This window comes from Roseomonas sp. USHLN139, from assembly GCF_037145735.1.
Classification (GTDB): Bacteria; Pseudomonadota; Alphaproteobacteria; order Acetobacterales; family Acetobacteraceae; genus Pseudoroseomonas.
Window position 1 is genome coordinate 219,527 of record NZ_JBBCWY010000004.1, and the last position, 55,183, is coordinate 274,709.

General features: G+C 71.4%; 54 protein-coding genes (2 of these 54 cut by a window edge). 20 read left to right on the top strand and 34 right to left on the bottom strand.

From position 1 onward, the window contains the following. Nucleotides 1–425 carry the 5' portion of a GNAT family N-acetyltransferase gene (locus WFI16_RS13855; RefSeq protein WP_419898398.1) on the bottom strand. 46 nt of this gene lie to the left of the window's left edge, so 425 of the gene's 471 nt are visible here — the first part of the coding sequence; its start codon is at nt 423–425; its stop codon lies off the left edge, out of view. Between the two features lie 238 nt (nt 426–663). Further along, the gene (locus WFI16_RS13860; RefSeq protein WP_419898399.1) at nt 664–909 is read right to left on the bottom strand and encodes a hypothetical protein; all 246 of its coding nucleotides are present in this window, start codon (nt 907–909) and stop codon (nt 664–666) included. A gap of 225 nt (nt 910–1,134) precedes the next feature. Between WFI16_RS13860 and WFI16_RS13865 the strand changes: the two genes are divergently transcribed. The 3 genes from WFI16_RS13865 to hisA all read left to right on the top strand — a co-directional run bounded on the left by WFI16_RS13865 (nt 1,135) and on the right by hisA (nt 3,822). After that, nucleotides 1,135–2,370: a methyltransferase gene (locus WFI16_RS13865; protein WP_419898400.1), complete on the top strand. Its 1,236-nt coding sequence runs from the start codon at nt 1,135–1,137 to the stop codon at nt 2,368–2,370. Next, nucleotides 2,367–2,858: a YdcF family protein gene (locus tag WFI16_RS13870; protein ID WP_419898401.1), complete on the top strand. Its 492-nt coding sequence runs from the start codon at nt 2,367–2,369 to the stop codon at nt 2,856–2,858. Before WFI16_RS13865 ends, WFI16_RS13870 begins: the two co-directional genes overlap by 4 nt. 235 nt (nt 2,859–3,093) lie before the next feature. Continuing rightward, complete coding sequence (hisA, locus tag WFI16_RS13875; protein WP_419898402.1) at nt 3,094–3,822, top strand: 1-(5-phosphoribosyl)-5-[(5-phosphoribosylamino)methylideneamino]imidazole-4-carboxamide isomerase; 729 nt, start codon at nt 3,094–3,096, stop codon at nt 3,820–3,822. A gap of 61 nt (nt 3,823–3,883) precedes the next feature. Here the strand turns inward: hisA and WFI16_RS13880 are convergent, their stop codons facing one another. The 5 genes from WFI16_RS13880 to WFI16_RS13900 form a co-directional block, all read right to left on the bottom strand. Beyond that, nucleotides 3,884–4,474, bottom strand: a complete 591-nt coding sequence (locus WFI16_RS13880) for a malonic semialdehyde reductase (RefSeq protein ID WP_419898403.1) — start codon at nt 4,472–4,474, stop codon at nt 3,884–3,886. Nucleotides 4,475–4,657: 183 nt separating this feature from the next. After that, the gene (locus WFI16_RS13885) at nt 4,658–5,224 is read right to left on the bottom strand and encodes a NifU family protein (protein WP_419898404.1); all 567 of its coding nucleotides are present in this window, start codon (nt 5,222–5,224) and stop codon (nt 4,658–4,660) included. A 106-nt stretch (nt 5,225–5,330) separates the two neighbouring features. Then, nucleotides 5,331–5,810 carry a universal stress protein gene (locus tag WFI16_RS13890; protein WP_419898405.1) on the bottom strand — a complete coding sequence of 160 codons (480 nt, stop codon included), beginning with the start codon at nt 5,808–5,810 and terminating at the stop codon, nt 5,331–5,333. Then, the gene (locus WFI16_RS13895; protein WP_419898406.1) at nt 5,811–6,680 is read right to left on the bottom strand and encodes a TIGR02186 family protein; all 870 of its coding nucleotides are present in this window, start codon (nt 6,678–6,680) and stop codon (nt 5,811–5,813) included. 2 nt (nt 6,681–6,682) lie between these two features. After that, entirely contained in the window at nt 6,683–7,597 is a 915-nt protein-coding gene (locus WFI16_RS13900; protein WP_419898407.1) for a sulfite exporter TauE/SafE family protein, read from the bottom strand. A gap of 262 nt (nt 7,598–7,859) precedes the next feature. Here WFI16_RS13900 and WFI16_RS13905 point away from each other — a divergent pair, with 262 nt between their 5' ends. The 4 genes from WFI16_RS13905 (at nt 7,860) to WFI16_RS13920 (ending at nt 12,029) form a co-directional block, all read left to right on the top strand. Further along, a complete protein-coding gene (locus WFI16_RS13905) occupies nt 7,860–9,461 on the top strand; it encodes a bifunctional metallophosphatase/5'-nucleotidase (RefSeq protein ID WP_419898408.1) in 1,602 nt (533 codons plus the stop codon). Between the two features lie 440 nt (nt 9,462–9,901). Next, the gene (locus tag WFI16_RS13910; RefSeq protein WP_419898409.1) at nt 9,902–10,660 is read left to right on the top strand and encodes an amino acid ABC transporter ATP-binding protein; all 759 of its coding nucleotides are present in this window, start codon (nt 9,902–9,904) and stop codon (nt 10,658–10,660) included. 11 nt (nt 10,661–10,671) lie between these two features. Further along, nucleotides 10,672–11,352, top strand: coding sequence for an amino acid ABC transporter permease (locus tag WFI16_RS13915; RefSeq protein ID WP_419898410.1), 681 nt, complete (start codon nt 10,672–10,674; stop codon nt 11,350–11,352). A 5-nt stretch (nt 11,353–11,357) separates the two neighbouring features. Then, nucleotides 11,358–12,029 carry an amino acid ABC transporter permease gene (locus WFI16_RS13920; protein ID WP_419898411.1) on the top strand — a complete coding sequence of 224 codons (672 nt, stop codon included), beginning with the start codon at nt 11,358–11,360 and terminating at the stop codon, nt 12,027–12,029. On the opposite strand, the gene WFI16_RS13925 is transcribed toward WFI16_RS13920, so the two are convergent. From WFI16_RS13925 to WFI16_RS13935, 3 genes are read right to left on the bottom strand one after another with little or no spacing between them, the layout of a single operon-like run. After that, nucleotides 12,026–12,589: a YceI family protein gene (locus WFI16_RS13925; protein WP_419898412.1), complete on the bottom strand. Its 564-nt coding sequence runs from the start codon at nt 12,587–12,589 to the stop codon at nt 12,026–12,028. The genes WFI16_RS13920 and WFI16_RS13925 overlap by 4 nt on opposite strands. Next, nucleotides 12,586–13,221: a NeuD/PglB/VioB family sugar acetyltransferase gene (locus tag WFI16_RS13930; protein ID WP_419898413.1), complete on the bottom strand. Its 636-nt coding sequence runs from the start codon at nt 13,219–13,221 to the stop codon at nt 12,586–12,588. Before WFI16_RS13930 ends, WFI16_RS13925 begins: the two co-directional genes overlap by 4 nt. Nucleotides 13,222–13,223: 2 nt before the next feature. Beyond that, nucleotides 13,224–15,110 (bottom strand): potassium transporter Kup, encoded by a 1,887-nt coding sequence (locus WFI16_RS13935; protein ID WP_419898414.1) that lies wholly within the window; start codon nt 15,108–15,110, stop codon nt 13,224–13,226. A 307-nt stretch (nt 15,111–15,417) separates the two neighbouring features. Here WFI16_RS13935 and WFI16_RS13940 point away from each other — a divergent pair, with 307 nt between their 5' ends. Then, nucleotides 15,418–18,681: a glycoside hydrolase family 99-like domain-containing protein gene (locus WFI16_RS13940; RefSeq protein ID WP_419898415.1), complete on the top strand. Its 3,264-nt coding sequence runs from the start codon at nt 15,418–15,420 to the stop codon at nt 18,679–18,681. Between the two features lie 69 nt (nt 18,682–18,750). On the opposite strand, the gene WFI16_RS13945 is transcribed toward WFI16_RS13940, so the two are convergent. From WFI16_RS13945 to WFI16_RS13960, 4 genes are all read right to left on the bottom strand, one after another. Beyond that, nucleotides 18,751–19,545: an amino acid ABC transporter ATP-binding protein gene (locus WFI16_RS13945; RefSeq protein WP_419898416.1), complete on the bottom strand. Its 795-nt coding sequence runs from the start codon at nt 19,543–19,545 to the stop codon at nt 18,751–18,753. A gap of 64 nt (nt 19,546–19,609) precedes the next feature. Then, the gene (locus WFI16_RS13950) at nt 19,610–20,764 is read right to left on the bottom strand and encodes an amino acid ABC transporter permease (RefSeq protein ID WP_419898417.1); all 1,155 of its coding nucleotides are present in this window, start codon (nt 20,762–20,764) and stop codon (nt 19,610–19,612) included. 3 nt (nt 20,765–20,767) lie between these two features. Next, nucleotides 20,768–21,970 (bottom strand): amino acid ABC transporter permease, encoded by a 1,203-nt coding sequence (locus WFI16_RS13955; protein ID WP_419898418.1) that lies wholly within the window; start codon nt 21,968–21,970, stop codon nt 20,768–20,770. Nucleotides 21,971–22,125: 155 nt separating this feature from the next. Next, nucleotides 22,126–23,178 (bottom strand): amino acid ABC transporter substrate-binding protein, encoded by a 1,053-nt coding sequence (locus tag WFI16_RS13960; RefSeq protein ID WP_419898419.1) that lies wholly within the window; start codon nt 23,176–23,178, stop codon nt 22,126–22,128. 329 nt (nt 23,179–23,507) lie between these two features. Between WFI16_RS13960 and WFI16_RS13965 the strand changes: the two genes are divergently transcribed. After that, nucleotides 23,508–24,440, top strand: a complete 933-nt coding sequence (locus WFI16_RS13965; protein ID WP_419898420.1) for an ornithine cyclodeaminase family protein — start codon at nt 23,508–23,510, stop codon at nt 24,438–24,440. 87 nt (nt 24,441–24,527) lie between these two features. On the opposite strand, the gene rpsO is transcribed toward WFI16_RS13965, so the two are convergent. The 9 genes from rpsO to WFI16_RS14010 form a co-directional block, all read right to left on the bottom strand. Next, nucleotides 24,528–24,797: a 30S ribosomal protein S15 gene (gene rpsO, locus WFI16_RS13970; RefSeq protein ID WP_419898421.1), complete on the bottom strand. Its 270-nt coding sequence runs from the start codon at nt 24,795–24,797 to the stop codon at nt 24,528–24,530. A gap of 13 nt (nt 24,798–24,810) precedes the next feature. Then, the gene (gene truB, locus WFI16_RS13975; RefSeq protein ID WP_419898422.1) at nt 24,811–25,800 is read right to left on the bottom strand and encodes a tRNA pseudouridine(55) synthase TruB; all 990 of its coding nucleotides are present in this window, start codon (nt 25,798–25,800) and stop codon (nt 24,811–24,813) included. 105 nt (nt 25,801–25,905) lie between these two features. Next, nucleotides 25,906–26,241 (bottom strand): acyl-CoA thioesterase, encoded by a 336-nt coding sequence (locus WFI16_RS13980; RefSeq protein WP_419898607.1) that lies wholly within the window; start codon nt 26,239–26,241, stop codon nt 25,906–25,908. A gap of 71 nt (nt 26,242–26,312) precedes the next feature. After that, nucleotides 26,313–26,822, bottom strand: a complete 510-nt coding sequence (gene rbfA, locus WFI16_RS13985; RefSeq protein WP_442970692.1) for a 30S ribosome-binding factor RbfA — start codon at nt 26,820–26,822, stop codon at nt 26,313–26,315. Nucleotides 26,823–26,921: 99 nt separating this feature from the next. Then, nucleotides 26,922–29,756: a translation initiation factor IF-2 gene (gene infB, locus WFI16_RS13990; protein WP_419898423.1), complete on the bottom strand. Its 2,835-nt coding sequence runs from the start codon at nt 29,754–29,756 to the stop codon at nt 26,922–26,924. A 60-nt stretch (nt 29,757–29,816) separates the two neighbouring features. Continuing rightward, a complete protein-coding gene (locus WFI16_RS13995) occupies nt 29,817–30,536 on the bottom strand; it encodes an RNA-binding protein (RefSeq protein WP_419898424.1) in 720 nt (239 codons plus the stop codon). A 130-nt stretch (nt 30,537–30,666) separates the two neighbouring features. Beyond that, nucleotides 30,667–32,295: a transcription termination factor NusA gene (gene nusA, locus WFI16_RS14000; RefSeq protein ID WP_419898425.1), complete on the bottom strand. Its 1,629-nt coding sequence runs from the start codon at nt 32,293–32,295 to the stop codon at nt 30,667–30,669. 5 nt (nt 32,296–32,300) lie between these two features. Next, nucleotides 32,301–32,876, bottom strand: a complete 576-nt coding sequence (gene rimP / locus WFI16_RS14005) for a ribosome maturation factor RimP (protein WP_419898426.1) — start codon at nt 32,874–32,876, stop codon at nt 32,301–32,303. Nucleotides 32,877–32,996: 120 nt separating this feature from the next. Further along, complete coding sequence (locus WFI16_RS14010) at nt 32,997–33,494, bottom strand: hypothetical protein (RefSeq protein ID WP_419898427.1); 498 nt, start codon at nt 33,492–33,494, stop codon at nt 32,997–32,999. Nucleotides 33,495–33,745: 251 nt separating this feature from the next. Between WFI16_RS14010 and WFI16_RS14015 the strand changes: the two genes are divergently transcribed. Then, complete coding sequence (locus WFI16_RS14015) at nt 33,746–35,017, top strand: radical SAM/SPASM domain-containing protein (protein ID WP_419898428.1); 1,272 nt, start codon at nt 33,746–33,748, stop codon at nt 35,015–35,017. A 25-nt stretch (nt 35,018–35,042) separates the two neighbouring features. Here the strand turns inward: WFI16_RS14015 and trmB are convergent, their stop codons facing one another. The 8 genes from trmB to WFI16_RS14055 all read right to left on the bottom strand — a co-directional run bounded on the left by trmB (nt 35,043) and on the right by WFI16_RS14055 (nt 42,897). Then, nucleotides 35,043–35,735, bottom strand: coding sequence for a tRNA (guanine(46)-N(7))-methyltransferase TrmB (trmB, locus tag WFI16_RS14020; RefSeq protein ID WP_419898429.1), 693 nt, complete (start codon nt 35,733–35,735; stop codon nt 35,043–35,045). A gap of 113 nt (nt 35,736–35,848) precedes the next feature. After that, nucleotides 35,849–37,036 (bottom strand): methionine adenosyltransferase, encoded by a 1,188-nt coding sequence (gene metK, locus WFI16_RS14025; RefSeq protein WP_419898430.1) that lies wholly within the window; start codon nt 37,034–37,036, stop codon nt 35,849–35,851. Nucleotides 37,037–37,304: 268 nt separating this feature from the next. Continuing rightward, nucleotides 37,305–38,045 carry a 4-hydroxy-tetrahydrodipicolinate reductase gene (dapB, locus tag WFI16_RS14030; RefSeq protein WP_419898431.1) on the bottom strand — a complete coding sequence of 247 codons (741 nt, stop codon included), beginning with the start codon at nt 38,043–38,045 and terminating at the stop codon, nt 37,305–37,307. Between the two features lie 7 nt (nt 38,046–38,052). Next, nucleotides 38,053–38,391, bottom strand: a complete 339-nt coding sequence (locus WFI16_RS14035) for a hypothetical protein (protein ID WP_419898432.1) — start codon at nt 38,389–38,391, stop codon at nt 38,053–38,055. Nucleotides 38,392–38,446: 55 nt separating this feature from the next. After that, on the bottom strand, nt 38,447–39,601 hold the full coding sequence (gene dnaJ, locus WFI16_RS14040; protein ID WP_419898433.1) for a molecular chaperone DnaJ: 1,155 nt from the start codon (nt 39,599–39,601) through the stop codon (nt 38,447–38,449). 89 nt (nt 39,602–39,690) lie between these two features. Next, entirely contained in the window at nt 39,691–41,655 is a 1,965-nt protein-coding gene (dnaK, locus tag WFI16_RS14045) for a molecular chaperone DnaK (protein ID WP_419898434.1), read from the bottom strand. A gap of 92 nt (nt 41,656–41,747) precedes the next feature. Next, nucleotides 41,748–42,335, bottom strand: a complete 588-nt coding sequence (locus tag WFI16_RS14050) for a GNAT family N-acetyltransferase (protein ID WP_419898435.1) — start codon at nt 42,333–42,335, stop codon at nt 41,748–41,750. Between the two features lie 4 nt (nt 42,336–42,339). After that, nucleotides 42,340–42,897: a nucleotide exchange factor GrpE gene (locus WFI16_RS14055; protein ID WP_419898436.1), complete on the bottom strand. Its 558-nt coding sequence runs from the start codon at nt 42,895–42,897 to the stop codon at nt 42,340–42,342. A gap of 237 nt (nt 42,898–43,134) precedes the next feature. Here WFI16_RS14055 and WFI16_RS14060 point away from each other — a divergent pair, with 237 nt between their 5' ends. The 5 genes from WFI16_RS14060 to WFI16_RS14080 all read left to right on the top strand — a co-directional run bounded on the left by WFI16_RS14060 (nt 43,135) and on the right by WFI16_RS14080 (nt 47,825). After that, nucleotides 43,135–43,797 carry an HAD family hydrolase gene (locus tag WFI16_RS14060; protein ID WP_419898437.1) on the top strand — a complete coding sequence of 221 codons (663 nt, stop codon included), beginning with the start codon at nt 43,135–43,137 and terminating at the stop codon, nt 43,795–43,797. Then, on the top strand, nt 43,797–44,243 hold the full coding sequence (hemJ, locus tag WFI16_RS14065) for a protoporphyrinogen oxidase HemJ (RefSeq protein WP_419898438.1): 447 nt from the start codon (nt 43,797–43,799) through the stop codon (nt 44,241–44,243). Before WFI16_RS14060 ends, hemJ begins: the two co-directional genes overlap by 1 nt. A gap of 324 nt (nt 44,244–44,567) precedes the next feature. Continuing rightward, a complete protein-coding gene (gene rho, locus WFI16_RS14070; RefSeq protein WP_419898439.1) occupies nt 44,568–45,842 on the top strand; it encodes a transcription termination factor Rho in 1,275 nt (424 codons plus the stop codon). A gap of 503 nt (nt 45,843–46,345) precedes the next feature. Next, the gene (locus WFI16_RS14075) at nt 46,346–47,104 is read left to right on the top strand and encodes a GNAT family N-acetyltransferase (protein ID WP_419898440.1); all 759 of its coding nucleotides are present in this window, start codon (nt 46,346–46,348) and stop codon (nt 47,102–47,104) included. Nucleotides 47,105–47,180: 76 nt separating this feature from the next. Continuing rightward, entirely contained in the window at nt 47,181–47,825 is a 645-nt protein-coding gene (locus tag WFI16_RS14080) for a hypothetical protein (RefSeq protein WP_419898441.1), read from the top strand. 45 nt (nt 47,826–47,870) lie between these two features. Here the strand turns inward: WFI16_RS14080 and WFI16_RS14085 are convergent, their stop codons facing one another. Beyond that, nucleotides 47,871–48,848, bottom strand: a complete 978-nt coding sequence (locus tag WFI16_RS14085; protein ID WP_419898442.1) for a quinone oxidoreductase family protein — start codon at nt 48,846–48,848, stop codon at nt 47,871–47,873. Next, nucleotides 48,845–49,315 (bottom strand): methylated-DNA--[protein]-cysteine S-methyltransferase, encoded by a 471-nt coding sequence (locus tag WFI16_RS14090; RefSeq protein ID WP_419898443.1) that lies wholly within the window; start codon nt 49,313–49,315, stop codon nt 48,845–48,847. Before WFI16_RS14090 ends, WFI16_RS14085 begins: the two co-directional genes overlap by 4 nt. A 166-nt stretch (nt 49,316–49,481) precedes the next feature. On the opposite strand from WFI16_RS14090, the gene mnmE reads away from it, so the two are divergent. Genes mnmE through WFI16_RS14115 form a run of 5 tightly spaced genes read left to right on the top strand, consistent with a single transcriptional unit; the run spans nt 49,482 to nt 54,989 of the window. After that, entirely contained in the window at nt 49,482–50,792 is a 1,311-nt protein-coding gene (gene mnmE, locus WFI16_RS14095; RefSeq protein ID WP_419898444.1) for a tRNA uridine-5-carboxymethylaminomethyl(34) synthesis GTPase MnmE, read from the top strand. A gap of 49 nt (nt 50,793–50,841) precedes the next feature. After that, complete coding sequence (gene mnmG / locus WFI16_RS14100; protein WP_419898445.1) at nt 50,842–52,710, top strand: tRNA uridine-5-carboxymethylaminomethyl(34) synthesis enzyme MnmG; 1,869 nt, start codon at nt 50,842–50,844, stop codon at nt 52,708–52,710. Next, nucleotides 52,707–53,327: a 16S rRNA (guanine(527)-N(7))-methyltransferase RsmG gene (gene rsmG / locus WFI16_RS14105; protein WP_419898446.1), complete on the top strand. Its 621-nt coding sequence runs from the start codon at nt 52,707–52,709 to the stop codon at nt 53,325–53,327. Before mnmG ends, rsmG begins: the two co-directional genes overlap by 4 nt. After that, nucleotides 53,314–54,129 (top strand): ParA family protein, encoded by an 816-nt coding sequence (locus tag WFI16_RS14110; RefSeq protein ID WP_419898447.1) that lies wholly within the window; start codon nt 53,314–53,316, stop codon nt 54,127–54,129. Before rsmG ends, WFI16_RS14110 begins: the two co-directional genes overlap by 14 nt. After that, entirely contained in the window at nt 54,126–54,989 is an 864-nt protein-coding gene (locus WFI16_RS14115) for a ParB/RepB/Spo0J family partition protein (protein WP_419898448.1), read from the top strand. The genes WFI16_RS14110 and WFI16_RS14115 overlap by 4 nt, the downstream gene beginning before the upstream one ends. A 144-nt stretch (nt 54,990–55,133) precedes the next feature. On the opposite strand, the gene holA is transcribed toward WFI16_RS14115, so the two are convergent. Then, nucleotides 55,134–55,183, bottom strand: the 3' portion of a protein-coding gene (holA, locus tag WFI16_RS14120) for a DNA polymerase III subunit delta (protein ID WP_419898449.1). Its footprint extends 988 nt past the window's final position; 50 of the gene's 1,038 nt are visible here — the last part of the coding sequence; the start codon falls outside the window, past its right edge; the stop codon is at nt 55,134–55,136.

Sequence of the window (55,183 nt, forward strand, 5' to 3'; positions counted from 1 at the left end):
AGCACCTCTTCCGCGTATTGCTCATAACCGCAGCGGGCATAGAGGGCGATGTTCGAGGCGAAGCGGCCGTTGGTGTAGAGCCGCATCTCGGCCAGCCCCGCCTGCCGCGCCACCGCCTCGGCATGGGCCAGCAGGGCGCGGCCCAGCCCCTGGCCCTGCTGCGCGGGGGCGACGGCGACATTGACGATCAGCAGGTGGTCGGGTTCGGCCCGCATCTCGATCAGCGCCCGCAGCACGCCCTCCGGCTCGACCAGGTCGATGCGGTGCTCGCGCAGGGCGAGCGCGTAGTCGGCGGTCATCGGCCGGGGCTCGCGGCCGATCACCGGGACCCATTTGGCATAGGCGGCGCGGGTGAAGCCGCGCACCAGGGCTTCGTCCGCGGGGGTGGCCCGCCGCATTCCGGGGAGGGTGGGGTCGTGCTGCATGGCCTGGGGCTCGCTGGCGGAAGTGCATGAAAAAACCCCCGGAGCGCGGGGGCTGCGGGGGTCGTTCTGTCCGATGTCGGCGGACCGGGCCGGCTGCTTCAGCCGCGTCGGTCCGCGCATGCCATGGGGAACAGGCCCGCCGCGGAAAGGCCGCGGCGGCGTCGGAGGGCGATGCGGCAATCCCGGCGGGCCATGGCGGGAAGCCTAGGACGCGGCCGCCGCCCGGGTCAACGCGGTCTCAGTCGCTGCTGCAGCCGCCGCCATCGCCGCCGCCGCCGCTGTCACCGCTGTCGCAGCCAGCATCGCTGGTGCCGGCGCCGCTGTCGAACCAGCCCGTGGCATCGCCGTCCCCGCCGCCGCCATCGCTGTTGCTGCCGCCGCGCCGGGTTGGGCGGCGCCGCTGCTCGCGGAGGCTGCTGACCAGCGCGACCGCCGTCAGCCCACCCAGCGCGAGCACCGGCAGCATCAGGACGACATTGGCCAAGGGCGGCTCTTCCCGTTGTTGCGCCCGCAGCCTAGCGGGCCGCGCCGCCGGCCGCGGATCACGAGGCGATCAGCGCTCGAGCGCGAAGATCACGATGCGCACCAGCGCGCTGACCACCAGCAGCACGAGGACGATGCGGGAGAGGGTGCTGATCGGGGGCATGCTGCTGGAGATGGGTTCAGCCCCGGCTGGCGCAACGCCGCCGCTTCGCCTATCCGGTCAGCCATGGACGCCACCGATGCCCGCCTTGCCGCCCAGTACGAGGCCTATCCCTATCCCGAGCGCGACCCGCGGGACGAGGCGAAGCGCCTGATCGTCGGCAGCCCCAGCCATCTGCGCGAGGTCGACCACTGGATCTTCGGCGCCCGCCGCCCGGCGAGCCAGCCGTTGCGCGTGCTGATGGCCGGCGGCGGCAGCGGCGACGGTACCATGATGCTGGCGCAGCAGATGGCGACGGCCGGCCGCCCTGGCGAGGTCACCTGGCTCGACCGCTCCACCGCCGCCCGGGCCGTCGCGGAAGCGCGCGCGAAGCAACGCGGCCTGACCAATATCCGCTTCGTCAGCGGCTCACTGCTCGACCTGCCGGGGCTGGGCCTGGGAGAATTCGACTACATCGACTGCTGCGGCGTGCTGCACCACCTGCCCGACCCGGCGGCAGGGCTGGCGGCGCTGGCCGGCAGCCTGGCGCCCGGCGGCGGCCTCGGGCTGATGGTCTATGCCCCGCATGGCCGCACCGGCGTCTATATGCTGCAGGACGCGCTGCGCCTGCTGGCCCCCGACAGCGAGGCGCCGCCGGCCCGCGTCGACATCGCCAAGCGGTTGTGGAAGCAGCTGCCGGAGACCGCCTGGCTGCGCCGCAACCCCTGGATCACCGACCACCTGGATGGCGGCGATGCCGGGCTCTACGACCTGCTGCTCAACCCGCGCGATGTTTCTTTCAGTGTCCCCCAACTGGCGACCTTGATCGAGAATGCGGGTCTCCGCCTGCGCTGCTTCGTCGAGCCGCTGCGCTACGAGCCCGAACGCTACCTGCCCGACCCGAAGCTGCGCGCCCGCATCGCGACGCTGGGCGCCACCGAGCGCGCGGCGCTGGCCGAGTCGCTGGCCGGCAACATGGGCATCCACATCGCCTATGTCACCCGCGACGCGGCGCCGCTGCCCGACTGGGACAACCCGGCCGCCGTGCCGGTGCTGCGCGAGCTCGACGGCCCGACCCTGGCCAAGGGCCTCCCGGCCGATGGCGTGCTGCGCGTCACCTTCGACGGCATCCGCCTGGGCGTGCCGCTGCCGCGCCTGGCCTCGGCCATCCTGTCCCGCATCGACGGCCGCCGCAGCATCGCCGGGATCGGCGCCGAGCTGGCCAGGAACGGCGTGACCGAAGCCGCCTTCGCCCGCGACTTCACGGCGCTGCGCCAGGCGCTGGAGCCGCTGAACCGCCTGCTGCTGGCCGCCCCCGCATGACGGCCGGCCGCCCGGCCATCATCATCTTCGGCGCCGCCGTCCGCCCCGATGGCGGCCCCAGCCTGACCTTGCGCCGCCGGGTCATGGCGGCCCAGGCCTTCGCGCCGGACGCCCTGTTCGTCCCCACCGGCGCCCAGGGCCGCCACGGCCCCGCCGAGGCCGCCGTCATGGCCCGCCTGCTGCAGGATCTCGGCACCCCGGCGGATTCCATTCTGCAGGAGACCACCGGCACCGACACGCTGAGCTCCGCCCGCGCCTGCGCCGCGCTGCTGCGCGACCACCAGGGCCCGGTCTTCGCTGCCTCCAGCGGCTACCACCTGCCGCGCTGCGTGATGCTGCTGCGGATCTACGGCCTGCCCGCCCGGGCGGCGCCCCCGCCGGAAGCGTCGCATCGCTGGCAGGAACGCTGGTGGTGGCGGGCGCGGGAGGCGGCGGCGCTGCCTTATGACGCGGTGGCGGGGATCTGGGACAGCAGGATCAAAGGGTAAGGCCAGGGGAATGAATTCCCCCGCGGCGCAATGCGCCGCGTCCGTTCTTCTTTCTGTCTGATTGCCATGTCCACGTGGTGACGGGACACGAAACGGCCTGGCCAAAGCGCGACCTGCCGGCGAGCGCCGATAGATAGAAAAAAGAGGGGGGTCTGGGGGAATTCATTCCCCCAGCCTTTTTCCCCTGGCTTCCCTTGGCTAGACAGCCTGCACTTCTTCTTCGGTGGAACGGCCCATGTCCCTTTTCCAGCTCTACCCCGCCATCGACCTCAAGGCCGGCAAGGTCGTCCGGCTGAAGCGCGGCGACATGGACCAGGCGACCATCTATGCCGAGGATCCGGGCGCCCAGGCGGCGGCCTTCGACGCGGCCGGCTTCGACTGGCTGCATGTGGTCGACCTGGATGGCGCTTTCGCCGGCAAGCCGGCCAATGCCGAGGCGGTGGCGGCGATCCTGAAGGGGACGAAGCGCCCGGTGCAGCTGGGCGGCGGCATCCGCGACATGGCCACCGTCGAGGCCTGGCTGTCGCGCGGCGTCGCGCGGGTGATCCTGGGTTCGGCCGCGGTGAAGGACCCGGATTTCGCGCGGGCGGCCTGCAAGGCCTTCCCGGGCAAGGTCGCGGTCGGCATCGACGCCAAGGATGGCATGGTCGCGACCGAGGGCTGGGCCGAGGTCAGCAGCGTCTCGGCGCTCGACCTTGCGCTGTCCTTCGAGGATGCCGGGGCGGCGGCGATCATCCACACCGACATCGACCGCGACGGCATGCTGGGCGGCGTCAATGTCGCCGCCACCGCCGAGATCGCGGCGCGGCTGACCACGCCGGTGATCGCCTCGGGCGGCGTCGCCGGGGTGCAGGACATCGTGGCGCTGAAGGCGGCCGGGCGCGTCGCCGGCACCATCATCGGCCGCGCGCTCTATGACGGGCGGCTGACGGCGGCCGAGGCCATGGCGGCGGCGCGGGCGTAAGGTCTGGCGCCCGGCGCGGATCAATGCTCCGGGCGGCACCGCCACCCGGAGCCCGTCGAAGTTATGCCAGGTCGGCGGCCTCGTCGAAGGCCAGGCGGGGCAGGCGGCCCTGCACCCCGGCCGGGTCGCCATAGCCCAGGTTGACCAGCAGGTTGGCCTTCCAGCCGGTGCCAGCGAAGAAGGCGTCGTTCACCTTGGCGGCGTCGAAGCCGCTCATCGCGCCGGTGTCGAGGCCGAGCGCGCGCGCCGCCAGGATGAAGTAGCCGGCCTGCATCGAGGAATTGCGGAAGGCGGTCGCCTCGGCGAAGGCGGCGCTGCCGGTGAACCAGGACTTGGCATCGGCATGCGGGAACAGCACCGGCAGCTTGTCGTAGAACTTCTCGTCCCAGGCGATGATCGCCGTCACTGGCGCGGTCATCGTCTTCTCCAGGTTGCCGGCGCTCAGCGCCGGGCGGAGCTTCTCGCGGCCCTCTGCGGTGCGGATGAAGACGAAGCGGGCCGGCTGGCAGTTGGCGCTGGTCGGGCCCATCTTCACCAGATCATAGAGCTGGCGCAGCGTCTCGTCGGAGACGGTCCGGTCCGTCCACTTGTTCTGGGTGCGGGCGGTGTTGAACAGGGTGTCCAGCGCGGCGCTGTCGATCGGGTCGGCCATGGGTGAAGTCGCTCCTGTGTGCGTTGCACACAGGATGAGGGGCGCGCCATCCCCTGCCAATCCCCGCCGCCGGATCATCATCATTCATGATCTGAATGACGGGAGCCGGAGACGAAAAAGCCCGGCACGAAGGCCGGGCTCATCGGACGCGAAATTGTCTGACAGCAGAGTGCCGGGCAGGCGTCAGGCGTCGACCTGCTCGACCGCGATCACTTCCGGCACGTAGTGGCGCAGCATGTTCTCGACGCCGTGCTTCAGCGTGGCGCGCGAGGAGGGGCAGCCCGAGCAGGCGCCCTGCAGGTGCAGCTTCACCACGCCGTCGCGGAAGCCGCGGAAGACGATGTCGCCGCCATCGCCCGCCACCGCCGGGCGCACCCGGGTGTCGAGCAGCTCCTTGATCTGGGCGACCACCTCGGCGTCGGCCGGGTCGCTGTCCTCGAAGGCGTCGTCCTCGGCCTCGGCATCGAGCACCACCGGACGGCCGGCCATGGCATGCTCCATGATCGCGCCGAGCACCATCGGCTTCAGCGCCTGCCAGTCGGTCGCCTCGGACTTGGTCACGGTGACGAAGTCGGCGCCCAGGAAGACGCGCGCCACGCCGTCCAGGCCGAACAGGCGCTCGGCCAGCGGGCTGCGGCCGGCGGCCTCGGCGCTGGTGAAATCGGCGGTGCCGCGCGCGCCCATCACGTCCTGGCCCGGCAGGAACTTCAGGGTGGCGGGGTTGGGCGTCGCTTCCGTCTCGATGAACATCGTTCTCGGCTTTTCACGGGAATGGGGTGGCGCAGGCCTCGTCTCGGCCTCGCATGTGGTCGATCCCCGCCGCGCGTGCAACCCGCGGACAGGGAGGGGCGGCCATTCAGGTGACGCGGTCCAGGTCCTTGTCGTCCAGGTTGCCCGGGACGATGGTCATCGGCACCCGCAGCCGCGGGGCATAGCGGCCGGTCAGCGCGGTGATCAGCGGCCCCGGCCCGCTGCCATTCGCGGCGCTGGCCAGGATCAGGATCGACAGGCGGGGGTCTTCCTCCAGCAGGGAGAGCAGCGCGTCGCGCGGATCGCCCTCGCGGATCAGCAGGATCGGCAGGCCGCCGGTGATCTCCTGCACCTCGGCGGCGAGCGCCGAGAGCAGCTTCTCCGCCTCCTCGCGCCGCTCTTCCTGCAGCATGGCGCCGACGCCGGCCCATTCGACGGTGCCCTCCGCCTCGATCACCCGCAGCAGGGCGACGCGGCCGCCGCCGTGCTTCGCCCGCAGGCAGGCGTAGCGCAGCGCGACATGGCGTTCCTGGCTGTCATCGACGACGACCAGGAAGACACGGTCGCGGCGGGCGGCTTCGGGCATTCATCCCCTCCGGAACAGCACGCTGCCCAGCCATCCGGCAAAGGCCGCCAGCAGGATGCAGATCAGGCCGTATACCACCGGCTGCTCGTCGGCGATATCGGCGATGCGGGCGGCGGTCCCGACCCGGTCGACGGTGAAGCCGAGCTCCTGCCGCGCCAGCACCCGGCCGTCGCGCACCAGCATCACCTCGACCCGGTAGTCGCCGGTGCCGACGGTGGCCGGCAGCGGCAGCCGGGCGCGGAACAGCCGGGCGCCGGAGATGCGCAGCGGCTCGTCCTCCTCGTGCCACAGCCCGGCGCTCTGCTTCAGCTGCAGCAGGGCGCTGCGGAATTCCTCGTCCTGGTTGCCGGCGGCAGCCATCTGCAGGTGGTCAAGGCCGAGCTGCTTGGTCCGCCGCTCCTCCTCCTCCATCATCTCGCGCAGCGGCCGCGTGCCGGTCAGCAGGTAGAAGCCGGGCACCTGGCGGAAGCGGGCCGAGGCGCCGTTGATCCAGAAGCCCAGCACCCGCGTCTTGCGGCGCACCACCAGCGGTTCCGGCACCGCGCTGCGGGCGACCACCAGCACGTCGTCGCCGCCCTCGCCCAGCAGCCGCTCGGTGGCGCCGAAGACCAGCACCTCGGCGCCGCTGAAGCCGGTGGTGATCTCGACGCGGGATTGCGAGAGCTCGGCGACCAGCGGCGGCCGGGCGGCGGCGGGCTGCGGCGGCGGCGCGGGGGGCGGGGTCGGGATCGGCTGCGGCACCGGGCGGCGCGGCGCCGGGGCGGTCGGCGTGGGCGCAGGGGTAGGGACAGGAGCAGGGGCGGGCGCCGGCGTCTGGGCCAGCGCCGGCATCGCCAGCGCCAGGAAAACCGACAGGAAAGCGCCCCGCACTGTCATTGCGGGATCGGCCCGACGGCGAAGAGGTTGTCCGGCGTCACCACCAGCCCCCAGAGCAGGCTGGCCGCCACCCCGAGCACCAGCAGGCCGAGCAGGGCGCGGGTCTCCTCGCCGCGCAGCCGGGTGCCCATGGCGGCGCCGAACTGGGCGCCGGCGACGCCGCCGACCAGCAGCAGGAGGGTGAGAACAATGTCGACGCTGCCGGTGGAGACCGCCTGCAGCAGGGTCACGTTGGCGGCGACGAAGACCACCTGGAACAGCGAGGTGCCGATCACCACCGCCGTCGGCATGCCGAGCAGGTAGATCATGGCGGGGACCAGCATGAAGCCGCCGCCGACGCCCATCACGGCGGACAGCACGCCGATGCCCAGCCCCACCAGCAGCGGCGGGATCACCGAGATATACAGGCGCGACTTGCGGAAGCGCAGCTTGAAGGGCAGGCCGTGCATCCAGAGATGCGCATGCAGCCGGGCCGGCGCCACCTGCCGCCGGCGGCGCAGGATGGCGCGCAGGCTCTCCCGCACCATCAGCGCGCCGACGCTGCCCAGGATCACCACGTAGAAGACCGAGACGGCGAGGTCGACCTGCCCCTGCCGCCGCAGCCAGGCGAAGAGCTGCACGCCCAGCCCCGAGCCGACGAAGCCGCCCGCCAGCAGCACCAGCCCCATGCGCGGATCGACATTGCCGCGGCGCCACTGCGCGATCAGCCCGGAGACCGAGGCGCCCAGCGTCTGGTTGGCGCCGGACGCCACCGCCACAGGGGCAGGGATCCCGATCAGGATCAGCAGCGGGGTGAGCAGAAAACCGCCGCCCACGCCGAACAGGCCGGAGAGCCATCCCACGCCGAAGCCGATGCCCAGCAGCAGCAGGGCATCCACGGACATTTCGGCGATCGGCAGATAGACCTGCATTGCGTCTCCACCAAAGCTGGCCGCCCCCGGCACCTGCGCACCGGGGGTTGCGTGATCGCAGCCGGACCATCGGCTGCGGGCAGCCGTCGGACCGTTGGTTCCTGTCGCGGCCAATGGCTCCGCCGCCGGCGCCCGTGACGGGGCAGGGGCCGGGGAGGGATCATCACCGCGACGCCGCACAGGGGACATTCCGATTGCGGCAAGTCTTGGGCTAAAGCTTGCGGCGGCCGGGGGTTCCGGCGTTTTTCCGGATTTTTTCGCCATGGCGCTGCGCCGACGCTCCCTGCTGGCCGCCAGCCTTGCCCTGTCGGCCCCGCTGGCCCTGCCGGCGCTGCGGCGCGCCGCCGCCGATCCCGTGGCGCGGCTCGGCCTGCTGCATCTCAACGATTTCCACGCCAAGCATGACGGGCTGCAGGCCAGCGGCGCGGCCTGCCGCGCGGCGGCGCCCTGCCTCGGCGGCAGCGCCCGCCTGGCCAGCGCCCTCGACCGGCTGCAGGCCGAGGCGGCGGCGGAAGCCCGCCCGGTGCTGCGGCTGGATGCCGGCGACCAGTTCACCGGCAGCCTGTTCCACACCGCCCATCACGGCGCCGCCGAGGCGGCGGTGCAGCGCGCCACCGGCATCCAGGCCATGACGCTGGGCAACCATGAATTCGACGGCGGGCCGGCGCGGCTGGCCGCCTATGCGGCGCTGGTGCCCTTCCCGCTGCTCTCCGCCAATCTGGATGCCGGGGCCGAGCCGCTGCTCGCCGGGCGGATCCGCGGCCATGCCGTCTTCACCCTGGGACAGGCGCGGATCGGCGTCATCGGCCTGACCACCGAGACCACGCCGCAGGCCTCGAGCCCCGGCCCGACGCTGCGCTTCACCGAGGCCGCCGCGGCGGCCGAGCGCGCCATCGCCGCGATCCGCGCCGGGGGACCCGCCACCCTCGTGGTGCTGTCGCATCTGGGGCTGGCGGCCGACCGGGCGCTGGCGGCGCGGCTGCCGGGGATCGACGTCATCGTCGGCGGCCATTCGCACACGCTGCTGGCCGACCTGCCGGGCGCCGAGGGCCCGTCGCCCACCCTGGTCGAAGGCCCCGACCGGTTGACCCGCATCGTCCAGGCCGGCGCCTATGGCCGCTGGGCCGGGCGGCTGGATCTGGAGCTCGGCGCCGATGGCCGGGTGCTCGGCCATGGCGGCCGGGTGCTGCCGGTGACCCCGGAGCTGCCGGAGGCGCCGCCGGTCGCCACGCTGATCGCCGAATACCGGGCGCCGCTGGCGGCGCTGCGCGCCCGCCCGGTCGGGCGCAGCCCGGCGGCGCTGCCCAATGCCGGCTGCCGCCAGGGCGAATGCGCGCTGGGCAGCCTGGTGGCCGAGGCCATGCTGGCCGCCGCCCCGGGCGCCGAGATCGCGGTGACCAATGGCGGCGGGCTGCGCGCCGGCCTGTCGGAGGGCGCCATCTCGCTGGGCGAGCTGCTGGAGGTGCTGCCCTTCGGCAATACCCTGGCGCGGCTGACGATCCGCGGCGGCGACCTGCGCGCGGCGCTGGAGATCGGCCTGTCGCGGCTCGAGTCGAATGGCGGCGGCTTTCCCCAGGTCGCCGGGCTGCGCCTGCGCTTCGACCCGGACGCGCCGCCCGGGCAGCGGCTGCGCGCGGTGGCGGTGGCGGAGGCCGGCGGCTTCCGGCCGCTGGATGATGGCCGTGCCTATCGCCTGGTCACCAATGACTTCAACCGCCGCGGCGGCGACGGCTATGTCCCGTTCCGCGACCGCGCGCTCGACGCCTATGACAATGGCGCCCCGCTGGAGGAGGTGGTGGCTGCCTATCTGGCGGCCGATGGCGCCTTCCGCACCCGGCTGGATGGCCGCATCGCCCGGCACTGACGGGCGGCCTCGACGCTGGCCCCGGATAAAGGGGCCGGCGTGCTGGCCACGGCGCTGAGGATGTCGAAGAGACCGCCCGCCACCCCGCCCCGCGCCACCTCCGACCGCTTTTGCCTCCCGCGGCGGCACGGCCCGGCCGGCGCGGGACGGCGGGCTGGTGGCGGACGCAGCAGGCGGTCCGGCCCGGGCGCAGGGCCGCCATGGCCACCGCGCGGGCCTGCTCGTGGATTCCTGCCGATCCGTCCCGGATCCTGTTGATTCCGTCTCGATGGCCTGGCCGCCAGGGCGACGAAGGCGGGCGCCGTGCCGGGCGATGGAATTTCTGCGCGGGGTTGTGCCGGTTACTGGCACGTGGCTTGCTGACCGGTGTCGGATCGGCTTCTCGGCTGGCCTCGACTCGCCTAAGAGCCTCTCCTTCCCTCCGTGCCCGAGGATCCGTCATGACTGCTGCCGCCGCCGCCCCGCGCCCGATCGTCGATGCGCGCGGCCTGTGGAAACGCTTCGGCGGGCTGACCGTGCTGAAGGGCGTCGATCTCAGCGTCGCCGAGCGCGAGCTGGTCTTCATCATCGGCCCCTCCGGCTCCGGCAAGTCGACCCTGCTGCGCTGCCTGAACCGGCTGGAGGAGCCGGATGACGGCTCGATCCATGTCGATGGCATCGAGCTGCTCAGCCCGAAGACCGACATCAACGCCGCCCGCCGCCGCATCGGCATGGTGTTCCAGAGCTTCAACCTCTACCCGCACATGACGGCGCGGCAGAACGTCATGCTGGCGCTGCGCAAGGTGCTGGGGAAGGGCCGCGACGAGGCGGAGGCGATCGCCGCCGCGGCGCTCGACCGCGTCGGCCTCGGCGAGCGGATGGACCACCACCCGGCGCAGCTCTCCGGCGGCCAGCAGCAGCGCGTCGCCATCGCCCGCGCCATCGCCCTCGAGCCGCGGGTGATGCTGTTCGACGAGCCGACCAGCGCCCTCGACCCCGAGCTGGTCGGCGGCGTGCTGAACGTCATGCGCGAGCTGCGCGAGAGCGGCATGACCATGGTGGTGGTCAGCCACGAGATGGCCTTCGCCCGCGCCGCCGCCGACCGCGTGGTCTTCATGGCCGACGGCCAGAAGCTGGAGGAGGGGCCGCCCGACCAGATCTTCGGCGACCCGCAGCATGAGCGCACCCGCGCCTTCATCCGCCAGATCGACCGGCACTGAGCGCGCCGCCCATGTCCGGCCTCGACAATTTTCTTTTCTCCTTCTTCAACCTCAAGGTCATGGCGACCTACCTGCCGCTGGTGGCGCAGGGCCTCGCCTTGACCGTGCTGCTGGCCGTGCTGATCGTCGTCGCCGGCCTTGCCTCGGGCCTGGCGCTCGCCGTGCTGCGCTCCTTCGGCATCCGGCCGCTGAACTGGCTGATCGTCTTCACCGTCGACCTGTTCCGCGCCCTGCCGCCGCTGGTCATCATCGTGCTGCTGTTCTTCGGCCTGCCGACGCTGGGCATCGGCCTCTCCGGCTTCGCCGCCACCTGGCTGTCGCTGACCCTGGTGCTGATGGCCTTCTCCGAGGAGATCTACTGGGCCGGCATCACCGCGGTGCCGAAGGGCCAGTGGGAGGCGGCGCGCTCCACCGGCCTCGGCTTCCTGCAGACGCTGCGCCTGGTGGTGCTGCCGCAGGCGCTGCGCATCACCATCCCGCCGCTGACCAACCGCACCATCGCCATCACCAAGGGCACCGCCCTCGGCTCGGTGGTGGGCGTCGCCGAGATCCTCGGCGCCTCGCAGAGCGCGATGTCCTTCTCCGCCAATCCCTCGGCGCTGACGCTCGGCGCCATCGCCTATCTCGTGCTCTTCATCCCGGTCGTCGCCCTCGGCCGCTGGATCGAGACGCGCTTCGCCTGGAAGCGGTGACCGCCATGGACGATTTTTTGACGGCTTTCCTCAATGTGGAAATCGTCCGGCAGGCCTGGCCGATCCTCTGGCAGGGCTTTCTCTACACCCTGGCTCTTTCCGCCATCACCGTGCCGCTGGGCATGGCGGGCGGCATCATCCTGGCGCTGCTGTCGACGGTGGGGCCGAAAAGCATCCGCTGGGCGGCGGCGGGCTGGACCGACCTGTTCCGCGCCATCCCGCCGCTGGTGCTGCTGGTCTTCCTCTATGCCGGCCTGCCCTTCGCCGGGCTCGATGTCGGCGCCTGGGGGGCGGTGGCCATCGGCTTCTTCCTCAACACCGGCGCCTATTACGGCGAAGTGCTGCGCGCCGGCATCGGCAGCGTGCCGCGCGGCCAGGTCGAGGCGGCCCGCTGCACCGGCCTCAGCCAGCCGCAGACCCTTCTGTACGTTGTCCTGCCGCAGGCGGTGCGCAACGTGCTGCCGGACCTGGTCAGCAACACGCTGGAAGTGGTCAAGCTGACCTCGATCGCCAGCGTCGTCGCCCTGCCGGAGCTGCTGTTCCAGGCGCGCCAAGCGCAGAACGCCACCTACAACGCGACGCCCATCGTCGCCGCGGCGATCGCCTATTTCCTTCTCCTGTGGCCGCTGGTGCGGCTGATCTCGCGGCTCGAGAACAAGGCGATGGCGGGCCGCTAACCCCCCGGCGCGGCGACCCTGAGGCTCAGGGACAGCCGCACCGTATCCCCCAGCAGCGCCCGGTCGGCGACCATGCCATAGGCGCTGCGCGACAGCCGCCCCGTCGCCTCGATACCGAGGCTGCCGGCGCGGCGCTCGCCGACCAGCAGCTCGATCACCAGCGGCAGCACCCGGCCGCGCAGCGCCAGCATCCCCTCGAGGGCGATCCGGTCGGCGGCCAGCCGCCGTGCCGCCTGGCTGTCGAAGCGGGCGCGCGGGAAGTTCTGCACATCGAAGAAGTCGGGGCCGCGCAGCCGCACGGTGCGGTCGGGATCGGCCATGCTGGCGGAGGCCAGGTCGATCTCCACCGCCAGCCGCGTCCGCTCCGGCGCCGCCAGGTCGAGCAGCAGCTCGCCCTGGAAGCGCTCGAAGCGGCCGGGAATGTCGAGCAGCCCGAGCGCCGCGACGGTGAAATCCAGCCGCGCCTGCGAGGGGTCGAAGGCGAAGCGGACGGGCGCCGCGCGCGCCCCGTGGGCAAGTGGCCACAGCCCGGCCAGCAGCGCGCGGCGGCGCAGCCTCACAGCCGGCGCGCGGGAACCCCGCCCATCTCGGCGCCCGGCGGCACATCGGCCAGTACGGCGCTGCCCAGCCCGATCACCGCGCCGTCGCCGATCCGCAGCCCCGGCTTCACCCCGGCCAGGATGCCGACCAGCACCTCGGCGCCGAGCGTCACCCCGCCGCCCAGCACCGCCCCCGGCGCCAGGTGGCAGGCCGGGCCGAGGACCGCGTCATGCTCGGCGATGCTGCCGGTGTTGAGGATGGCGAAGGCGCCGATCCCGGCGGCGGCGCCGACCACGGCGCGCGGCAGGATGGCGCTGCCCGGGCCGAGGCGGGCGCTGCCGGCGACCACCGCCGAGGGGTGGCGCAGCACCGGCAGGGCGTAGCCGATCGCGGCCAGGCTCTCGCCGATCCGGCGCCGCAGCGCGTTGCGCCCCAGCGCCACATGCGCGCTGTCGAAGGCTTTCTGGGAGAAGAGCTCGGCCGCGCGGGCGACCGGGCCCAGCCAGGGGACCGGGGCCATCCCCGGGCAGCGCAGCCCGGGGCAGTCCGGCGCATCGTCCAGGACCCCCCCCGGCGGCGGCAGCCCGGCATCGCGCAGCAGCTCCAGCAGCGCCCGGCCATGGCCGCCGGCGCCGATGAACAGCAGCGCCACCGTCAGATGGCGACGCGGACGCCGAGCTCGACCACGCGGTCGCTCGGGATGCGGAAGAACTCGGTGGCCGGCATGGAATTGCGGCTCATCACCGAGAACAGCCATTGCCGCCAAGCCGGCATCTTCGGCACGGCGGCCGCCACCAGCGTCTCGCGGCCGAGGAAATAGCTGGCCTGCATGGTCTCGAACTCGACGCCGTATTCGCGCAGCGCCTCCAGCTCGCGCGGGATGTTCGGGCTCTCCTGGAAGCCGTAGCGCAGGATCACGCGGTGGATGCCCGGCGCCAGCTCGGAGACCTCGCGGCGCTGCTGCGCCTGGGGCACGTCCTCGTTCTCGACGGTGACGAACAGCACCCGCTCGTGCAGCACCTTGTTGTGCTTCAGGTTGTGCAGCAGGGCGGCGGGGACGTAGTCGGCCTGGCCGGTCATGAAGACGGCGATGCCCGGCACCCGGATGGTGCGCGACTGCGGCAGCCGCGCCAGGAAGGATTTCAGCGGCAGGCTGTCCTGGCGGAAGCGGGCGAAGAGCAGCTCGCGGCCGCGCCGCCAGGTCAGCATCAGCGCGAACATGCCGGCGCCCAGCAGCAGCGGCACCCAGCCGCCATCCGGCACCTTCAGCACATTGGAGATGAAGAAGCCGGCATCCAGCAGCAGCATCGGCACCACCACCAGCGCGACGCCGAGCCGCGGCCAGCCGAACTGCCGGCGGAACACCAGCCCGGCCAGGCAGGTGGTGCAGAGGAAGGTGCCGGTCACCGCGATGCCATAGGCCGCCGCCAGGCTGTCCGAATCATGGAAGGACAGCACCAGCACGATGACCCCGGCCAGCAGCATCAGGTTGATCTGCGGCATGTAGATCTGCCCCTCCTCGGTCTCCGAGGTATGGGTGACCACCAGCCGCGGCAGGTAGCCGAGCTGGACGCATTGCCGGGCGATCGAGAAGGCCCCCGAGATCATCGCCTGGCTGGCGATGATGGTGGCGCAGGTGGCCAGGATCACCAGCGGCAGCCGGAACCAGTCGGGCGCCAGCAGGTAGAAGGGGTTCTCCAGCGCCGAGCGGTCGGAGAGCAGCAGCGCGCCCTGGCCGAAATAGTTCAGGGTCAGCGCCGGCAGCACCGCCCAGAGCCAGACCAGCCGGATCGGCCGGGCGCCGAAATGGCCCATATCGGCATAGAGCGCCTCCGCCCCGGTCACCGCCAGCACCACCGAGCCCAGCGCGATGAAGGCCGCCAGGTGGTATTCCAGGCAGAAGGCGATGGCGTAGTGCGGCGAGAGCGCCAGCAGCACCTGCGGCTGCACCACGATCTCGATCAGCCCGAGCACGCCGAGGCTCAGGAACCACAGCGCGGTGACCGGGCCGAAGATGCGGCCGATGGTGTGCGTGCCCTTGTACTGCACCAGGAACAGCGCCAGCAGCACGCCGAGCGAGATCGGGATCACCGCCTGGGTGAAGGCGGGGGAGATGATCTTCAGCCCCTCCACCGCCGAGAGCACGGAGATGGCGGGGGTGATGATGCCGTCGCCGAAGAACAGCGAGGCGCCGGCGATGCCGATCATCATCACGGCGGCCTTGCCGCGCTCGCCGCGGGCGACCCGCATGGCCAGCGCCATCAGCGCCAGGATGCCGCCTTCGCCGCGGTTGTCGGCGCGCAGCACCAGCAGCACGTATTTCACCGTGACCACCAGGACGAGCGACCAGAAGATCAGGCTGAGCACGCCCAGGATCTCCCAGTCCTCCAGCCCGTCCGCCGCGAAATGCAGCAGCGAGGCGCGGAGGGCGTAGAGCGGACTGGTGCCGATATCGCCATAGACGACGCCGAGGACGCCCAGCAGCAAGGCCGGGCTGAGCTGGCGGTGAGCCGGGGTGTTGTTCTTGGAGGACACTGCCATGCCGCGTTGATGCCGGCGACAAGGAGTAGGCTGGAGCGGTGGCGCGGTGCAAGGGGCAGGCCGTGGGCCCTGTCCGGCCCGCCGGGCAGCGCGCCGGGGCGACGGCCCGGCAGGAGCTTCAGCACCGGAATGGTTGCACTGTAAGTAAAATAATTAATAAATCTGAAACTGAGCCGATTTCCGATGAAAATCTGCGGGCCTCTCGGCGTTCTGCATTGGTCATGCCGCGCCCTGTCCGGCTAAGACTTTTCCGACCTGCAGCGATCGATGGAATATGTCAGCCCACCGCAAGCATTCTTCCTTCGAAATGAAGCCGCAGGAGGCCTCCGCCGCCGCGCTGGAGCTTCCTGTTCTACTGCATGACTTGGCAGTGGGCGAGGAGCTGTTCTGGGAGCCCGACCGGCTGGTGCCCTTCGAGCACTGGGCCGGGCATATTCCCTTCGCCTTCTGGCTGACCCGCATCCTGCGGCCGCGCCAGCTGGTCGAACTCGGCACGCATCGCGGCAACTCCTATTGCGCCTTCCTGCAGGCCATGGCGCATGACGGCATCGCCGGCCAGTGCCACGCCGTCGACACCTGGCAGGGCGACCTGCACATGGCGGAGGAGGCCGGGCTCTTCGAGGAGCTCAGCGCCTATCACGACCCGCGCTATGGCGGCTTCTCCACCCTGCTGCGCATGGATTTCGCCCAGGCCCGGCCGCTCTTCACCCCCGGCTCGATCGACCTGCTGCATATCGACGGCTGCCACACCTACGAGGCGGTGCGGCAGGATTTCGAGCTCTGGGCGCCGACCCTGTCCGACCGCGGCGTGGTGCTGTTCCACGACACCAATGTCCGCCGCCCCCAGTATGGCGTCTGGCAGCTCTGGGCCGAGCTGAAGGAGCGCCACCCGCATTTCGAGTTCGTCCACAGCTATGGCCTGGGCGTGCTGGCGCTGGGGGGCGAGCTGCCGGCGCCGCTGCGCCATCTGCTGGCGGCCAGCGCCGATCCGGCCCGGCAGGCCGGCATCCGCGCCCTCTTCGCCGCGCGCGGCCGCGGCGTGACCTTCCGCCTGCAGGCCGAGCAGCACCAGGCCGAGGCGCGGCGCCTGCTGGGCGAGGCCGGCGCGGCGCAGCAGCAGGCCGGCGCGGCGCAGCGCCAGCAGGCCGAGGCCGAGGCCGCCCGCGCCGCCGCCGAGGCCGCCACCGCCAATCTGGCGCAGCAGCTGCGCCATGCCCAGGCGGCGGCGCAACAGATGCAGACCACCGCCCTGCAGGCGCATGCCGCCGCGCTGGACCGCGAGGCCGAGGCCGTCGCCGCGGTGCGGCAGGAGGCGGAGGAGCTGCAGGGCCGGCTGGGTTCGCTGGAGGCGGAGCTGCGCCAGATGCGCGACAGCACCTTCTGGCGGATCACCGCCCCGCTGCGCGGTGCCGCCGCGCTGCTGCCGCCGCCGGTCCGCCGGCTCGGCCGCGGCGGCGCCAAGCTGCTGCGCTGGAGCCTGACGCTGCAGCTGCGCCAGCGGCTGCGCGAGCGCCAGGCGCTGCTCGACTCCGCCGCCGCCGTGACACTGCCGCCGGCGCCGCCCTCCGCCGCGCTGCCGCCCCCGCCATCACCCCTGGCCGCGCCTGCCCGGACGTCACCCTTCGCCGTGCCGCCCTCGGCGGCGTCGCTGCTGCCGGCGCTGCCCGGCCGGCTGCCGGCGGCGGACGAGGTCGCCGCCCTGGCCTGGCCCGATACCTTCCCGCTGCGCGCGCATCAGCCGGCGGCGCGGATCGCGGTGGTGCTGCACCTGTTCTATCCGGAGCTGTGGGAGGAGTTCGAGACGGCGCTGGGCGCGCTGACCGAGCCCTTCGACCTGTTCGTCACCCTGGTGCAGGGCCATTCCGAGGCGCTGCGGGAGACCATCCTGGCGCGCTTCCCGGCCGCCATCGTGCTGGCCTTCCCCAATCACGGCCGCGACGTCTATCCCTTCATCGCCCTGGTCAATTCGGGCGCGCTGTTCGGCTATGAGCTGGTCTGCAAGCTGCACTCCAAGCGCAGCCTGCACCGGCAGGACGGCGATGCCTGGCGGCGCAGCCTGACCGCCGGGCTGCTGCGCGACGCCGCGCATGTGCGCGACATCCTGGGCGCCTTCCGGGGCGATCCCGATCTCGGCGTCGTCGTGGCGCGCGGCAATGTGGTCGGCCAGCACCCGGACCACTGGCACGCCAACCTGGCCCATGTGCACCGCCTGTCGGAGCGGATGGGCATCCCGCCGCTGAACGAGCCGCGCACCTTCCCCGGCGGCTCGGTCTACTGGATCCGCCCCTTCCTGCTGCGGCCGCTGGCCAATGCCCGCATGGCGCCGGGCGATTTCGAGGCCGAGCCGCTGCCGCATGACGGCACCGCGGCGCATGCGGTGGAGCGGCTGATCGGCCTGCTCTGCCACGATGCCGGCATGCGCATCGCCGAGGAGCAGGAGGTGGCGGTGCCCGCCCCGCCGGCGCTGGCGGCCCGGGTCGATGTCGTCGCCTTCTACCTGCCGCAGTTCCATCCGATCCCGGAGAACGACCGCTGGTGGGGCGCCGGCTTCACCGAATGGAGCAATGCCAGCCGGGCCCGGCCGCAGTTTCCCGGGCATCGCCAGCCGCGGCTGCCGGGGGCGCTCGGCTTCTACGACCTGCGGCTGCCGCAGACCCGCGCGGCGCAGGCCGACCTGGCCCGCCAACACGGGGTCTCGGCCTTCTGCTACTACCACTACTGGTTCGACGGACAGCCGCTGCTGGAGACGCCGATCCAGGCCATGCTGGCCAGCGGCGAGCCCGACTTCCCCTTCATGATCTGCTGGGCCAACGAGCCCTGGACCCGTAACTGGGATGGCCTGGCGCGCGACATCCTGATGCCGCAGAGCTACAAGCCCGGCTGGGAGGCCGCCTTCGCCCGCGACATCGCTCCGCTGATGCGCGACCGGCGCTACTGGCGGCAGGGCGGCCGCCCGATGCTGCTGATCTACCGCGTCATGCACATGCCGCGGCCGGCGGAGTCGATGGCGGCGCTGCGCCAGGCGCTGCGCCAGGAAGGCGTGGGCGAGGTGCATCTGGCCGCCGGCTGGGTCGCCTTCAACGACGACGCGGCCCTGCCGGAGGATCCGGCGGCACTCGGCCTCGATTCCTATTTCGAGTTCCCGCCGCACCGCCTGTCCGGCGCGCGCGATGTCACGGAGGAGCGGGTGCCCGCGGGCAGCGACTTCCAGGGCCATGTGCACGACTATGGCAGCGTGGTCGAGGGGGCGCTGGCCGGGCTGGCCCGGCCGGTGACGGGCATCCGGCACCGCACAGCCACCATGGGCTGGGACAACACCGCCCGCCGCGGCATCCATGCCAGCATCCTGCATGGCGCAACGCCCGCCAGCTTCCGCCGCTGGCTGCGCGGCCTGGTCTGCCACGCCGCCACCCGGCCGCCGGCGCCCGGTGAGGCCGGCGAGGGCCGGCTGGTCTTCGTCAATGCCTGGAACGAATGGGCCGAGGGCACCACGCTAGAGCCCGACCAGGATTTCGGGCATGGCTGGCTGGAGGCGGTGGCCTCCGCCCTGCCGCCACCGCCGCGGGACTGAGCACCCGGCCGGGCGCCGCGCACGAAAAAGGGGGCCTTCCGGCCCCCTTTTCTGTTGCCGCGCCAGCCTTCAGTGGCCGCGCAGGATCTGGCTCAGGAAGGTCTTCAGGCGATCCGTCTTCGGGTCGCTGAAGATCTGGTCCGGCACGCCGGATTCCACCACCTCGCCACGGTCCATGAAGACCACGCGGTCGGCGACCTGGCGGGCGAAGCCCATCTCATGGGTGACGCAGATCATGGTCATGCCGGTGTCGGCCAGCATCACCATGGTGTCGAGCACCTCCTTGATCATCTCCGGGTCAAGCGCCGAGGTCGGCTCGTCGAACAGCATGATCTTGGGCTTCATGCAGAGCGCGCGGGCGATGGCGACGCGCTGCTGCTGGCCGCCCGAGAGCTGGCCCGGATACTTCTTCGCCTGCTCCGGGATCTTGACGCGGGACAGGTAGTCCATCGCCAGCGCCTCGGCCTCCTTCTTCGGCATCCGGCGGACCCAGATGGGCGCCAGGGTGCAGTTCTCCAGGATGGTCAGGTGCGGGAACAGGTTGAAGCTCTGGAACACCATGCCGACCTCGCGGCGGATGGCGTCGAGCGAGCGGGTGTCGTCGGTCAGCTCCATGCCGTCGACGACGATCCGCCCCTCCTGGTGGTGCTCCAGGCGGTTGATGCAACGGATCATGGTCGACTTGCCGGAGCCCGAGGGGCCGCAGACCACGACCCGCTCGCCGGTGGCGACGTTCAGGTTGACGTCGCGCAGCACATGCAGCGCGCCGTACCACTTGTTGACCTTGTCCAGCAGGATGGCCGGCGGCGCGTCGGCGCGCACGGCGGAGGCGATGTGCGGGCCGTCTTCCATGGTGGCGCTCATGCTGCTTGCGATCCCTGGGTCTGGAGGTGGCGGTGGTGCCGGGCGGTGAGGGTGGGGGCCATGCTCAGCGCACCCGGTGGCGGTTCAGTTCCGCCTCGAGGTTCTGGCTGTAGCGCGACATGGCGAAGCAGAAGACGAAGTAGATGGCGCCGACGGTGACGTAGATCTCGATACCGAAGCCCTGCCAGGCCGGCTCGACGATCGCCGTCTTGCCGGCGGTCAGCAGGTCGAAGATGCCGATGATCAGCACCAGCGAGGTGTCCTTGAAGAAGCCGATGAAGGTGTTCACCAGCGGCGGGATCACCAGGCGCAGCGCCTGCGGCATGATGATGAAGCCGGTCTTCTGCCAGTAGGACAGGCCGAGCGCCTCGGCCGCCTCGTACTGGCCGCGCGGCAGCGCCTGCAGGCCGGCGCGCACCACCTCGGCCAGGTAGGCGGCGGCGAAGAGGATGATGGCGATCTGCGCCCGCAGCAGCTTGTCGATGTTGATGCCCTCGGGAAGGAAGAGGGGAAACATCACGCTGGCCATGAACAGCAGAGAAATCAGCGGCACGCCGCGGATCAGCTCGACATAGACGACGCAGAGCATCTTGATCGCCGGCATCTTCGACCGCCGCCCCAGCGCCACCAGGATGGAGAGCGGGAAGGCGAAGGCGATGCCGAAGGTCGACAGGATCAGGGTGATGACCAGCCCGCCCCAGCGCTCCTGCGGGACATAGGGCATGCCGAAGACGCCGCCCCACATCAGGATGCCGATCACCGTCAGCACCGCCAGCCAGACCAGGGCGAGGGCCGGCCGCCAGAAGCGGCGCATGGCGGAGACGATGTAGAGCCCGACGAACAGCAGGCAGACCACCGCCGGGCGCCAGTGCTGCTCATAGGGATAGGTGCCGAACAGGATGAAGCGGTGCTTCTCGGTCACCACCGCCCAGCAGGCGCCGCTGCCGGCCAGGGCGCGGCAGGCCTGGGTCTGGGCGCCCTGCGGCGTCACCGGCACCGACCAGATTGCCTTGATGAAGGCCCAGTCGACGAAGCCGATGGTCCAGCGGACCAGCAGGTAGCCCAGCGCCAGGGTGACGGCGGTGGAGATCCAGGAGGAGAACAGGTTGGTGCGGGCCCAGGCGACGGGCCCGACCGCCAGCAAAGGCGGGCGGCGCGGCGCCGGGGCGGCGTCGGTCGCCGGGCGCGGGGCGGAGGCTTCGGCGGCGATGTCGGCCATGGCTCAGCGCTCCACCAGGGCGATGTGGGAATTGTACCAGTTCATGAACAGGCTGATCGACAGGCTGATGGTCAGGTAGACCGCCATGATGATGGCGATGCCCTCGATGGCCTGGCCGGTCTGGTTCAGCGTGGTGTTCGAGATCGAGACGATGTCCTGGTAGCCGATGGCGACCGCCAGGGAGGAGTTCTTCGTCAGGTTCAGGTACTGGCTGGTCATCGGCGGCACGATGACGCGCAGCGCCTGCGGCAGCACGATCTTGCGCATGATCAGCCCGCGCGGCAGGCCGAGCGCCTCGGCGGCCTCCCACTGGCCCTTGGCCACCGCCAGGATGCCGGCGCGGACGATCTCGGCGATGAAGGCGGCGGTGTACATCACCAGGCCGACCAGCAGCGCGAAATATTCCGGGGTGATAGTGACGCCGCCCTGGAAGTTGAAGCCGCGCAGCGCCGGGATATCGCCGGTCCAGGGCGCGCCGAGCCCGGCCCAGATCAGCACCGGCAGGCCGAGGATCAGCCCCAGCGCCGCCGGCCAGACCCGCCGCGGCTGGCCGTCCTCCATCTGCTTGGCGCGCGCCGAGCGGGCATAGAGCACCGTCATGACGACGCCGATCACCAGGCCGAGCAGCGCGAAGCTGTGGGCGTCCTGCCACTGGATCCAGGGCAGCTTCAGGCCCCGGTTCGACAGGAAGACGCCCTCCATCGGGTGCAGCGCCTGGCGCGGCCCGGGCAGGCCCTGCAGGATGGCGTACCAGAACAGCAGCTGCAGCAGCAGCGGCAGGTCGCGCACCACCTCGACATAGACCGCGGCGATGCGCGCCAGCAGCCAGTTCTTCGACAGCCGGGCGATGCCGATCAGCGTGCCGATGACGGTCGCCAGCAGCACGCCGACCACCGCGATCTTCAGCGTGTTCAGCACGCCGACCAGCAGGGCGCGCGAATAGGTGTCGGTGGGCGAATAGGGAATGACGCTCTCGGCGACCGGCAGCCCGGCCTCGCGCGAGAGGAAGCCGAAGCCGGTCGCGATGCGCCGCACCTCGAGATTGTGCTGCGTGTTGCTGACCAGCCAGCTGATGATGCCGATCACCACCCCCAGCACCAGGATTTGCCAGACGATGGCGCGCAGCCGCTCATCGGCCCAGGAGAGGCGGATCCCCTTCTTTGGCGGCGCGCGGAGCAGCCTGGGATCGGCAGCGGTGTCGGACATGCGTAAAGCCCCGTTGTTGCGTCTTTGTCCGATGCTCGGACGGTCGGGTCCCGGGCCGGCCTCTGGGGGCCGGTTTCGGGGCGGCCGTTGCGAGGCCGGCCCGGGGGGTGTCTCCCCCGGGCCGCCCCCGCCACTCTACAAGCCTTGCCCCGTCCTTAGCGGAAGGGGAAGGAATACTGCAGACCGCCATTGGTCCATTGCGCGTTCGGGCCGCGCTGGATGCCCAGCGGCTTCAGGTGGCGCTCGAAGATCTCGCCATAGTTGCCGGTGGCCTTGATCACGCGCACCGCCCAGAGGTTGTCGACGCCCAGCATGGCGCCCAGGCCGCCGGTCTTGCCCAGCATGCGCTGCACCTCTGGACGCTGGTCGTCGGCCGCCGCCTTGTCGACATTGGCGGTGGTGATGCCGAACTCCTCGGCCGCCAGCAGCAGGTTGTGCGTCCAGCGCACCAAGTCGGCCCAGCGCTGGTCGCCATGCCGCACGCCGAGCGCCAGCGGCTCCTTGCTGATCACTTCCGGCAGGATCACGTGCTCGGCCGGGTTCGGCTGCGCCGAACGGGTGGCGGCCAGGCCCGAGACGTCGGTGGTGTAGGCGTCGCAGCGGCCGGCGACATAGGCGGAGACCAGCTCCTCCAGCCGCTCGATGATCACCGGGGTGAACTTGACGTTGTTGGCGCGCGCCCAGTCGGTCAGGTTCTGCTCGGTGGTGGTGCCGGGCTGCACGCAGACGGTGGCGCCGTCCAGCTCCTTGGCCGACTTCACGCCCAGGCTGGCCTTCACCATGAAGCCCTGGCCGTCATAGAAATTGACCGACGGGAAGTCGAGGCCGAGCGAGGTGTCGCGCGACAGCGTCGCCGTGGTGTTGCGCGGCAGCACGTCGATCTCGCCCGACTGCAGCGCCGTGAAGCGGTTCTGCGCCGTGGTCGGGACGTAGCGGACCTTGCTGGCGTCGTTGAACAGCGCGACCGCGAGCGCCCGGCAGTATTCGACGTCGAAGCCCTGCCAGCGGCCCTGGCTGTCGGGCTGCGCGAAGCCGGCCAGGCCGGTGTTGACGCCGCAGCTGAGCGTGCCGCGCGCCTTGATCGCATCCAGGGTGGCCGAGGCATTCTGCTGCGGCGCGGGCTGCTGGGCCAGGGCAGGCAGCGCCATGGTGCCGGCCAGGACGGCCGCGCCAAGCACGCGAAGGGTGGCAAGCCGCATGGGCTTCATGAAGTGATCTCCCAATCTTTATAGCGGCGGATTCCCCGCCGGCTCCTCCCGCAGACCCGAGCCATATGCTGCGCCAGGGTCAGGGTCCGGATCAACGCGCTTGCGCACAGCGATACAGCCCCCTTTGCCCGTTAGCCCTGCAGGAGGCGTGACGCAATCGTGACGCACAATCTTCCCTTTTGGACGGGGAAACGGCAGTTCCTGCTTAGCAAGTTCGGTGCCACGCGGCGGCACGGCGGGCGCCCTGGCGCGGCCTGCCCGGCCGGCCTTCCGCCGGCGCCCTGCCGCCCTAGGATGGCCCCCCACGACCACCCCGGAGTTCGCCGCCGATGCGCTTCATGGACCGCGCCGAGACCGCCGCCCGCCTGCCCTGGCCCGCCCTGATCGAGGCGCTGGCCGCGATGTTCCGCGAGGGCTGCGCGGCGCCGCTGCGGCACCGCCATCCGCTGCCGCAGAATGAGGCAAAGGAAGGCTCGCTGCTGCTGATGCCGGCCTGGCAGGCGCATCGCTACACCGGGGTGAAGATCGTCCATGTCACGCCCGCCAATGCCAATACGCCGGGGCTGCAGGCGGTGAACTCGGTCTACCTGCTGTCGCATGGCGAGAACGGCCAGCCGCTGGCGCTGCTCGACGGCAGCACGGTGACCGACCGGCGCACCGCGGCCGCCAGCGTCCTGGCCGCCGGCTACCTGGCGCGGCCGGAGAGCGAGCGGCTGCTGCTGCTCGGCAGCGGCAAGGTCGCGCATGCCCTGGCCGAGGCCTACAGCACCCGCTTCCCGCTGAAGGAGATCCGCGTCTGGTCGCGCCGGCCCGAGAGCGCGCGGCGCCTGGCCGACCGGCTGCGCGACGAGGGAATGCCGGCGGCGGTGGCGGACAGCGCCAGCCCGGCCGGATTCGACATCGTCTCGGCGGCGACGCTGGCCACCGAGCCGCTGCTCTTCGGCGCCGAGCTGTCGCCGGGCACCCATGTGGATCTGGTCGGCGCCTTCCGGCCCGACATGCGCGAGAGCGACGGCGCCCTGGTCGCGGCCTGCAGCCTGTTCCCCGACACCCGGACCGGCGGGCTGGCCGAGGCGGGCGACATCGTCCAGGCCATCGCCGAAGGCGCCATCGACGAGAACCACATCGTGGCGGATCTCTTCGACCTCTGCCGCGGCACCCACAAGGGGCGCGCCACGCAGCAGGAAAAGACGCTGTTCAAGTCGGTGGGCTGGGCCGGCGAGGATCTCGCGGCGGCGGTGCTGGCCTACGAGACGCCCTGAACAAAAAAAGGCCGGGGGAAAGAATTCCCCCGGACCCCCATCTTTTTTCTGCCTGTTGTGCCGAGGCGTTGCCTCGGCACACTCAGATCAGCGGCGCAGGCCGAGACGCTCGATCAGGCTCTGGTAGCGGGCCTGGTTCTTGCGCTTCACATAGTCCAGCAGGCCACGGCGCTGACCGACCAGCACCAGCAGGCCACGACGGCTGTGGAAGTCCTTCGGATGCGCCTTCAGGTGCTCGGTCAGCGAGGAAATGCGGTCGGACAGCAGCGCGACCTGCACTTCCGGGCTGCCGGTATCGCCTTCCTTGGTGGCGTATTCGGCGATGATCTTGGCGCGACGCTCAATCTCGGTCGACATCGGCTATGGCCTTTCAGTCTGTCTCGCCATCCGGCAGCGCCTGGACAGCGACGAGGGTGTTGTCGCCCGGGCTGAGCCACCGCTCCGGCCGCACGCGGCCGGACTCCAGGCGAACCAGTCCCTTCAGGCGCTCCCCCGCCATTGCCCGCACAAGCCCCCCATCGGGGCTGGCGTCGCCGGGTATCCGGCCCATGAACTCGACCATCGAAAGGGTCTGTCCATGCGACAGGCGTGCGGCCTCCGCTTCGGTGAGGGCCAGTGCCGGGATGTCGGCCAGCGCGGTCGTCACGGGAAGCAGAAGGTCCGGGGAAGGAGGCGGCGTATCCTCCATTCCCACCAGCTTGTCCAGCGGAATCGCGGCCTCCTCCAGGAACGGCCCGACCCGCATCCGCCGCAGCGTCGCGATATGCCCGACCGCACCGACCGCCTTGGCGATGTCGCGGGCGAGCGAGCGCATATAGACGCCCTTGCCCGACTGCACGGTGAAGATCGCCGTGTCGGCATCGGGCCGCGACTCGAGCTCGAACTTGTCGACGCGGGCGGGGCGCGCCGCCATCTCCGGGATCTGCCCCTCGCGCGCCAGATCATAGGCGCGCTCGCCATTGATCTTGATCGCCGAGAAGATCGGCGGCACCTGCATGATGTCGCCGATGAAGCCCGGCAGCGCCGCGCGCAGCTGGTCGTCGGTCGGGCGGACGTCGCTGGTCTCGATGACCTTGCCTTCCGCATCGTCGGTGTCGCGCGCCTCGCCGAGGCGCAGCGTGAAGCGGTAGGTCTTGGTCCCGTCCATGACATAGGGGACCATCTTGGTCGCCGCCCCGAAGGCGATCGGCAGCACGCCGGTGGCCAGCGGGTCCAGCGTCCCGCCATGCCCGACCTTCTGCGCCTGGAAGGCCCGCTTCAGCTTGTTCACCACATCGGTCGAGCCGATGCCGGAGGGCTTGTCGACGATCAGCCAGCCATCCAGCGGGCGGCCACGCGGCTTGCGGTTCGGGCGTGCCATGGTCTTTGTCTCAACGCTCTTGGGCCGCGAGGCGGCGGGCAGGAAAGGGAAGGCCGGCCAGGCTGAAGAAGAGCCAGACTGGAGCCGGGCCGGGCTGAGGCCGGGTCAGGCCGCGGGCAGCGGGCGCGAGCGGCCGGTGGCGTCGAGCGCCACGAAGGTGAAGACCGCCTCGGTCACCCGGTTGGTGTGCTCGCCCTCGCGCTCGCGGCGCCAGGCCTCGACCCGGATGCGCAGCGAGGTGCGGCCGGTCGACAGGATCTGGGCATAGAGGCTGACCTCGTCGCCGACGCGGACCGGCGAGAGGAAGGTGATCGCCTCGACCGCCACGGTGGCGCAGCGGCCGCGGGCGCGGCGGGCGGCAGCATTGCCGGCCGCCAGGTCCATCTGCGCCATCAGCCAGCCGCCGAAGATGTCGCCGGCCGGGTTGGTGTCGGCCGGCATGGCGATGGTGCGGATCACCGGCGGCTCGGACGGCGGCGCCTCCGGCGGGGCGGCCTCGGCCTCGTGACGGCTCACGCCTCGTCCTCGTCGTCATTCTCGCGCGGGTCGTGCCGCAGCGGGGCGCGGCCGCGCTTGGCCTCGCTCGCCGTCGGGACCGGGGCGGGGATCGCCTCGCCCGGCTTCTCGGGGCGCGGCGGCAGGTCCTGCGCCACCTCGGGGCGGCGCATCACCGCGTCGATCTTCGAGGCGTATTCCAGCGCGTTGTCCGGCTGGAAATGCAGCTCGGGCGCGAAGCGCAGCCGCACCGCCTGGGCGACCTGCTTGCGCAGGAAGGGCTGCACCCGGCGCAGCCCGGCGAGCTCCTCCTTGGTCGCGGCCCGGCCCAGGGCGGCGACGAAGCAGGTCATGTGCTTCAGGTCGGGGGAGGCGCGCACCTCGGTCACCGTGATGTGGCGGCTGTCGAGGTCGGGATCGTGCAGCTCGCCGCGCAGGAAGACGGCGGACAGGGCATGGCGCACCTCCTCCGCGACGCGGAGCATGCGCTGGCTGGGGGCGCCGGCGGTGGCGAGTTTCTTGGCCATGGGGATCTCTTGCACAAACAGGATGGGGGGGACACGGGTCCCCCCCAGCGCTGGCCGGGCGACGGCAGATCCGCCGCCCGGGATATTGATCCTACGGGATCAGACGGCGGCGACCGTCTCGGTCTCGTAGCACTCGATCTGGTCACCGATCTTGATGGCATCGTAGTTCACGAAGCTCATGCCACACTCGTAGCCGTTGGTGACTTCCTTGACGTCGTCCTTGAAGCGCCGGAGCGTCGCCAGCTCGCCCTGGTGGATCACCACGCCGTCGCGCAGCAGGCGGACGCCGCAGCCGCGCTTGACCACGCCCTCGGTGACGCGGCAGCCCGCGATGTTGCCCAGGCGCTTGACCTCGAAGACCTCGAGGATCTGCGCATAGCCCAGGAACTTCTCGCGCTGGATCGGCGCCAGCTTGCCACGGACCATCGCCTCGATGTCGTCCGACACCTCGTAGATGATCGAGTAGTAGCGGATGTCGACACCGTCGCGCTGCGCCATCTCCCGCGCCTGGCCGGTGGCCCGCACGTTGAAGGCGACGACCACGGCGTTGGACGCCTTGGCCAGCTGGATATCGCTCTCGGTGATCTGGCCGACCGCCGAATGCAGCACCCGGACCTTCACCTCGTCGCGCGACAGCTTGTTCAGGGTCACGCCGAGCGCCTCGGCCGAGCCCTGCACGTCCGCCTTGACGACGACCGCCACTTCCTTCTGCACGCCGGCCGCGACCCGCGCCATCATGTCGGACAGCGTGCCGCGGGCGGCACCCGCCGCCGCCGCCAGCTTGTCGCGGTTGCGGCGCTGACGGTACTCGGAGATCTCGCGGGCGCGGCCCTCATCCTCGACGAAGGACAGCGGCTCGCCGGCCGAGGGAACCCCGGACAGGCCCAGGATCTCCACCGGCATGCTCGGGCCGGCTTCCTTCAGCTGGCGGCCCTTGTCGTCCAGCATGGCGCGGACGCGGCCCCATTCGGCGCCGGCCACCACCATGTCGCCCTGGCGCAGCGTGCCCTTCTGGACCAGCACCGTGGCGACCGGGCCGCGGCCCTTGTCCAGCTTGCTCTCGATGACGGTGCCTTCGGCGCCGCGCTCGGGATTGGCCTTGAGGTCGAGCACCTCGGCCTGCAGCAGGATGGCTTCCAGCAGCTTGTCCAGGTTCATCGCCTTGGTGGCGGAGACCTGGATCTCCATGGTGTCGCCGCCCAGGCTCTCCACCACGATCTCGTGCTGCAGCAGTTCCTGCCGCACGCGGTCGAGGTTGACGCCCGGCTTGTCGATCTTGTTGACCGCCACGATCAGCGGCACGTCGGCCGCCTTGGCGTGGTGGATCGCCTCGATCGTCTGCGGCATGACGCCGTCATCGGCCGCCACGACCAGCACCACCATGTCGGTGACGCTGGCGCCGCGGGCGCGCATCGCCGTGAAGGCGGCGTGGCCCGGCGTGTCGATGAAGGTGACCTTCTGGCCGCCCGGCACCGTCACCTGATAGGCGCCGATATGCTGGGTGATGCCACCGGCCTCGCGCGCCGCCACGTCGGTCTTGCGCAGCGCGTCCAGCAGGCTGGTCTTGCCGTGGTCGACATGGCCCATGATGGTGACGACCGGCGGCCGCACGATCATGTCGCCCTCGGCGTCGACGACGCCGTCCAGACCCTGCTCGACATCGGCCTCGGAGACGCGCTTCACGCGGTGGCCGAACTCGTTCACCACCAGCTCGGCGGTGTCCGCGTCGATCGACTGCGTCAGCGTCGCCATCACGCCCATGCGGAACAGCGCCTTCACCACCTCGCCGCCACGGGCGGCCATGCGGTTGGCGAGCTCCTGCACGGTGATCGACTCGGGCACGACGACGTCGCGCACGACCTTCACACCGTCGGAACGCAGGCGCTGCAGCTCCTGCTGCCGGCGCTCGCGCTCACGGGCGCGGCGGACCGAGGCCATCGAGCGGCTGCGGTCGTCGTCACCCTCGATCGCGGCGGCCACGTCGATGCGGCCGTCACGGCGACGGTCGGCGCCGACGGGCGGCTTCTTCGCGGGCGGCGTGATCGGCTTCTTGGCGGCCGCGGCCGGCAGGCCGGGACGGCGGGCCGGACCACGACGGTCCTCCTCCTCACCCTCGCGGCCACGCAGCGTCAGCCGCGCGCCGGGGGCGCCGGCGGGCGGCACGGCCGAGGGAGCGGCCGCGGGGCCACCCGGACGGCGCGGACCCTGGCCGGCGGCGGCGCCACCGGGACCCGAGGCCGAGCGCGGGCCACCGGCATGGCGCACCGGGGCCATGCCGACCTGGCGCAGGCCGATGCCGGGAATCGAGGGGCGCGGCGCCGGGGCCGGCGTGCCAGCGGCCGCGGCAGGCGCGGAGGCGGGCGCGGCCGACGGCGGCGCGTTGCGACGGGCCTGCTCGTCAGCCTTGCGACGGGCTTCGTCCTCGGCCTTCTGGCGGGCTTCCTCGACGGCGCGCTCCGCCTCTTCCTCGGCGCGGCGGCGCTCTTCCTCGGCGCGGCGGGCCGCTTCCTCGGCGGCGCTGCGCACCATCAGGGCCTGGCGCTCACGCTCCTCGCGCTGGCGCTGCGCCTCCATGCGGCGATGCTCTTCCAGCACGCGCAGGCGGTTGGCCTGCTCGGCCTGGTTCAGCGGCCGGCCGGCCTGCTGGCCGCCGCCACCGCTGTTGCCGCCACGATTGGCGGGGCCGGTCGCGCTGCGCTGCGGGCCGCCCGCAGGGCGCGGGCCGGTGGCCGGGCCCGCGGCGGGCTTGCCGCCGGGCGCCGGCGGACCGCCGGCGCGCTTCTTCACCACTTCAACCTGCACGGTCTTGCCGCGACCATGGCTGAAGGACTGGCGCACCGTGCCAGCCGCCTCGGTCTTGCCAAGTTCGAGTCGGCCGCCCGGCCGAAGGCTCAGCCTGCTCTTCGCCGCATCCTGCTCATTTTGGTCGCTCATTCGTTCGCCTGAACCCGATCCGTCTTGTGCCATCAATCCTATCGCGAGCCGTTGCCGGGCTCACGTCCCCGCTCCGCTCGCGATACCGGAGACAGCGGCCAGACGGCCCGCCTCCTGCACCAACATGTCGGCAATCCGTCCGGGGGCAATCGCTACGTGCACCGCATGGTCCCTTCCGAATACCGCGCCCAATTCCTTCGCCGTCAGCACCGCCACCATCGGGGTACCGCGACGCCCGGCCAGCCTGTCGCGCTCGGACAGGCTGCCATCGCTCGCCTCAACCAGCAGGCCGGCCCGTTTGGCCTGGAGCCATTCGCGCACCTGCTGGAAACCACTCACCGCCTGGCCGGCCCGACGCGCCAGACCCACCTGGTCGCGGATGCGACCTTTGAGGCCAGTCTCGATCCGGGCGCGGAGGTCGGGGGGCAATTGCACCTGGCCGCGGGCTGCCCTGTGAAAGGCGCCCCGGCTCAGCGCGCGTTCTAGCACATCGGCCCGTGCGCTCAACCACATTCCCCGGCCGGGCAGCCTCCCGCCCAGGTCGGGGACCAGCTCGCGCCCCGGGCCCAGCACGAAGCGCAGCATCGCTTCCTTCGGCAGGCTCTCCCGGGTGACGATGCAGCGCCGCATCGGCCCCTTGGGCTCGGGATCCGGCTGGCCATCCTCCCCGGCATCCCCCAGCTCGTGCGACTCCGCCTCCGGGGCGGTGGCCTGCCCCGGCTGGTCCGGCGTCGGGTCGAGGGGTGCCGGGACCGGGGTCCCGTCCGTCAGTGGCTGCATCGCTCCGCTTTCACCGGCGGGGGAGGGAAGGATCCCGTCGCCCGCCTCTCAACGACAAAGCCCTGCCGGGCAGGCCCGGCAGAGCATTCTCCTGTCGGGTGGCCCGGCCGGTGGCCGGGCCAGGATCGCCTCAGGCCGGGCGGCTCTCGCCGTCCTGGCCCTCTTCCGCCGCGGCTTCGCCGGCAGCTTCCCCGGCATCTGCCGCGTCCCCGGCCTCGGCCGAGGCCTCGGCGGAGGCGGCCACTTCCTCGCCCTCGAACCAGTGCTCGCGGGCGGCCATGATGATGGCGTTGGCCGTGTCCTCGTCCACCGCCTCGGCGCCGAGGATCTCGATCAGCTCGTCGGCGGCGAGATCGCCGAGGTCGTCCAGCGTCTTGACGCCCTTCTCGCCGAGCGTCACCAGCATCGCGGGGCTGAAGCCGCCGGCCTCGGCCACCGCATCCTCGACGCCCAGCGCCTGGCGCTTCTCGTCGAGCTCCTGGTCGCGACGGTCCAGGAAGGCCTGGGCGCGGCGCTTCAGCTCGGCCGCGACATTCTCGTCGAAGCCCTCGATGCCGGCCAGGTCGTCATCCTCGACCTCGATCAGCTCCTCGACGGTGCTGAAATCCTCGGAGACCAGCAGGCCGGCGATGACGTCGTCGACGTCCAGCGCCTCGACGAACAGGCCGGTGCGCTTGCGGAACTCTTCCTGGCGGCGCTCGGAAGCCTCCGCCTCGGTCAGGATGTCGATGTCCCAGCGGGTCAGCTGGGAGGCCAGGCGGACATTCTGGCCGCGGCGCCCGATCGCCAGCGACAACTGGTCATCGGGGACCACGACTTCAACCCGCTTGCTGTCGTCGTCCATCACCACCTTGGAGACCTCGGCCGGGGCCAGGGCGTTCACCACGAAGGTGGGGTTGTCGGGCGACCAGGGGATGATGTCGATCTTCTCGCCCTGCAGCTCGGCGACGACGGCCTGGACGCGCGAGCCGCGCATGCCGACGCAGGCGCCGACCGGGTCGATCGACGAGTCGCGGCTGATCACGGCCATCTTGGCGCGGGAACCGGGGTCGCGGGCGACAGCCTTAATTTCAATAATGCCGTCGTAAATCTCAGGAACTTCCTGCGCGAACAGCTTGGCGAGGAAGCCGGGATGGGTGCGGCTGAGGAAGATCTGCGGGCCGCGCGGCTCTTCGCGGACGTCGTAGATATAGGCCCGGACCCGGTCGCCATTGCGGAACGCCTCGCGCGGGATGGTCTCGTCGCGGCGCAGCAGGGCCTCGGCGCGGCCGAGATCGACCATCAGGTTGCCGTACTCGGTGCGCTTGACGACACCGTTGATGATCTCGCCGACGCGGTCCTTGTATTCGTTGAACTGCTTCGAGCGCTCGACCTCGCGCACCCGCTGCACGATCACCTGCTTGGCGGTCTGCGCGGCGATGCGGCCGAAATCGATCGGCGGCAGCGGGTCGACGATGAACTCGCCCACCGCGATGCCGGGGCGGATCTTCTGGGCGATGCGGACCGGGATCTGCGTCGCCTCGTTCTCGACCGGCTCGGCCTCGACCACCTCGGTCCAGCGCGACAGCTTCACCTCGCCGGAGCGGCGGTCGATGACGGCGCGGATGTCCTTCTCATGCCCGTACTTGGCGCGGCCGGCCTTCTGGATGGCCTGCTCCATCGCCTCGAGCACCTCGTCGCGCTCGATCATCTTCTCGCGCGCCACCGCCTCGGCGACCTGCAACAGCTCCGGGCGGGCAATGGCAACGTCTGCGGCCATGATGCTCAGTTCCTCTTGGCGTAGGGCGAGGCGTCTTCCTCGGGGGCGTCGTCATCCTCCCCCTCGGGCTTCGCGGACACCGCGGTCGCGGCGATCAACTCGTCGGTCAGCACCAGCTTGGCGCGGCGGATGTCGGCGCGCGGCAGGGCGACCTCGGGACCGTCCTCCGGCTTCAGCCGGGCGGTCTCGGCATCGGCGCCCAGGATGACGCCGCGGAAGCGGCGGCGGCCCTCGAAGGGGATCGACATCTCGGCGATCGCCAGGTGGCCGGCGAAGCGGTTCCAGTCCTTGGTCCGGGTCAGCGGCCGGTCGATGCCGGCCGAGGAGACCTCGAGATGCCATTCGCCGGTGAAGGGATCGTCGACATCGAGCACGGCGCCGACCGCGTGGCTGATCGCCTCGCAGTCGCCGACGCCGATCAGGCTGCCATCGGCGCGGTCGGCCATGATCTGGACCGTCGGAGTCTGCTTGCCCTGGATCTGGACGCGCACGATCTCGTAGCCCATGCCGGCCAGCGTCGGCTGGATGGCGGCGGTGATGCGGGCCTCAAGGCCCTCGTTGAGCGGGAGATCGTCTTCCAAAAACAAAAAAGGCGGCCCGTTAAGGCCACCCCCCTGGCTGTGCAGCGAAGATGTGTTGCCGCCTCATATAGTCCGCCCCCGGGCCGAAGACAAGAAAAGCCGCGGCCGGCTGCGGAGTCGTCAGCAGGCGGGGTCGGTGTTCTCCAGCCGCGCGACATGGGTGACGCGGCAGCGGCCATGGGTGTGCGCCGTCAGCACCGCGCCGGAGAGGCGGTTGTCGTGCACTTCCGCCAGCCCGAAGCCATGCAGGCGCAACAGCAGGAAATGGCCGGTGACACGGACCAGGTAGAGGCCGGCGGCCAGGCCGCCGCGCCGGGCCAGGCCCAGCAGGGTCGGGCGCGGCGCCGCCAGCGGCAGGCGCTCGGCGCGGATGCCTAGCACGGCCAGCGCCTGCACCACGTCGCGCCAATAGGCGGTGACGATTTCGCCCTCGGGCGCGTAGCGCTGCGGCGCCGCCTCGCGCAGCAGGGCGCAGGCCATGGCGTAGCTGGTGCCCCCGGCCAGCGCGACCGCGGCCGGGCCGCACCAGCCCAGGCTGCCGCCGCGTTCGGCCGCCAGCGCCTCGGCGCCGCGACGGCCCGCTTCCTGCGACGACAGGGGGCGAAAGGTTGCGACCATGGACGCGCACGGTGTCGTGAGGATTATCCTGGGTCAATGCCGATCTGCGCAGAGCCTCATGACATTTCTCGCCTGTGTCGCATGCGCCACGCGCCGGCTTGGCCGTTTTCCCTTGCGTCTGCCGCATAACGGCAAAGGTTCAGCCGGAATGGTCCCGGCGGCTTGTTCCGTGCCCGGTAATGTTGCGGTAGCAACCTGTCCTGCCGGTCACGCCGCCGCCATCCGGGCAGCGTCGTGCCGGGTGGAGACCGATGCGCATGCTGACCCCCGGCCACCTCTTCATCCACCCGGCGCGCCGGGCCTGGCGCCGCGGCGACTGGGCCGCGGCCCGCCGCGCCTATGGCTGGGCGCTGCGGCTGGGTGCGCGGGAGGCCGGGACCTGGATGCAGTATGGCCATTGCGCCAAGGAGGCCGGCGACCCGGCCGAGGCGCTGCGGGCCTATGCCGAGGCGGAGCGTCGCCGCCCCGGCCTGGCCGACACCGCGCTGCAGAAGGGCCATGCGCTGAAGCGGCTGGCCCGTCCGGCCGAGGCGGCGGAAGCCTATCGCGAGGCGGCCCGCCGCGACCCGGCCAGCGCCGAGGCACGCCGCGAGTTCCTGGCCATCGCCCCGCGCGCGCCGCAGGCGGATGGGCGGCCCAGCCGGCTGCGCTTCATCAACATCGGCACGACGGGGCTCTGCAACGCCTCCTGCGCGCATTGCCCGACCGGGAAGGCGGCCACCGCCGCGGCGCCGCGCCATCCGATGAGCATGGCGCTGTTCACCCGGCTGCTCGACGAGATCCACGACCTGATGCTGCCGATCGACGGGCAGATCGCCTTCGGCCTGTTCGGCGACGCGCTGATCGACCCGCATGTGGTGGCGCGCGTCCGGCTCGCCCGGCAGCGCTTCCCCGAGGTGCCGATCTCGGTGAACATCAACGGCGCGGGCTTCGACCTGCGGAAGCATGCCGGGCTGCGCGAGTCGGGCGTGATCCTGGCGCTGCATTGCGAGTCGCTGCGGCCGGAGGTCTACCACCAGCTGATGGGGCCGCTGCGGCTGGAGCGGGTGCTGCCCAAATACGAGCAGATGCTGGCGGCCTTTCCCGGGCAGGTGGCGATCAGCATCCCGGTCAGCCGCCTCAACCGGGACGAGCTGGGCCCGCTGCGCGCCTGGTTCCTGGAGCGCGGCGCCGCGCGCGTCACATTCGACCCGCTGAGCAGCCGCTGCGCCCGCGACCGCAGCCTGTTCGACAGCCTGGCGCTGGACCCGAAGCCGATCCGCTGCGGGCCGGACGTGCTGGACGACCTGATCATCGACTGCGACGGGCTGGTCACCACCTGCTGCCAGGATTTCGAGCGGCTGGAGCCGATCGGCCATTTCGTCGGGTCGAGCCTGGCGGCGCTGCTGGCCGATCCGCGGCGGCTGGCGATGCGCCGGCGCTTCGCCGAGCAGCGCCACGGCGAGATGCCGACCTGCGCGCGCTGCTTCGGCGATGTCCGCAACGGCCGTGCGATGAAGGCTGCCCTCGCCGCGGTCGCCTGAGGGGGAGGGGCCTTGGCCCCCCGCCTCACTTGCGGCGCCAGATCCAGTACATCGGGTGGCGGCCCTCGCGCAGCGCCTTGGCCTCGTAGCGGGTCGGCGGCCAGCCCTCGGGGCGGCTGTGGTCGAGCGAGACGCGCTCGAAGAGGTCCTGCGCGCCCATCACCTCGGCGACCCAGTCCTGGTAGGTCGGGTCGTCGGTCGCGATGCGCCATTCGCCGCCCGGACGGATCGCGCGCTGCAGCACCGGCAGGATGCTCGGATGCACGAAGCGGCGCTTGGCGTGGCGCGCCTTCGGCCAGGGGTCGGGGAACATCAGGAACAGCCGCGACAGGCTGGCCTCGGGCAGGGCGCGCAGCAGGCGGCGGGCATCCTCGGTCCAGAGCCGCAGGTTGGGCGGCAGGGGGGAGGTGGCTTCCTCGCCTTCCGGCACGATGCGGGTCAGCAGCGAGCAGATGCCGTTCTCGAAGACCTCGGCGGCGATCAGCCCGGCCTGGGGATGCGCCTCGATCTGGGCGAGGGCGTGCTCGCCGCCGCCGAAGCCGACCTCGAGCCAGAGCTCCTGCGGCCTGACGGGGAAGCCCGCCAGCGGATCGGCCGGGTCGAAGCCGAGTCGCGGCACCGCCTGGTCGAGCAGGAGCTGCTGCCGCTGGCGCAAGGGATGGCCGCGCCGGCGGCCATAGAGCCGGTCGGGAACGGGCGGATTATTCGTGTCGGTCATGGGGGGTGCTTCTAGCCTCCCTTCGTGATGGGAGGTCCAGGGTGAAACCTACAGGTTTCACCAGGTTCCTGGCGGGGAGAGTGTGAGAGGGGCGGCGCCCCTCTCACAAGTTTTCAGCGACCGAAGGCGCGCTTCAGCTCGGCGGCCAGGTCGGTCTTTTCCCAGGTGAAGGTGCCCTTCTCCAGGTCCGGCGTGCGGCCGAAATGGCCATAGGCCGAGGTCGGCGCGTAGATGGCGCGGTTCAGGTGCAGGTGCTCGCGGATGCCGCGCGGGGAGAGGTTGACCATGTCGTTGACGACCTTGGCCAGCTTCACCTCGTCGATGTCGCGCCCCGTGCCGTGCAGGTCGAAATAGACCGAGAGCGGCTTGGCCACGCCGATGGCGTAGGAGACCTGGATGGTGCACTTCTCGGCCAGGCCGGCGGCGACCACGTTCTTGGCAAGGTAGCGGCAGGCGTAAGCCGCCGAGCGGTCGACCTTGGTCGGGTCCTTGCCGGAGAAGGCGCCGCCGCCATGCGGGGCCGCGCCGCCATAGGTGTCGACGATGATCTTGCGGCCGGTCAGGCCGCAATCGCCGTCCGGGCCGCCGATGACGAAGGTGCCGGTCGGGTTGACGTAGAACTCGTCCTCGGGGACGGCCCAGCCTTCCGGCAGGCTGCTGACGACGATCGGGCGCACCAGCTCGCGGACCTGGGCCTGGGTCAGGCCGTCCTCGTGCTGGGTCGAGACGACGACCGAGGCGACGCCGACCGGCTTGCCGTCGACATAGCGCAGCGTCACCTGCGACTTGGCATCCGGCAGCAGGCCGCGCACCGACTTGTCGTTGGCGCGGCGGCGCTCGGCGATGCGGCGCAGGATCAGGTGGGCGTAGTAGAGCGGCGCCGGCATGAGATCGGGCGTCTCGGTGCAGGCATAGCCGAACATGATGCCCTGGTCGCCGGCGCCTTCGTCCTTGTTGCCCGAGGCATCGACGCCCTGGGCGATATGGGCCGACTGCGCGTGCAGGTGGCAGGCGATCTCGGCATTCTTCCAGGAGAAGCCTTCCTGGTCGTAGCCGATGTCGTGCACCGCCATGCGCGCGAGGTGCATCAGCAGCTCAGGCGTGACGCTGGCCGGGCCGCGGGTCTCGCCGGCCAGGATGATGCGGTTGGTGGTGACCAGCGTCTCGCAGGCCACGCGCGCATAGGGATCGGCTTCCAGGAAGGCGTCCAGCACGGTGTCGCTGATGCGGTCGGCAACCTTGTCGGGGTGGCCCTCGGAGACGGACTCCGACGTGAACAGATATTCGCCCTTGTCGCGCATGGCCCTATTCGTCCTCTTGTCGCGGCGGCGACCGGCAACCCCGGCCTGGCTATCCCTGCGCCGGCGTTGCGGCGCATCTCGTCACGCCGCAGGGCGGCGCATCATCCCGCGCTGCCGGCATGGCAACGGGCCGCGCAGGCGCGGCCGGGCTGTTTCGCAAGCGCGGGGCAGGGGGTCAAGAGACCATGGCGGGCCGCAGGGCCTGTCGCCCTGCGCCCGGCGCGGCAAGCGGCCGGTTTAACGGAAGAGTCACCGCGATCCGGCCGGGTCAGGCCATGCCGATGACATGCTTCATATCGTAGAGGCCGGGCGGCTGCGCCATCACCCACTGCGCCGCGCGCACTGCCCCGGTCGCATAGACCCGGCGGTCGAAGGAGCGGTGGCTGATGGTGATCTGCTCGGAGCCGGCGGTGAACAGCAGGGTGTGCTCGCCGATCACCTGGCCGCCGCGCAGGGCGGCGAAGCCGATCGGGCCGGTGGCGCGCGGGCCGGTATGGCCGTCGCGGCCGCTCTCCATGCCGACCTCCTCCAGCGTCCTGCCGCGGCCGCGGGCCACCGCCCGGCCCAGGCCGATGGCGGTGCCGGAGGGGGCGTCGACCTTCTGGCGGTGGTGCATCTCGACGATCTCGGCGTCGTACTGCTCGGGAGGGAGGGCGGCGCCCATCCGCTCGGCCAGGGCGAAGAGCAGGCTGACACCGGGGGCGAAGCTCGCCGCATAGACCACCGGGACGGTCCGCGCCGCCGCGGCCACCGCCGCCTCCTGCGCTGTCGACAGGCCGGAGGTGCCGAGGATCAGCGGCTTCTTCGCCGCCGCCGCCAGGCCCGCGTGCCGCTCGGCGGCGGCGGCATGGGTGAAATCGATGACCACGTCGCTGGCGGCGAACAGCGCTGGCGCGTCGCCGTCGCGGCCGATGCCGCCCGCGAGGGTCGCGCCGGCGGCGGCGATCTCCTCGGCCAGGAGCTGACCCATGCGGCCGGAATGGCCCAGGATGCCGATGCGAAGCGTCATGCCAGGGTCAGTCCTCTGGGCCGGGCTGGGGGATGGGCTGGGGCGGGTAAATGCGCGGGCGGATCACCGCGAACCAGATCAGCGCGCCGATCATGGAGAAGGCCATGGCGCTGTGGAAGGCCCAGAACAGCACGGTGCCCAGGATGCGCTTGGTGGTGAAATCGGCCGAGCAGACCAGCGCCCTGAAGGCCTCGGGCACCTCGGTGCCGCCGGCCTTCTCGATGCAGATCAGCCGGTGCTCGAGCATGGCCTCGTTGTAGGCCAAGGCATAGCGGCCGGCGATCAGGAGCAGCCAGAGGGCCAGCAGGGTCAGCGCATAGCGCCTGCCCGTCCATGTCGAGCGCATTCTTCTGTCCTTACCCTGGTCGCGCGGGGGAGGCGCCGCCTCCCCCGGGGCCCGGCTAGCGCCCCAGCCCGTCCCAGAATTCCTTGACCTTGGCGAAGAAGCCTTCGCTTTCGGGGCTGGAATGGCCGTGCTGGCCGCCTTCGCTCTCGAACTGCTCGAGCAGCTCGCGCTGGCGGGAGGTCATGTTCTGCGGCGTCTCGACGGCGACCTGGACATACATGTCGCCGCGCGCGGTGGAGCGCAGGACGGAGAAGCCCTTGCCGCGCAGGCGGAACTGGTCGCCGGTCTGGGTGCCCGCCGGGATGGTGACGCGCGAGCGCCCGCCATCGATGGTCGGCACCTCGACCGCGCCGCCCAGCGCCGCCTGGGTCATGCGCAGCGGCACGCGGACAAAGATGTTCGCGCCATCCCGCTGGAACAGCTGGTGCGGCCTGACCGCGATATCGACATAGAGGTCGCCCGCCGGCGCGCCGCGCAGCCCGGCCTCGCCCTCGCCGGAGAGGCGGATGCGGGTGCCGTCCTCGACGCCGGGCGGGATGGTGACATTGAGCGTGCGCTCGCGCTGCACGCGGCCGGCGCCCTGGCAGACCTTGCAGGGGTTCTTGATGACGCGGCCGGAGCCGCCGCAGGTCGGGCAGGCGCGCTCGATCAGGAAGAAGCCCTGCTGGGCGCGCACCTTGCCGGCGCCGCCGCAGGTGGTGCAGGTCGACTGGGCGGAGGCCGCCTTGCCTTCCGCGCCGGTGCCGTCGCAGGCGTCGCACTGGATGCTGCTCTGGACGCGCACCGTCTGCCGGGTGCCGGCGAAGGCCTCTTCCAGCGAGATCTCGGCCTGCTGGCGCAGATCGGCGCCGCGCCCGGCGGCCGCGCCCCCACCCCGGCGGCCCCCACCGAACTGGCCGAACATTTCCGCAAAAATGTCCTCGAAGCCGCCGGCGCCGAAGGGGCTGCCGCCGCCGAAGCCGCCACCCGCGCCACCGCCGCCGCCCTCGAAGGCGGCATGGCCGTAGCGGTCATAGGCAGCGCGCTTCTCGGGGTCCTTCAGCACGTCATAGGCCTCGCTGCACTCCTTGAAGGAGGCCTCGGCAGCCTTGTCGCCCGGATTGCGGTCCGGATGGTGCTTCATGGCGAGCTTGCGATAGGCCTTCTTCAGCTCGTCGTCGCTCGCGCCCCGGGCGACACCCAGGGTCTCGTAATAGTCCTTCTTGGCCATGGCGTGGCCTGTCCCCCAAGTTCCGGAACGACGAAGCGTCCGGCCCCGCGAAGGGCCGGACGCAGCGGGTCAGTGCAGCCGGAGCAGGCTCAGCTCGGCTTCTTCTTCGCCGGGTCGACATCCTCGAACTCGGCGTCGACCACCTTCTCGCCCGCCTTGGCCTCGGGGCCGGCGGCCTCGGGACCGGCGCCGGCGGCACCCTCGGCGGCGGCGGCCGCCTTGTAGACCGCCTCGCCCAGCTTCATCGACGCGGCGCCCAGGCGCTCGGTCGCGGCCTTGATGGCCTCGACGTCGTCACCCTCGCGGGCGCTGCGGGCGGCTTCCAGGGCAGCCTCGGCCTCGGTCTTCTCGGCCTCGCCGACCTTGTCGCCGTTCTCCTTCAGCGTCTTCTCGGTGCCGTGGATCAGCGCCTCGAGCTGGTTCTTCGACTCGACGCCCTCGCGGCGGCGCTTGTCGGCCTCGGCATTGGCCTCGGCGTCCTTCACCATCCGCTCGATATCGGCATCCGACAGGCCGGACTTGGCCTGAATCTTGATCTGCTGCTCCTTGCCGGTCGCCTTGTCCTTGGCGCTGACCGAGACGATGCCGTTGGCGTCGATGTCGAAGGAGACCTCGATCTGCGGCACGCCGCGCGGGGCGGGGGTGATGCCCTGCAGGTCGAAATTGCCCAGCAGCTTGTTGTCCGCCGCCATCTCGCGCTCGCCCTGGAACACCTTGATGGTGACCGCGGTCTGGTTGTCGTCGGCGGTGGAGAAGGTCTGGCTCTTCTTGGTCGGGATCGTCGTGTTGCGGTCGATCAGGCGGGTGAACACGCCGCCCAGCGTCTCGATGCCGAGCGACAGCGGCGTCACGTCGAGCAGCAGGACATCCTTGACCTCGCCCTTCAGCACGCCGCCCTGGATGGCGGCGCCGATGGCCACGACCTCATCCGGGTTGACGTTGCGGGCCGGCTCCTTGCCGAAGAACTGCTTCACCGCCTCGACGACCTTGGGCATGCGGGTCATGCCGCCGACCAGGATCACCTCGTCGATCTCGCCGGCGGTCAGGCCGGCATCCTTCAGCGCCAGGCGGCAGGGCTCGAGCGTGCGCTGCACCAGGTCATCGACCAGGCTTTCCAGCTTGGCGCGGCTGACCTGCAGCACCAGGTGCTTCGGGCCGGAGGCATCGGCGGTGATGAAGGGCAGGTTGATCTCGGTCTGCTTGGCGCTCGACAGCTCGATCTTGGCCTTCTCGGCCGCTTCCTTCAGCCGCTGCAGGGCGAGCTTGTCGCCGCGCAGGTCGATGCCGTTCTCCTTCTTGAACTCGTCCGCCAGGTAGTCGATGACGCGCTGGTCGAAATCCTCGCCGCCCAGGAAGGTGTCGCCGTTGGTCGACTTCACCTCGAAGACGCCGTCGCCGATCTCGAGCACGGAGACGTCGAAGGTGCCGCCGCCGAGGTCATAGACCGCGATCGTGCCGGTGGCCTTCTTGTCCATGCCATAGGCGAGGGCGGCCGCGGTCGGCTCGTTGATGATGCGCAGCACCTCGAGGCCGGCAATGGCGCCCGCCTCCTTGGTCGCCTGGCGCTGGCTGTCATTGAAGTAGGCGGGGACGGTGATGACCGCCTGGGTCACCTTCTCGCCGAGATAGGCCTCGGCGGTCTCCTTCATCTTGGTCAGCACATTGGCGCTGATCTGCTGCGGCGCTTGCTTCTGCCCGCCGGCCTCGACCCAGGCATCGCCATTGTCGGCGCGGACGATCTTGAAGGGGGCCAGGCCCGCTTCCTTCTTGACCATCGCGTCGTCGAAGCGGCGGCCGATCAGGCGCTTCACCGCATAGAGGGTATCGGTCGGGTTGGTGACCGCCTGGCGCTTCGCGGCCTGGCCCACCAGCCGCTCGCCATTCTTGGCGAAGGCGACCATGGACGGCGTCGTGCGCGCGCCCTCGGCGTTCTCCAGCACCTTCACGTCGCCGCCTTCCATGATGGCGACGCAGCTGTTGGTGGTGCCGAGGTCGATGCCGATAACCTTGCTCATCCGAGTTCTCCTCTTGGCGGATGGGGGTGGCCCGTTCATGGCGCCACGCTCATCCCCGTGCTCATCAGGCGTGATCTGGGGAGCCGTCCGGGCCGATCAGTGCTGCCCGGGCGGCGATGTCAGCGATGTATTCAGCGCGGCGCCGCCGGACAAGGGCGCTTCGCAGGGCTGCGCAAAAAATGTGCAGGTCCGGGACCGGCCAGCGGCGCGGCCTCGGCCAGCAGGTAGCGCACCAGCTTGCCGTTGCGCGGGTCGGTGGCCTGGCCGCCGGCGGTGAAGCCGAGCCGGGCGTGGAAGGCCAGGCTCTCCGGGTTGGGCGGGTCGAGATTGACCTCGCAGCCCAGCCGGCCGAGCCCTGCTTCCAGCGCGACCCCGGCCAGGGCGGCGTAGAGCGCCCGGCCGATGCCCATCCCCTGCGCCGCCGGCTCGACCACGATGCGGTCGATATAGACGGCCTCGGGGTGGTTCTGCCGCATCCAGCCGTGGTTGGGGCCGTGCACCGGCCCCTCCGGGCCGAGCGCCACCAGCAGCCCGAGCAGCGTGCCCCGCGCATCCCAGGCGCCAACGGCCAGAAAGGCGTCGGCGCAGAGGCTGGCGAAAGCGGGCGCCGTCAACGCGTTGACCGGCCCGTCATGCCGGTTGTTCAGCGCCAGCAGCGCCGGCTGCTCGGCCGGCGCGACGGGGCGCAGGGTGAAGCCGGCCACGGCCCGGTCAGCCATGGGGTCAGGCGGTCTCGGAGACGCCCTCGCCGGCCACGACGACCATGGCGGGCTTCAGCAGGCGGCCGTTCAGCAGCCAGGCCGGGGTCCAGGCCTGCAGCACGGTGCCGGCGGCGACGCCCTCCGGCGGCGGCTGCTGCGCCATGGCCTGGTGCAGCTCGGGGTCGAAGGGCTTGCCGGCGGCTTCCTGCCGGGTCACGCCGTTGCGCTCCAGGATGGCGATGAAGGCGCGCTCGACGCCCTCGAAGCCGCCGCGCAGCTTGCCCAGCAGCTCGGCCTCGCCCTCCTGCGCGGCCGGCAGGGCGTCGAGGCCGCGGCGCAGGTTGTCGGCCGCCTCGACCACGTCGCGGGCGAATTTCTGCACCGCGTAGTTGCGGGCATCCTCGACATCGCGCTTGGTGCGGTTGCGCAGGTTCTGCATCTCCGCCTCCGAGCGCAGCCAGCGGTCCTTGAGCTGGGCGATTTCCGCCTCCAGCTCGGCGATGCGCGCCTGGGCGTCGACCGGGGCCTCCGGCTGGCCCTGCTGGGCTTCGGTGTCGCTGGGCTTGCTCTGATCGTTCATCACCGGCTTCTTTTCACTTCTTTTCAGATTCATCATCGGCGGCGCAGGTGCCGCGGCCATTCAGCCCCATCACCTAGGCAAAGCGGTGGCGCAGGACAAGGAAAGACCCGCCATCGCCCGCGCAAGGCTGGAGAAGCGGGCCAGCGGGGCTGCTTTTCCGGGCGAGGCGTGGCATGCCGGCCGCGCGCCCCGCCCCCGCTTTTCCCCTCGCTCGTTCCCTGCCAGAAGGCCCGCCGCATGCCCATGACCCCGCCCCGCGCCATCCTCTTCGATTGCGACGGCGTGCTGGCCGACAGCGAGGCACTGGCCGCCCAGGTGGTGGCCGACGACCTGGCCGGCCGCGGCTTCCCGGTGACGCCGGAGCTCTGCCAGGACGTCTTCCTGGGCCGGGCGGTGCCGGACATGGTGGCGGTGATCGAGCAGCGCTTCGGCCGCGTCCCCGATGACTGGCCGGCGCAGATCGGCCGGGCGCTGACCGAGCGGATGGCGCGCGAGGTGGTGCCGGTGCCCGGCGCGCTCGAGGCGCTGCGGCGGCTGGCGGCATCCGGCATCCCGCTGGCCTGCGCCTCCAATTCCTCGCGCGCCGAGCTCTCGGCCAAGCTGGCGCGCCTCGGCGTCGCGTCGCTGTTCCAGGGCCGCGTCTTCTCCTTCCAGGATGTCGACCGGCCGAAGCCCTATCCGGATATCTACGCGGCGGCGGCGGCGGCGGCGGCCTGCGGCGCGGCCCCGGCAGACTGCGTGGTGGTCGAGGACAGCCTACCGGGCATCCGCGCTGGCCGCGCCGCCGGCTGCCGCGTCCTCGCCCTGGTCTGGGAGACGCCGGAAGCCCTGCTGCGCGCCCAGGGCGCCGAGCCCTTCCACCACATGGACGAGCTGGCCGGCCTGCTGGGGGTGGCGTGATGGAGGCCCTGGCCGGCTGGTACCCCTGGATCAAGGCGCTGCACCTCTCGGCGGTGATCGCCTGGATGGCCGGGCTGTTCTACCTGCCGCGGCTCTATGTCTATCACACGCCGAGCCCGGTCGGTTCCGACCGCAGCGAGCTGTTCAAGGTGATGGAGCGCCGGCTGCTGCGCGGCATCATGAACCCGGCGATGATCGTCACCTGGCTGCTCGGCCTGACCCTGGTGGCGACGCCGGGCGTCATCGACTGGTCGGCCGGCTGGTGGCACCTGAAGCTCACCAGCGTCATCGGCATGACCGCCTTCCACATGCATCTGGCGGCTGCCCGCAAGGGGCTGCTGGCCGACCAGCGGCGGCACAGCGAGCGCTACTGGCGCGTCATGAACGAGGTGCCGACCCTGCTGATGCTGGTCATCGTCATCATGGTGATCGTGAAGCCTTTCTGACCCGGAACGGCCCGGCGGCCGCCGCGGCGGCGGAACGGCCGCAGGAATCGGGCGGAAATGCTTGAAACGGAGTGTGAAAGCCTCATTTGACCCATTGACGGGAGCGCGTCGCGGCCCCTAGCCTCGCAACGCTTCCCGTCGATGGCATGAGATCGGTCACGCCCAGGTTTCCGGGCCAATCCATTCTCCTGCCGAGACACAATCCCTCCTTATTCGGGACAGGTCGGCTGCGCAGCCTGCGCGGTTCCGGCATGCAGGCAGGCCAAGCCGCCGGCTTCTCGCAAATGTCCCGCTGCTCCCGCCGGCACGGAACGCGTCCGACCCATGCATCTTTCTGAACTCAAGGCCAAGAGCCCCGCCGACCTGCTCGCTTTCGCCGAGTCCCTGCAGATCGAGAACGCTTCCATCCTGCGCAAGCAGGACATGATGTTCGCGATCCTGAAGCAGCTGGCGGAGAATGATCAGGCGATCCATGGCGACGGCACGCTGGAAATCCTGCCCGATGGCTTCGGCTTCCTGCGCTCGCCGCAGTCGAACTACCTGCCTGGGCCGGACGACATCTATGTCTCCCCCGCCCAGGTGCGCCGCTTCGGCCTGCGCACCGGCGACACGGTGGAAGGCCAGATCCGCGCGCCCAAGGATGGCGAACGCTACTTCGCGCTGCTGAAGGTCAACACCGTCAATTTCGAGCCGCCCGAGGCGCTGCGGCACCGCATCAACTTCGACAACCTGACGCCGCTCTATCCGACCCGTCGCCTGAAGATGGAGAACTCGGAATTCGAGTCCGTCGCCAAGGGGATGCAGAAGGACTACACGCCGCGCGTCATCGACCTGGTGGCGCCGATCGGCATGGGCCAGCGCGCCCTGGTCGTCGCGCCGCCGCGCACCGGCAAGACGGTGATGCTGCAGAACATCGCCCGCAGCATCAGCCTGAACCACCCCGACGTCTTCCTCCTCGTCCTGCTGATCGACGAGCGGCCCGAGGAAGTCACCGACATGGCCCGCACGGTGCGGGGCGAGGTCGTGGCCTCCACCTTCGACGAGCCGGCGACCCGCCACGTGCAGGTCACCGAGATGGTTCTCGAGAAGGCCAAGCGCCTGGTCGAGCACAAGCGCGACGTCGTCATCCTGCTCGACTCGATCACCCGCCTCGGCCGCGCCTACAACTCGGTCGTGCCCTCCTCGGGCAAGGTGCTGACCGGCGGCGTCGACGCCAATGCCCTGCAGCGGCCGAAGCGCTTCTTCGGCGCGGCGCGCAACATCGAGGAAGGCGGCTCGCTGACCATCATCGCGACCGCGCTGATCGATACCGGCAGCCGCATGGACGAGGTCATCTTCGAAGAGTTCAAGGGCACCGGCAATTCGGAGCTCATCCTCGACCGCAAGCTGTCCGACAAGCGCGTCTTCCCGGCGATCGACATCACCAAGTCCGGCACCCGCAAGGAAGAGGTGCTGATCGACCGCCCGACCCTGACCAAGATGTGGGTCCTGCGCCGCATCCTGAACCCGATGGGCACCCAGGACGCGATGGAATTCCTGCTGGACAAGCTGAAGTACAGCAAGACCAACCAGGACTTCTTCGACGCGATGAATACTTGATGTTGTGCGGGGAGGCTTTGCCTCCCCGCCCTCAAGCGCCGGCGCGCGCCTCCGCGCGCTTGGCTTTCGCGCCATAGGGCGCGGGCCGCCTTCGCGGCCTCAGCCGACCAGAGGTCGGCTGCGTTTGTTTTGTGCCTCAGGCGCCGGCGCGCGCCTCCGCGCGCCTGGCTTTCGCGCCATGGGGCGCGGGCCGCCTTCGCGGCCTCAGCCGACCAGAGGTCGGCTGCATTTGTTTTGCGCCTCAGGCGCCGGCGCGCGCCTCCGCGCGTTTGGCTTTCGCGCCATAAGGCGCGGGCCGCCTTCGCGGCCTCAGCCGACCAGAGGTCGGCTGCATGATTCTCTCCCCTTTCGACCGGATTGTCCTGCCCCGCTTCGGGCGCAGCCCTGCTGCGTCGCCGCCTCGCGCTGTCCAGCCCCCTGCGATCGGCAGGGCTCGGCGGCTGGTCAGCGGCGCCCGGCGCGCTAGGCTGCAGCCACTCCATCATGGGCGAAGAGGCAGAGGGATGCAGGGCGAATCCTGGCAGGGCGTGTCGGTGGCCGAGCTCGAACGCGCGTCGCACAATGCGGTACCGGCGCTGCGCACTGCCTTCGATGGCCCCTTCCTGCTGCGCGCCTTCCTGGGCGGCACCGGGCGCGCCAATGCCGTCTCCTCGCTCGACCCGGCGCCCGACGCGGCGCTGGCCCAGCGCGTCGACCGCATCGCCGGGGCCTATGACCGGCTGGGGCTGACGCCGCGCTTCCGCTCCACCCCGCTCGATCCGCCGGGGCTGCGCGAGGCGCTGCTGGAACGCGGCTATGCCGAGCATGACGAATCCGTCGTGATGGCCGGCCCGCTCGCCGGCTTCGCCGCCGCTGATCCGGCCGTGGAGATCCTGCCGGCACCGACCGAGGAATGGCTCGCCGTGCTGGCGACCGCCGACTACCAGACCGAGAAGCGCCGCGCCGAGAAGCGGCAGGCGGCGGAGATGATGCTGCTGCCGGCCGCCTGGCTGGTGCTGCGCCTCGAGGGCCGCGCCGCGGCCGTCGGTCAGGTCGCCGCCGATGGCCAGCTGCTGGGCTTCTTCGACATCGCGACCGCGCCGGACTTCCGGCGCCGCGGCCTGGGCCAGCGCCTGCTGGCGGCCGGCGCCGCCTGGGGGCAGGGGCAGGGGGCGCGCACCGGCTGGCTGCAGGTCTCCGCCAGCAACACGCCGGCCCAGGCGCTCTACGCCCGGCTGGGCTTCGCCGGCATCTACAACTACCGCTACTTCCTGCTGCGCTGACTTGTGAGGCCGGGCGGGGTGGCAGGCGCTGCCGCCCTCCGCCTAGGCTGGCGGCACCCTGCCGGAGCCGCCGCCCATGTCGGACACCGCGACCAACCCCGCGAAACCGCCGGCCCGGATCGGCCTTCCGCGCCTGTCGCCGGCCGAGCTGCTGTTCTTCCGCCGCCTGCTCGATAACCCCGGCCTCGCCCGCTATGGCGAGTTCGGCCTAGGCGGCTCGACGCTGGAGGCGGTGCGGCGCGACATTCCCGTCCTGGTCTCGGTGGAATCGGATGCCGACTGGCTGCAGGCCGCCGCCGGTCAGCCGGAGCTGGCCGCTGCCATCGCCGCCGGCCGGCTGACCCTGCACCACGGCGATATCGGCCCGGTGATCGCCTGGGGGCGACCGCGCGACCGCCGCGCCCTGGCGCGCTGGCCGGGCTATGTCGCCACCTTCTGGGAGGCCTGGTCGCAGCGTGGCGCGCTGCCGCAGCTGGTCTTCGTCGATGGCCACTTCCGGGTGGCGGCGGCCTTGTCGGCGCTGCTGCAGGCCGGGGGCGACCCGCCCGCCGTGCTGGTGCACGACATGGAGGAAGCCCGGCTGCGCCACTACGGCGTCATGCTCGACTTCCTGGAGCCGGTGGAGCAGGTGGAGACGCTGTGGCTGCTGCGCGCCCGGCCCGGCCTGGACCGCGCCGCGCTGCTGGCCGCCGTCTTGCGCCACGCCCTCGACTTCCGCTGAGGGCCGGGGAGGGGGGCCATCCTGGCGGCGGCCCCCCTCCGATCATCAGGGCAGGAAGACGGTGCTGCCCGTGGTCTTGCGGCCTTCCAGCGCGCGATGCGCCTCGGCGGCGTCCTTCAGCGCATAGGTCTGGTTCACCTCAATCTTCACCGCGCCCGACAGCACGACGGAGAAGAGATCGGTTGCGGTGGCCACCAGATCGGCATGCTTGGCGGTGTAGGTCGCCAGCGTGGGCCGGGTCAGGAACAGCGAGCCCTTGGCCGCCAGCACGCCGATATCGAAGGGCGGCACCGGGCCGGAGGCATTGCCGTAGGACACCATCATGCCGAGCGGCGCCAGGCAGTCCAGCGAGGCCATGAAGGTCTCGCGGCCGACGCTGTCATAGACCACCGGCAGCATGGCGCCGTTGGTGATCTCCTTCACCCGGGCGGGCAGGTCGTCCTTGCCGGCGATCAGCACGTGCTCGGCGCCATGCGCGCGGGCAAGCTCGGCCTTCTCCGGCGTGGAGACGGTGCCGATCACCGTGCAGCCCAGCTGCTTCGCCCATTGGCACATGATCAGCCCGACGCCGCCGGCCGCGGCATGCACCAGGATCGTCTCGCCCGGCTTCACCGGATAGGTCCGCCGCAGCAGGTACTGCGCCGTCATGCCCTGCAGCATCATGCCGGCGGCGGTGGTGTCGGAAATCCCCTCCGGCAGCTTCACCAGCCGGTCGGCCTTGATGGTGCGCGCCTGGCAATAGGCACCGATCGGCGCCATGGCATAGGCCACCCGGTCGCCGACCGCGAGGCTGGTCACCTCGCTGCCCACCGCCTCGACCGTGCCGGCCGCCTCCATCCCCAGCGTCGCCGGCAGCGAGGGCAGCTTGTAGAGGCCGGTGCGGAAATAGACGTCGATATAGTTCAGCCCGACGGCGCCATGCCGCACCAGCACCTCGTCAGGCTTCGGCGCGGGGAGCGGCACCTCCTCCCACACCATCTTCTCCGGGCCGCCGTGTTCGTGAATGCGGATGGCGTGGTTCATAGGAGCGCTCCTTCGTGACGCAGGCTGCGCCGTTCGAGATCCAGAAGATACCGCTTGGTGGGGGCACCTTCGCCACCGGAATAGCCGCCCAGCGCACCGCCCGCGCCGACCACGCGGTGGCAGGGGATGATGATGGGGATGGGATTGCAGCCATTGGCCTGGCCGACGGCACGCGCCACCGAGCCGATGCTGGCGGCGAGCTGGGCATAGCTGCGCGTCTCGCCGGCAGGAATGGCCTGCAGCGCCGCCCAGACCCGCTTCTGGTAGGGGGTGCCATAGGGCGCCAGCGGCAGGTCGAACACCGTCCGCTGGCCGTCGAAATAGTCCTGGACCTGCTCGCGCGCCATGACCAGCAGAGGGGTCTCCTCCTGGTCGCGACCGCGGCCCCAGTCCAGCGCGACGATCGCCCCTTCATCCTCGGAGAGGGTGAGGGGGCCCAGGGGGGTGAGGAAGGAAAGCTGTGGCATCGGCGCGATTCGACACGCTCCGCCGGCAGCGTCAAGGGCGAAGGCCGTGAGCGGCTCGGATGGCTTCGTTTCACGTGAAACGGTAAGAAGGGAAGCAAGCTCGGGGGAAGGAATTCCCCCGAACCCCCATCTTCTTTCTGTCTCTCAGCAGCGCCGGCCCCACCCCATGCACACCATCTTCGCCCTGGCCTCCGGGGCCGGCCGCGCGGCCATCGCCGTCATCCGCCTCTCTGGCCCTGACACCGGCGCCATCCTGCAACGCCTCGCCGGCAGGCTGCCCGCGCCGCGCCAGGCCTCGCTGCGGCGCCTCCGCCAGCCGGACAGCGACGAGGTGCTGGATGAGGCGCTGGTGCTGTGGTTCCCCGCTCCGCGCTCCTATACCGGGGAGGATGCGGCCGAGCTGCACCTGCATGGCGGCCGCGCCGTGGTCGATGGCGTCGGCGCCGCGCTCATCGCCCTGGGCGCCCGCCCGGCCGAGCCCGGCGAATTCACCCGCCGCGCCTTCCTCAACAACCGCCTCGACCTGACCGCGGCCGAGGGCATCGCCGACCTGATCGACGCCGAGACCGCCGCCCAGCGCCGCCAGGCCCTGCGCCAGGCCGGCGGCGCCCTGGCCCGCCGCTATGCCGGCTGGGCCGACCGTCTGACCCGGCTGCTGGCGCATCAGGAAGCCGCCATCGAATTCGCCGAGGACGGCCTGCCCAACAGCCTGGAGGCCGAGGTGCGCGCCGGCAGCGCGGCCCTGGCCGCCGAGATCGCTGGGCATCTGGCCGACGGCCAGCGCGGCGAGCGCCTGCGCGAAGGCCTCTGGGCCGCCATCATCGGCGCCCCCAACGCGGGGAAATCGTCGCTGCTCAATGCCCTGGCGGGGCGCGAGGCGGCCATCGTCTCCGCCCGCGCTGGCACCACCCGCGACGTGGTGGAGGTGCGGCTCGATCTCGGCGGCGTGCCGGTGCTGCTGGCCGATACCGCCGGGCTGCGCGAGACCGAGGACGAGATCGAGGCCGAGGGCGTGCGCCGCGCCCGCCGCCGCGCCGAGGAGGCCGACCTGGTCATCGCCGTCTTCGCCGCCGATGCCCCGCCCGATGCCACCACCCTCGGCCTGCTCGCCCCCGGCACCCTGGTGGTCGCCAACAAGACCGACCTGGCGCCAGCGCCGGCGACGATCGGCGGCGAGGTTCCGCTGCCGGTCTCGGCCGCGACGGGGCAGGGGCTGCCGGCGCTGCAGGAGGCTCTGGCGGCGGCGGCGGCACAGCGGGCCTGGCTGAGCGAGGAGGCTGTGCTGACCCGCCCGCGCCACCGCGCCGCCCTGGCCGAGGCGGCCGCCTGGCTGGAGGAGGCAGGGCGCGCGCCGCTGCCCGAGATCGCTGCCGAGGCGCTGCGCGCGGGTCTGCGCGCGCTCGGCCGGCTGACCGGGCGGATCGGCGTCGAGCAGGTGCTGGATGTCGTCTTCGGCGATTTCTGCATCGGCAAGTAGCGCGGAAAGGTGCGCGCCTCGCCGGGCGATCCGGGCTATAGACGGCGCCATGCGCGAGAATCACTTTGATGTCGTGGTGGTGGGCGGCGGGCATGCCGGCACCGAGGCCGCCGCTGCCGCCGCCCGCTGCGGCGCCCGCACGCTGCTGCTGACCCACCGCTTCGAGACCCTGGGAGAGATGTCCTGCAACCCCGCCATCGGCGGCGTGGGCAAGGGGCATCTGGTGCGCGAGATCGACGCGCTGGACGGGCTGATGGCCCGCGCGGCCGATGCCGCCGGCATCCACTTCAAGCTGCTGAACCGCAGCAAGGGCCCGGCGGTGCGCGGCCCCCGCGCCCAGGCCGACCGTGCCCTCTACCGCCAGGCGGTGCAGGCGCTGCTGACCGCGCAGCCCGGCCTGACCATCCGCGCCGAGGCGGCGGAGGGGCTGGAGCGCGATGCCGCCGGCCGCGTCTCGGCCGTGCTGACCGCCGGCGGCGACCGCATCGCCTGCGGCGCCGTGGTGATCACCGCCGGCACCTTCCTGCGCGGCGAGATCCATATCGGCGAGACCCGGCAGCCGGCCGGGCGGGTGGGGGATGCGCCCTCGGTCGGGCTGGCCCTGGCGCTGGAGGCGCTGGGCCTACCGATGCGCCGGCTGAAGACCGGCACGCCGCCGCGGCTGGACGGCCGCAGCATCGACTGGGCGGCGCTGGACATGCAGCCGGGCGATGCGGAGCCGGAGCCGCTCTCCTGGATGACCGAGCGCATCACCAACCGCCAGGTCCAGTGCGGCATCACCGCCACGACCCCGCAAGGCCACGCGCTGATCCGCGCCAACCTGCACCGGGCGCCGATCCATTCCGGCCAGATCCAGGGCGTCGGCCCGCGCTACTGCCCCTCGATCGAGGACAAGATCTCCCGGTTTGCCGACCGCGACCGGCACCAGATCTTTCTGGAGCCGGAAGGCCTGGACGATCCGACGGTCTATCCCAACGGCATTTCCACCAGCCTGCCGGAGGATGTGCAGCGTGCCTTCATCGCCTCGATCCCGGGGCTGGAGCGCGCCCAGATCCTGCGCCTGGGCTATGCCATCGAATACGACCATGTCGACCCGCGGGCGCTGCGCCCGACGCTGGAGCTGCGCGCCGTCCCCGGCCTGTTCCTCGCCGGCCAGATCAACGGCACCACCGGCTATGAGGAGGCCGGCGCCCAGGGGCTGCTGGCCGGGCTGAATGCCGCGTTGCTGGCGGGCGGCGGAGAGGGGCAGGTGCTCGCCCGCACCGAGGCCTATCTCGGCGTCATGGTGGACGACCTAGTGCTGCAAGGGGTGAGCGAGCCCTACCGCATGCTGACCGCCCGCTCCGAGCACCGCCTGGCGCTGCGTGCCGACAATGCCGGGCTGCGCCTGACGGAGAAGGGCATCGCCTGGGGGCTGGTGGGGCCGGAGCGGGCGGCGCGCTTCCGCGCCTTCTCGGCGGCCCTGGCCGAGGCCCTGGCCCGCGCCCGCACCGAGGGCGGCACGCCGGCCGCGCTGCAGGCCGCCGGCATCCCGATCAATCAGGATGGCCGTTGGCGCTCCTTGCTGGAAGTGCTGGCCCTGCCGGAGGTGCCGCCCGGCGCCGTGGCCGCCGCCTTCCCCTGGCTGCAGGAGCTGCCGCGCGGCGTCCATGCCCAGCTGGAGGCCGAGGCGCTCTATGCCCCCTACCTGCAGCGCCAGGCCGCCGAGCTTCGCCTGCTGGAGCGGGAGGAGCGTGTCGCCATCCCGCGCGGCATCGATTTCTCGGCCATCCCCGGCCTGTCGCGGGAGATGCAGCAGCGCCTCGGCGCGGCGCAGCCCGAGACCCTGGGCGGCGCCGGCCGGGTCGCCGGGGTCACCCCCGCCGCACTCGCGGCGCTCGCCGTCCATCTCCGTCGTCAGCAGGAACGTTCCACGTGAAACAGGATCTCTTCACCCCGCTGCCGCCGGTCGCCGTTTCACGTGAAACCGAGGTCCGGCTCGAGCGGTTCGCCGCGCTGCTGCTGCGCTGGAATGCCCGCATCAACCTGGTCGCCGCGCCCGACGCCTCGGTGCTGCGCCAGCGCCATATCGCCGACTCCCTGCAGCTGCTGCCGCTGATCCCGGAAGGGCAGGGGCCGCTGGCCGATCTGGGCAGCGGCGGCGGCTTTCCCGGCTTGGTGCTGGCCATGGCGCTGGAGCGCCCCTATCACCTCGTCGAATCCGACCGCCGCAAGGCCGCCTTCCTGCAGACCGTCGCCGGCGAGCTGGCCCTCACCCATGTCACCGTGCATGCCGAGCGCATCGAGGCGGTCCGCCTGCCGCCGATCGCCGTGCTGACCGCCCGCGCGCTCGGCCCGCTGGACCGCATGCTGCCCTGGGCCGAGGCGCTGCTGGCGCCGGACGGTGTTGCCCTCTTCCCCAAGGGACGGTTGGCGGAGGAGGAGCTCGCCGCCGCCGCCCCGGGCTGGACAATGGCGGTCGAGCGGTTCAAGAGCAGCACCGAGCCGAACGCCACCATCCTCCGACTGTCGGGAATCCGCCGTGCCGGCGCCTAAGCCCCCTGCAACGCTGCGCCGCATCGCCCTGGCCAACCAGAAGGGCGGCGTCGGCAAGACCACCACCGCGATCAACCTGGCCACCGCCCTGGCCACCAAGAAGCGCGTTCTGGTCATCGACCTGGATCCGCAGGGCAATGCCTCCACTGGCCTCGGCCTGCCGCGCAATGAGCGCGGCGCCGGCAGCTATGCCCTGCTGGTCGGGCAGAAGGGCCTGGCCGAGCTGATGCGCCCGACCAAGGTGCCCAACCTCTTCGTGCTGCCCGCCGACAATGACCTGGCCGGCGCCGAGATCGAGCTGGTCGGCATGGAGCAGCGCGAGCATCGCCTGCGCCTGGCCCTGGAAGCCGCCGCCGAGACGCTGGCCGAGTTCGACTTCATCCTGATCGACTGCCCGCCCTCGCTCGGGCTGCTGACGCTGAACGCGCTGGTCGCGGTGGAATCGGTGCTGATCCCGCTGCAGGCCGAGTTCTTCGCCCTCGAGGGCGTGTCGCAGATCACCCGCACCATCGACCGGGTCCGCCGCGTGCTGAACCCGCCCCTGACGCTGGACGGCATCGTCCTGACCATGTTCGACCGCCGCAACAACCTCTCCGAGCTGGTGGCGGCGGATGTGCGAGCCTTCTTCCGCGACAAGGTGTTCGAGACCGTGATCCCCCGCAACGTCCGGGTCAGCGAGGCGCCCTCCCACGGGTTGCCGGTGCTGCTCTACGATCCGCGCTCCACCGGTGCGCAGGCCTATGTGAAGCTGGCGGCCGAGCTGCTGCGCCGTGAGCGGCTGCGTGGGGGCAAGACAGCATGAGCGGCCGCAAGCCCCCCCGCCTGGGCATGGGCCTGTCGGCCCTGCTCGGCGACCAGAACGCCGTGACGCCGGCCAGCCCGGGCGCCAGCATCCCGCGCACCCTGCCGGTCGAGGCGCTGGAGCCCGGCCCCTTCCAGCCGCGCGGCCCGATCGACCAGAACGGGTTGGCCGAGCTCGCCGCCTCGATCCGCGAGCATGGCGTGCTGCAGCCGATCCTGGTGCGCCCCAAGCCCGGCCAGGCCGGCGCCTACCAGATCATCGGCGGCGAGCGCCGCTGGCGGGCCGCCCAGCTGGCCCAGCGCCACGAGGTACCGGTCTATGTCCACGAGCTGGACGACCGCGCCGCCCTGGCCGCCGCCCTGGTCGAGAACCTGCAGCGCGAGGACCTGAACGCGCTGGAGGAGGCGCAGGGCTACAAGCGCCTAACCGACGAGTTCGGCCTGACCCAGGACGCGCTCGGCCAGGCCGTCGGCAAGAGCCGCAGCCATGTCGCCAACACGCTGCGCCTGCTGGCCCTGCCGCCCAAGGTGCGCGACATGCTGGCGCGCGGCAGCCTCTCGGCCGGCCATGCCCGCGCCCTGCTGACCGCGCCCGACCCGGTGAAGCTGGCCGAGATGGTCATCACCCGCGGTCTGAACGTGCGCCAGACCGAGGCCCTCGCCGCGGCCGCCGAGCGCATCAAGCCGGCCACCGGCCCGATCTCGGCCGATGCGGACACGAAGGCGCTGGAGAATGACCTGATGACCCGGCTGGGGCTGAAGGTGGCGATTCGCCATGGGCGCAAGGGTGGCAAGATCACCATCAACTATCGGGATCTCGACCAGCTCGACGGGCTGATCCGGCTGCTGAAGCCGGAGTAAGGGAAGACTCCGGGGGCATTGAATGCCCCCGGACCCCCACATTCATTTTGCGTCCCGCCGATGGCCTCGTAGCGCCAACTGATGGCGGGGTCCGGGGTGACACTGTCACCCCGGCGAGGTTTCAGGGGCGGAGCCCCTGACTTCCTATCCCCTGCGCTTCAGGGACACTGCCTGCCTGGCGAGCGTCAGGATGG

Excerpts from the sequence above, each read along its gene's own strand:
- WFI16_RS13980 (WP_419898607.1), bottom strand. The coding sequence starts at position 26,241 with ATGCCGGCCGACACCAACCCGGCCGGCGACATCTTCGGCGGCTGGCTG.
- mnmG (WP_419898445.1), top strand. The coding sequence starts at position 50,842 with ATGCGCGAGAATCACTTTGATGTCGTGGTGGTGGGCGGCGGGCATGCC.
- truB (WP_419898422.1), bottom strand. The coding sequence starts at position 25,800 with ATGGCACGCCCGAACCGCAAGCCGCGTGGCCGCCCGCTGGATGGCTGG.
- WFI16_RS14015 (WP_419898428.1), top strand. The coding sequence starts at position 33,746 with ATGCGCATGCTGACCCCCGGCCACCTCTTCATCCACCCGGCGCGCCGG.
- WFI16_RS13900 (WP_419898407.1), bottom strand. The coding sequence starts at position 7,597 with ATGCAGGTCTATCTGCCGATCGCCGAAATGTCCGTGGATGCCCTGCTG.
- WFI16_RS14090 (WP_419898443.1), bottom strand. The coding sequence starts at position 49,315 with ATGCCACAGCTTTCCTTCCTCACCCCCCTGGGCCCCCTCACCCTCTCC.
- dnaK (WP_419898434.1), bottom strand. The coding sequence starts at position 41,655 with ATGAACGGGCCACCCCCATCCGCCAAGAGGAGAACTCGGATGAGCAAG.
- WFI16_RS14085 (WP_419898442.1), bottom strand. The coding sequence starts at position 48,848 with ATGAACCACGCCATCCGCATTCACGAACACGGCGGCCCGGAGAAGATG.
- dnaJ (WP_419898433.1), bottom strand. The coding sequence starts at position 39,601 with ATGGCCAAGAAGGACTATTACGAGACCCTGGGTGTCGCCCGGGGCGCG.
- WFI16_RS14060 (WP_419898437.1), top strand. The coding sequence starts at position 43,135 with ATGCCCATGACCCCGCCCCGCGCCATCCTCTTCGATTGCGACGGCGTG.
- WFI16_RS14055 (WP_419898436.1), bottom strand. The coding sequence starts at position 42,897 with ATGAACGATCAGAGCAAGCCCAGCGACACCGAAGCCCAGCAGGGCCAG.
- mnmE (WP_419898444.1), top strand. The coding sequence starts at position 49,482 with ATGCACACCATCTTCGCCCTGGCCTCCGGGGCCGGCCGCGCGGCCATC.
- WFI16_RS13885 (WP_419898404.1), bottom strand. The coding sequence starts at position 5,224 with ATGTTCATCGAGACGGAAGCGACGCCCAACCCCGCCACCCTGAAGTTC.
- WFI16_RS13940 (WP_419898415.1), top strand. The coding sequence starts at position 15,418 with ATGAAGCCGCAGGAGGCCTCCGCCGCCGCGCTGGAGCTTCCTGTTCTA.
- WFI16_RS14050 (WP_419898435.1), bottom strand. The coding sequence starts at position 42,335 with ATGGCTGACCGGGCCGTGGCCGGCTTCACCCTGCGCCCCGTCGCGCCG.
- WFI16_RS13865 (WP_419898400.1), top strand. The coding sequence starts at position 1,135 with ATGGACGCCACCGATGCCCGCCTTGCCGCCCAGTACGAGGCCTATCCC.
- rho (WP_419898439.1), top strand. The coding sequence starts at position 44,568 with ATGCATCTTTCTGAACTCAAGGCCAAGAGCCCCGCCGACCTGCTCGCT.
- WFI16_RS14010 (WP_419898427.1), bottom strand. The coding sequence starts at position 33,494 with ATGGTCGCAACCTTTCGCCCCCTGTCGTCGCAGGAAGCGGGCCGTCGC.
- hemJ (WP_419898438.1), top strand. The coding sequence starts at position 43,797 with ATGGAGGCCCTGGCCGGCTGGTACCCCTGGATCAAGGCGCTGCACCTC.
- WFI16_RS14075 (WP_419898440.1), top strand. The coding sequence starts at position 46,346 with ATGCAGGGCGAATCCTGGCAGGGCGTGTCGGTGGCCGAGCTCGAACGC.
- WFI16_RS13880 (WP_419898403.1), bottom strand. The coding sequence starts at position 4,474 with ATGGCCGACCCGATCGACAGCGCCGCGCTGGACACCCTGTTCAACACC.
- rbfA (WP_442970692.1), bottom strand. The coding sequence starts at position 26,822 with ATGGCCAAGAAACTCGCCACCGCCGGCGCCCCCAGCCAGCGCATGCTC.
- hisA (WP_419898402.1), top strand. The coding sequence starts at position 3,094 with ATGTCCCTTTTCCAGCTCTACCCCGCCATCGACCTCAAGGCCGGCAAG.
- WFI16_RS13915 (WP_419898410.1), top strand. The coding sequence starts at position 10,672 with ATGTCCGGCCTCGACAATTTTCTTTTCTCCTTCTTCAACCTCAAGGTC.
- infB (WP_419898423.1), bottom strand. The coding sequence starts at position 29,756 with ATGAGCGACCAAAATGAGCAGGATGCGGCGAAGAGCAGGCTGAGCCTT.
- trmB (WP_419898429.1), bottom strand. The coding sequence starts at position 35,735 with ATGACCGACACGAATAATCCGCCCGTTCCCGACCGGCTCTATGGCCGC.
- WFI16_RS13945 (WP_419898416.1), bottom strand. The coding sequence starts at position 19,545 with ATGAGCGCCACCATGGAAGACGGCCCGCACATCGCCTCCGCCGTGCGC.
- WFI16_RS13905 (WP_419898408.1), top strand. The coding sequence starts at position 7,860 with ATGGCGCTGCGCCGACGCTCCCTGCTGGCCGCCAGCCTTGCCCTGTCG.
- WFI16_RS13890 (WP_419898405.1), bottom strand. The coding sequence starts at position 5,810 with ATGCCCGAAGCCGCCCGCCGCGACCGTGTCTTCCTGGTCGTCGTCGAT.
- WFI16_RS13950 (WP_419898417.1), bottom strand. The coding sequence starts at position 20,764 with ATGGCCGACATCGCCGCCGAAGCCTCCGCCCCGCGCCCGGCGACCGAC.
- WFI16_RS13935 (WP_419898414.1), bottom strand. The coding sequence starts at position 15,110 with ATGGCAGTGTCCTCCAAGAACAACACCCCGGCTCACCGCCAGCTCAGC.
- WFI16_RS13910 (WP_419898409.1), top strand. The coding sequence starts at position 9,902 with ATGACTGCTGCCGCCGCCGCCCCGCGCCCGATCGTCGATGCGCGCGGC.
- WFI16_RS14080 (WP_419898441.1), top strand. The coding sequence starts at position 47,181 with ATGTCGGACACCGCGACCAACCCCGCGAAACCGCCGGCCCGGATCGGC.
- WFI16_RS14035 (WP_419898432.1), bottom strand. The coding sequence starts at position 38,391 with ATGCGCTCGACATGGACGGGCAGGCGCTATGCGCTGACCCTGCTGGCC.
- nusA (WP_419898425.1), bottom strand. The coding sequence starts at position 32,295 with ATGGCCGCAGACGTTGCCATTGCCCGCCCGGAGCTGTTGCAGGTCGCC.
- rpsO (WP_419898421.1), bottom strand. The coding sequence starts at position 24,797 with ATGTCGACCGAGATTGAGCGTCGCGCCAAGATCATCGCCGAATACGCC.
- WFI16_RS13870 (WP_419898401.1), top strand. The coding sequence starts at position 2,367 with ATGACGGCCGGCCGCCCGGCCATCATCATCTTCGGCGCCGCCGTCCGC.
- WFI16_RS13920 (WP_419898411.1), top strand. The coding sequence starts at position 11,358 with ATGGACGATTTTTTGACGGCTTTCCTCAATGTGGAAATCGTCCGGCAG.
- dapB (WP_419898431.1), bottom strand. The coding sequence starts at position 38,045 with ATGACGCTTCGCATCGGCATCCTGGGCCATTCCGGCCGCATGGGTCAG.
- WFI16_RS13995 (WP_419898424.1), bottom strand. The coding sequence starts at position 30,536 with ATGCAGCCACTGACGGACGGGACCCCGGTCCCGGCACCCCTCGACCCG.
- WFI16_RS14115 (WP_419898448.1), top strand. The coding sequence starts at position 54,126 with ATGAGCGGCCGCAAGCCCCCCCGCCTGGGCATGGGCCTGTCGGCCCTG.
- WFI16_RS13955 (WP_419898418.1), bottom strand. The coding sequence starts at position 21,970 with ATGTCCGACACCGCTGCCGATCCCAGGCTGCTCCGCGCGCCGCCAAAG.
- metK (WP_419898430.1), bottom strand. The coding sequence starts at position 37,036 with ATGCGCGACAAGGGCGAATATCTGTTCACGTCGGAGTCCGTCTCCGAG.
- WFI16_RS13965 (WP_419898420.1), top strand. The coding sequence starts at position 23,508 with ATGCGCTTCATGGACCGCGCCGAGACCGCCGCCCGCCTGCCCTGGCCC.
- WFI16_RS13960 (WP_419898419.1), bottom strand. The coding sequence starts at position 23,178 with ATGAAGCCCATGCGGCTTGCCACCCTTCGCGTGCTTGGCGCGGCCGTC.